The following is a 41835-nucleotide window of genomic DNA, read 5'->3' as shown; positions in this document are numbered from 1 at the left end:
TGGCGGAAGCTGGGGCACCAGCTCCTCGATGACGCCGCGCGCAGTCGTTCGATCGGGCGAGATCGTGACCATGGTGTTGGCGAGGTCCGGATGCGGCTTGCGCGACCGGCCCGGTCCGGTGTCGAAGCGGAACGTGTAGGGCAGGGCGGTTTTTAGCTCGGAAACCACCTCCGCCGCGGTCTTGGTGTCAGCGAGGTCGGTTCCGATATCGTGGTCGATATTGATCGGAAAATCTTGGTCGAACGTGCCGGGCTTCGAGTTGTCGCGATTGCGGCCTGGATCGTTCGCCCCGAAGCCACTGCCATTCCATCGGGTTCCAGCCCCGGCGGTGTAATGCTTAATGAGCTGCGTCTCCAAGTCCATCGCGGTGAACACGAAGATGCGGATCGCCTTGAAGCGGACGCGCGCCGGATTGAGGTTCGCGCGATGCTGGGTCTTGGTCGAGTGGCGAACGAGTCTGCGGAAAAGGCCCGCCTCGGCGTCGGTCTTGCCGATATAGACCAGCGCGTCGTCCAGGAAGAGTTGATAGACGCCTTGCGCCTCCGGAACGATCGCCAGTCCCTCTGGATCGAGCGGAGCCGACTCCATCTCGTCGAGGGCGCGAACGAGATGGTCGAGCAACGCGCCGGGTAGGTCGAACTCGAACTCCCGATATCCCGGCACTTCCGGACCGGTGGCTGTTTCCTTCGTCATCCAGCCACCGCCCTTAGCTCGTGCGAGACATTGCGCGCGATGACCTCGGCGAGCTGGACGGGAACGGCGTTGCCGAGCTGGCGCATCGATTCCGTCCACGATCCATGAAAGCGATAGTCGTCGGGAAAGGTCTGGAGGCGGGCGCTCTCGCGCACGCTGAAATAGCGCACGCTGCCATCGGCGCGGCGCAACATGTTCTCGCCGCCCGGAACGCCGTGGACGCCCGCCTTCAAGGTCTTGGCGGGTTCGTCCATCGGGCTGCCCGTATGGCCGATATAGCTGCGCGCGCCCGCCTGGAACCGGTGATTGAGGCATAGCGCCGCCTGCTTGGGCGCGGTCTCAGGATCGGGCAAGTCGCCGATCGCGTCCCGAACCGTGCGCCAAGCCGCGGTCTCGGGTCGTTCGGTCATCTTCTTGGCGCGCGCCACGTGGCGAGGGTCGAGCACGCGGTCGCGCGAAGCGACCCGGTGGCGCTCCCAATACTCGCCCGATCGCACCTGCTCCCATAGCAGCGCTTCGATCGAATGCGTCTCGTCGGGAAAACTCCACTCGATGCCCAGGTCGGCCCGGAAGCCAACGAACACCACGCGCTCGCGGCGCTGGGGAACGCCGTGGTTGGCGGCGTTCAGCACTCGGTGCACGACATTGTAGCGAAGTCCGTCTCGGCCGCCCCTGGCGGTATGATGGCGCTCAAGGCGCTCCATGTGATCGATCCAAGCCTCGCCGGGCTGGGGCGTCAGCTCCGGATAGGTGAGCTGGTGGACGATATGGGCGAGATAAGTCGCGAAGCTCGCGCGGGTCAGCCCCTTCACGTTCTCGAACACGAACGCCTTGGGACGGGTCTCCCGCACGACGCGGACCGCCTCTGGCCACATGTCGCGCGTGTCGGCGTGTGCGCGATGCTTGCCACCTAGCGAGAAGGGCTGACAGGGGGGGCCGCCGCTCACCAGGTCGATCTTGCCCTCGTGCCCCCGGAAATCGATCTGGCGAATGTCGCCCTCGATCGGGTCGGGCCAGCGGCCGATACCGCCCGCCTTGGCGCGGCGGTTCTCGCGTATCGTGTCGCAGCACCACCGGTCCCACTCGACGATACGCGCCGGATGGAATCCCGCCTTGCTGATGCCCATGCCTAGGCCGCCCGCACCGGCGAATAGCTCAATGGCGCGCATGTCCGGCATTGTCGTCCTCCAAGAAATCTCGCAATTTGTTCCTCAATTGTTCTTCATGGCGGCATTCGCATTCCCAGACAACCATTTGTCGCCATCCCTCGCGATCGAGCGCTACGCGGTTGCGCTCGTCGCGCTCGCGATTGCCCTCCAGTTTTGGTACCCAGAAGTCCTGGCGCGACTTGGGCATCCGCGCCAGCTTGCATGATGGGTCCGGATGCCGGTGCCAGAAGCAACCATGCACGAAAATGACTTTTCGACGACCCCGGAACACAAGGTCGGGGCTGCCGGGAAGCCTGCGATCGTGCAGGCGATAGCGATAGCCCATGCCATGAACCAAGCGCCGCACGATCATTTCGGGCTTCGTGTCCTTGGCGCGAACCCGGCTCATGCGCTCCGATCGCGCTACGGCGGTGAGGGTGTCCACCATCAGCTCGCCATCTTCGCCCGATGCTCGCGCAACACACGCTGCACGGTCGATCGCGACACGCGGAACAGCGAGGCGAGCTGGGCGGGGGAGCCTTGCCCGTTCTCGGCCTTCTCGATGATCTCGGCGCGCTGCTGGGGGGAGAGGGCGCGCTTGCGGCCGATATGTTTGCCTGCCTTACGGGCGTGCGCCAGGCCGTTCATGGTCCGCTCGCGGATCATGGCGCGCTCGAACTCGGCGAACGCGCCAAGGGTCTGCGTCATCAACCGTCCCGCTGGCGTGGTGGTATCGACCGCCTCGGTCAGCGACCGGAACCCGGCCTCGGCTTCCGTGATCGCCTCCAGCGTGAACAGGAGGTCGCGGAGCGAACGGGACAGGCGGTCCAGCTTCCACACGGTCAGAACGTCGCCGGGCTTCAACGCCTCGATCGCCAGCGCCAGCTCGGGGCGGTCGGATTTCGCGCCCGATGCCTCTTCTTGGTAGATAATCGAACAGCCCGCGTCGGTTAGCGCGCGGAGCTGCGGGTCCAGGTCCTGGGAGTCCCCTCGGGACACTCTGGCGTAGCCGATTTGCACCCGATCTCTTTGACACGGGGTTGTGACACTCGCAATGGCGCGGAAAAGCGTGGCTGTGGATTAGGTGTCAAAACCGTTCGGTTTTGACATCATATTTGTACTTGCGTCGAACAAATCTGCACGAAGCGACGATTGAGCTACAGAGTTTATCGAATATCTTATGGCTACAGGTGGGTATGTTATATGCTTCGTCGCGATGGCTGGGTCGTGAGCCTGAAGATGGTTTAGCGACTTTTTAGGGAGTTGGGCCTTCAGCTCCGCAACGAGACCCCGAAGCGACGGGCGAAGGCGAAGCTGCTGAAGGCGTGGCGTAGACATCACAACGAAGAGAGACCGCATAGCACGATCGGGAATACTCCCCGGTGACACTTGCAAACTCACTCGGTCAGATAAGCTCACCGCACCTCACCAATGTGAGAAACTCCAGACCCGTGTGGTCCGACGTTGGGTAGCAGTGCACTTCAGGCCAGACTTGAATTGCTCGTGAAGGAAGGCTGTGCGTCACGTCATTACGAGTGACTGATCCGCGTAAAATGAAAGGGCTTCGCCGCAAGCAGCGAAGCCCCTTCGCACCGTAACCTCAATTAGGACTTTTTACGGAGAAGGACGATCTGGACCGCATCTAGCATTAACCAGAGTGCGAGAAATCCTAAACCGATAACAAGAAGGCTTGAAGTACTCGAAAAGACGGCTTTCAACATTACCGGCACCATGATCGACGCGGCCGCAATAACGCATATCGTCAATATGGCTGCCAAGGTGATCGAAAGCAGTTTTCGTTTACGACTATTCACTTCTGACGATCCTATTTCTTACCTGATCCGCTAGAGGAAGAACCTGAAGTAGACGTGGCCGCCGCTCCGAATCCGATCGCCAGCGCACCGGTAACAACCGAGAAAGCGGCGAGAGCGGGTGTAGCTGGCGTCGGAACCAGCGCCAGTGCTCGAGCGGCTGTCGAGGCAGCGGCCATACCAACTGCGGCTACCGCGAACGGGTTGCTTCCGCCGGAGCTTGAATTGCTGCCCGACGAATTTTGACCGTTGCCACCTGCAACATACGCGATCTCAAAATTAGAAAGCTCTTGGATAGCCATTTCAAAAAACTCCAATTTAGGTGGCCGAATGATTCGGCTAGCGAAGAATGGATTCCATTTTATCCATTAGCAAGGCTATATCGTAGTCCTCAGTCAAACAATCCAACGGTGCTGCGCATCAAATCAGACCAGACAAAGAGCCCTTGGTTGAGGGCTTCTCAATAGCCCAGTTTGAAACCCGGAATGGAAAGGTAGCTGATGTTCAGGAGTCAGGTGAACAAGGGTATTCACCAAAGCAACTTAGAAGGCGCGAGCGCGGTTGCGATTCCAGTTTCGTGGCAAACAATTGGAATGTTGCTGCTTTCCGGTTTGGTTTGTGCAGTGATTTTTTTATCATTGGCCAACTATTCCCGCGTTGAAACCGCATCTGGCACGGTCACCCCAGACAAAGGGGTTTCCGCTCTCCTACCCACACGGCCAGGCACCGTAGTCGAACTGGCTGTTATGGAAGGGCAGCGCGTAAAAGCGGGCGATCTTTTGGCGCAGATCCGTACGGAAGAAGATAGTGGACAGGACCTTTCTTCTGCAGAGCAAATCGAACAGGCAATAGCCCGTCAGGATGCAAGCCTTGCCTCACAGATGGATGCGGCCAGTGCAGCCGCTTCGGCACAACAAAGCCAGCTTACCGCGCAACAAGCAGGTTTGCGCTCGGAAATTAGTCAAATCCAGTCCCAAATCAAAATTCAGCAAGACTTGATCGAGACTGCTCAAGCCGACCTCAGACGCGCACAGGAAGTCGCCGAACGGGGTTTCATCAGTCAACGTGACCTACAAGTTCGCGAAGAAACATTGCTCGCCCGTCAGCAAGGATTGTCTCAACTCAACCAGAGCCTTTCGGCGAAAGGCGCGACCTTGATTGAATCGGTGCGCTCATCGGCATTGATAGCGGCGCAGGCCCGGGCGCAATCCGCAGATCTCGCCGCTGCACGCGCTCAGGTAGGACAACAAGCAGCGAGCGCGGAAGGCTCCCGCTCCTATGCGATTCGTGCACCAATCGCCGGCACAGTGACGGCTTTAACTGCTCGCGTCGGGCAACCTGCCAATTCACAAACTCCGCTCATGACGATCATTCCCACAGGTGCAGAATTGCAAGCCGAACTGGCCGTGCCCAGCTCGGCCATTGGCTTCGTAGAAGAGGGACAGGAAGTGAGCCTCGCGATTGACGCGTTCCCGTATCAACGGTTCGGCACGATTAAGGGCGAAGTTCTTACCGTAGCCGAAAGCGCGCTCAGCCAGCAGGGTGCGAATGGCGAAATCGTATCGGTCTATCCTGTTCGCGTGAAACTGGATTCCGCTGCGGTTACTGCTTTTGGTCGAAGCGAGCCTCTCGTTTCGGGCATGACGCTCTCGGCACGGATCGTCACGGAAAAGCAATCGCTGCTCGAATGGCTGTTCGAACCTCTCTATGCCGTAAGACGGCGATAGGGAGATATCATGCTTGATCTGGGGTTCTTTACCCGTTCGCGGGTGCGCTTGGTGCGCCAGACCGAGATCGCCGAATGCGGCCTCGCTTCCCTCGCAATGGTCGCCAATTATCACGGCCTCGACATTGACCTCGGCACACTGCGTCGCCGCTTCGCTCCATCCTTGCGTGGGGCACCCCTGCGCTCGCTTATCGGCCTTGCTGACAAAATTGGTCTGACTCCACGCGCGGTCAAACTGCCGCTTGAGGAGCTGAAGAACCTCCATACGCCCTGCATCCTGCATTGGGATATGAACCACTACGTGGTGCTTGAGCATGTCCGAAGCGACAAGGCACTCATTCACAATCCCGATGGCCGTTCGACCAATATGCCGATGGATGAAGTGTCCAAGCATTTCACGGGCGTTGCACTGGAGTTGCGACCAAGCGACGATTTCGAGGGCGGCAAGCATCGTGAGCGGTTGAAACTTTCGCAGCTCTGGCGGCGCATGACCGGACTTAAGCGTGCGATCGCGCAGATCCTCGTGCTCACTCTTGTTCTGCAAGCTTATGTGCTGGCGTCTCCCTACTATATGCAGGTCGCCATCGATAACGCCCTGCCGGCCTTGGATCTGGATCTGCTGGCCGTCCTAGCGATCGGTTTTGGGTTGTTCACACTGGTCAATGCGGGAGCGGCGTTGCTGCGCTCGTTCGTATTGCTGGTTGCCGGGACCACGCTCGGCTTTACCCTCGCCTCAAACGTAGCTCGCCGTCTGTTCCGGCTCCCTGTCGATTGGTTCGAGAAGCGCCATACGGGCGACATTCTTTCGCGTTTCCAATCGGTCGGTCCCATACAGGAAATGCTGACCCAAGGCGCGGTGTCGGCAATCGTCGATGGACTGATGGCGGTGCTGACGCTGGCTCTGATGTTCTGGTATAGCCCGCTCCTTGCCGCGATCGCGATAGTGGCCTTCGTTCTTTACGGCATTGTGCGCGCCGTATCGTTCTCTTTCGAGCGCGAGGCGCAGGAAGCATCGATCATCATGGGAGGCAAGGAACAATCCACGCTCATTGAGACGCTGCGCGGCATGACGACGTTGCGGCTGTTCGGTCGCGAAACGCTGCGCCATGCATTATGGCAGACCAAGCTCACTGATGCTGTCAATTCTGACGTCCGTCTTGCGCGTATCGGGATCTGGCAGGGAACCGCCAACGGCCTCATTTTTGGGCTGGAGAATATTCTCACGATCTACCTCGCCATCAGTTTTGTCATCGAGGGCAGCGGATTCAGTGTGGGTATGGTGTTCGCCTATATGGCCTACAAAGGCCAGTTCATCGGGAAATCGGCGGCCCTTGTTGACACAGCAATAGCCTTCAAGATGCTTGGTCTGCACCTCGAACGACTCTCCGACATTGCTCTTTCCGAAGAAGACCGGAGTTTTGGCGACAGCCTGGATCGGGAAACCGAACTGAAAGGGCGTATTGAACTGCGCGATGTGTTCTATCGCTATGCCCCAAGCGACCCACTTGTTCTTGAAGGTGTGAACCTGACCGTCGAACAAGGCGAGTTCGTAGCCATTACGGGACCATCGGGAGGCGGCAAGTCCACGCTCGTGAAGCTTCTCCTCGGTCTTGTCGAACCTGAAAGCGGCGAGGTACTGGTAGATGGCCTTCCTCTCAATCGGTTCGGATACAAAAGCTTCCACAGCCAGATTGCGGCAGTACTGCAGGAAGACAGCCTGTTTGCAGGGACTCTTGCCGACAATATCGCCCTGTTCGATGAAAGCGTCGATATGGAACGTGTAGTAGGAGCAGCGAGTGCCGCGTCGATCCACAGCGATATCGGACAAATGCCGATGCAGTATGAAACCCTCGTCGGCGACATGGGATCGACACTGTCGGGCGGACAAAAACAGCGTGTGCTGCTTGCCCGAGCTCTCTATCGCCAGCCCAGAATACTCGTGATGGATGAAGGCACGGCACATCTCGATAGCGATCACGAGCGCGCGGTCAATGAAGCCATATCGGCGATGGGAATTACCCGTATCATCATCGCCCACCGTAAGGAAACCATCGAGGCGGCCGAGCGCATACTGGTGATGGCGGCCGGACAGTTACACAAGGCCCAGTTGGAGCCGTCAGAAACCTAGAACCATGGCCGCTACGGGTCTTGGCACAGCCTTAGGCCATCGCTCACAAGCCCGCATTCTGCCGCTCCAGCGCTGTCAACCGCCCGCCCGACCGCAGTGCGATCGCGTCGATCAGCTGCTCGCGGCAGTCGGTATGGACGTCGCATGGAAACGCGCGCAGCTTGTCACCACACCAATGGCCTCGAGTCCATTACTTTCTCGCGATCAAGTTTAAGATGTGTAGTCGATCGGCCGGCGGCTGCGCTCTGATTTGATTTCCATGCGCCATTCCCATCTATTCGGGAACGACCCGTATCTGCCGTGCCTGCCCAGCCCTGAGATATTGCGCGGCTACGCGCTGGAGTGTCTGGGGAGTAAGAGCGTTCAGCGCGTCCAAGCGCTGCCTCCGCCGATCAAGCTCTTCTGGGTCACTTTGCGCCATGGCAACCAAACCGGTCCAGGCACTGTTAATGTTCTCCGCCCGTTCAAACCCTTCGCGGATCGGGCTGCGCGCCCGTTCCAGAAGGTCGGCCGACACCGGCTCGCTCGTAAGGCCTCCGGCGATCTCCTCGATGATCTCGGCGATCCTGTCCATATCCTCAGCCGGCGTGGTGACCAACGCCGTGATATGGCCGAACCCGTCATAGGTCGTGGTCGAGAAGCTGAACGCCTGAGGCGAGTAGGCAGCGCTCAGTTCCTCGCGCAGAATCTCGGTCATGCGCAGATTGAAGACACTGGCAAGCACGTCGCGCGCCAGATCGTCGGGCAGATCCTGCCCGTCATCGCTAGGCCAGCTGAGCGAAAGAACCCCTTGGTCGTCCTGCCCGGCATGTGTGAGGACGATCGGACCGGCCTCGCCTGTGAAAGCCACAGCACGGGGCGGTTTGCCGACCTCGACCCGTGAGGGCCGCGCCGGCAGGGTCCCAAGGGTCGCCGCTACCGCCTCGATGGCCGCGTCCTCGTCGAAATCGCCGACGAGCCCCAGCGCCACGCTTCCTTGTGCCAGTTGCGGTTCGATCGCTTGCCGCAGATCGTCGAGCGACAGGTTGCCGAGCGAGACCGGATCGGCAACGCCGAGGCGCGCGTCCCCGCCGCTAAGCACGGCGTTGAACGCATTACTCCAAACTTGGATCGGCGCAGCGCGCAGGTTCTCGACCAGGAGCGGCACCACCCCGACCAGTTGCCCTCGCGTCTCCTCGCGATAGCCCGTCGCTGTCAAACGTGCCGCCAGAAGCTGCATTTGCAGAAGCAGGTCGTCCGGCGTCGTCGCGCCTTCCGATACGAGCCCCGCATTGTTCGCGGACAATGTCAGCTCGATTTGCCGGCCCGCGAGCGCACGGCGCAACTCGTCCGGTCCATGCGCCTCGAAGCCATCGATGGTTGCGAAGATGGGCAGCATCAGCGCAAGACCCGGCACGTCCGATGGGAAGGCGGAGGATCCGGACCCGACACGCATGGTAAAGTTGATCTTGCCCGGTTCGAACCCGGTCCGTTTGAGGTTCAATTGCAGCCCGTTCGCGAACCGGATCGTGCGTATGCCGAGATCCTCGATCCTCTCATCCGCGACGATCGTGCCCGGCTCGCCCCAATCGGTATAGGCGAATGCGACCGTCTCGGCTTCTTCGGGAGGTGTGACCGCGACTTGGGCGCTCGCCGCAAGGACGGCGGCGATGGCTTGCGTTCCCCCTTCGACCGGTATTTTGGTGGACAGGTGAACGATATCCGGCCCATCCTCGAAAGCCTTGGCAAAAGCCTCGCTCGTCGTTTCCGCCGTGATGGTGGGTGCGATCTGCTGATAGAAGGCGAGATCGACCTCGGGCGTTGTGACGACCGCGTCGGTAAGGCTGGCGGTGATCAAGGCGTCTGCGAGGCTGACGCTGTCGCGTCCATCGGCCTGCGCGGCGGCGTTGCGCAGCGCGGTTTCGACACCGGCCTTGATCTCGTCAACTTCGCTCTGGGCGAAGCCGTATCGAGCGGCGCGTCGCAATTCGCGTTCCGCCAGTTCCAGGGTCGGTTGCCACTGCCCGTCCTTCGCCACGATCAGGAGGCCATATGCGATGGCGGTGCGAAACAGAGGCTGCTCGGTCACTTGCCCGCCAAGGGTCGGTGAGTCCGCACTGCGGGAGAGTTCGTTGATTCGGTTGGCGATTACCGCCCCGGCGATGGCGCGGAGCACTTCATCCCGCGCGCTAGCAACCGTGTTATCGCTCGGACTCCATTCCTCGATCGTCTGGATCTCGACGATTTCCGGTGTAGCCGGATCGACGAAATTGGAGAATGCCGGCGCGCTCGGATTGATGTCAGCAGCGGCGTAGAGCGCTCGTGGCTCGCCTTCACCCTGCCAATCGGCGAAGAGCTCTTCGATCTTCGCCTCGATCACTACCGGATCAATATCGCCGACCACAACGAGTGTCGCGCGATCTGGCCGATAATAGGCTTGGTAAAACCCTCTTAGATCCCGCGCCGAAATTTCGCGGATGCGTTCGGCATCGGCGGTGATCCGCTCGCCTAGCGGCGTTCCGGGCAGTGCTGTTCGCAGATAATCTGCCGCCCGGCGCCGGTTGGCATCGTTGCGGTCCTGCGCTTCACGAAGGATGACGCCGCGCTCCCGCTCGACCGCCGCTGGATCGAACGTCAGGTTGCCCGCCATCTCGCGCATGACCATGAACGCGGTATTGACCGTTTCCTCATCGGTATTGGGCAGACCGAGTTTGTAGGTGGTGTAGTCCAGCGATGTCTCAGCATTCGTATCCGCGCCGAACGCAAGGCCGAGCCGTTCGAGCATGGGCAGCAATTCGCCTTCGGGAATGTTCGTCGATCCGTTGAAAGCCATATGTTCAACAAAATGCGCAGCCCCGTGCTCTGCATCGGTTTCGTCCCGGCCGCCGACCTGGACGTTGAAGCGGATGACCGCCTCGCCGGGCGGTGTCGTGTTGCGGCGGATCGCATAGCGCATGCCGTTGGGCAGCCTGCCGAACACCACGGCCAAGTCCGCCTCGAAATCGGGGGAACCCACATTCCATTCCGGTATACCGCACGGCGATGCCGGCTGTTCGGCGACTGTTTCCTGGGATTTGGCCGAGCCGGGTGAAACTGTCATGCCGACCGCCAATGCGATCAGGGACACAAATAAGGAATGGTTGCGCATTATAGGACCTGTTTTTCCTGGTATTGCAGCGCGACTGCCAAGCGCGTTGTTGTTGAAGACAGATAATCGATCAACGACAAATGTCACGTTACAATGATCGATCTGCGTCCGGGCAAGCCCGGTCCGGGTGTTGCACTTTGTCGATGCACACAAATCGGCGATGCGCTAGCTGCAGTTTTTAGTCACAGTTGAAACGTCTGCTTGCAAGACAGTCGTTCGGCCTCTGCAATACCCTTAATTGAGATCGAAAGTCGGCAGCCTCCAATTCATGTTAGATACGGCTGCTATGATGACGAGGAGGTTTCCGGCAAGTTGACAGCTATATATGGCGCTACAGTTTCGAGGAGTGGCGTTGCCTCATTCCGATGACCGCCTTCGCCGAGGCGGAAGTGCTAAAAGGCCGCAAGACGCGGACCTGATTCACGATACCGGACGAGCCGGTATTCGTAGTCGCGGGAATATGGCGATCTACACCCGAATGGGGCGATGCCTACAGCATGGTGATGACCGATGCCTGCGTCCGCGTCGCGGGTGTCCACGACCGCATGCCGGTGGTGCTGAAACGCGAGGACTGGCCGGTCTGGACGACCGAAGAACCCGAACAGGCGCGCGCGCTTTGCGTACCGTTCGATGGCGCGATGGCGGTCAACCGGACGACCGATCCGTGGGCACGGAAAAGCGCCTGACATTCCGTCGGTCGGAGGCCAAGGAACGACCATGAGCATCCGCGCCATCGCCGCGTTTTCGTTGCTCGGTTTGAGCGGCTGCCACGACGCGGCGGGCGAAGCCCGGGAAGACCCTGCATCGATCTTCGTCTGTACGCCCGTGGCCGTCTGGGACGGCGATGGTCCTATCTGGTGCTATGAGGGCCCCAGGATCCGCCTGACGGGCATCGCGGCGCGCGAGATGGACAGTACCTGCCGGCCCGAGCACCCCTGCCCCGCCGCGTCCACCGAAGCCGCCAGGGACGCGCTCGTCGATCTTCTCGGGGGCGAGAAGGGACGATTGAAAAGCGGTCATGTCAGTGTTGCGTTCGCGCCTCTCGCGAATGCACCAGAAAGGGAACGAGCTTCGAGCGTGTCTTGGCGAGCTGCAGGCTTCCCGACGGCCGCGATCTGGCCGAGGAAATGCTCCGATCGGACACCGTGCTGCCCTGGTGATTTTGGCACCGGTTATGGTGCCCCCGCCAGGCCCGATAAGATCACAGGAACGGGCCGACATTAGTACCCGTCATGCATGATGTTCTCGCACGTTCCGCATGGGCACCCGGATCAATTCGTCCGAGTCCTCGGGCCATTCTCGCTCGACGATCAGGGAGAGGGCAAGTTGTGTGTGCTCGAGGATAGTCAGGGCACGCTGCGGGTTGATGGAAATGCCTAGCTTAAGCATCGGCAATCCGATCGCGATGGCGATACGCGCGGCTTCGCTGCGCGACACCCCTTTTTCTTTTGCAAAAGCGTCGAGTTCTGACAACGCCGGCGCGCTGAGACCGACACCAATTCCGTGAATATTCTTACCCATACGAAATTCCTAAAATTTCGCATGGTTTTCCTATCGCAAGGCGATGATAGCCGAGCTGAAACAGGTTGGAAACAGAAATCCAAGTCGAAATATATTGCGGCTCCAACCCATTGGTAACGCGCGGTTATTTTAGGAAAATCCAAAAACCCGCGAGAGCTGAAATATATTTCGGGCCTGTTAATGTTCATTAAACTACTGAAATGAAATGGAAAACGAGCTGAAATGACCACGGTTTTACCGTATAGGGTGTGCTATAGAAAAAAGGGACTGAATGCTGATGGATTGCGAACGGTCAGATCCGTGCTTTCCGCCAATGATCCGGGCCTTCATCCGCGCCAGTTCCGCCGCAGGCGGAACATTCGAAAACGACGCTCGATCGATTGCAACGGGTTGCGTCAGAGAGCCCCCTGTCCTTTTTCTTCCGGAGCACCGATGATGCTCTCCAGTGCGCCGATGAAACGCTGCTGTTCGATTTTGCCGCGCTGTTCAAAGTGTTGTCGGTGCCGGGCCTGATCGCCATGCTGTCCGCGCACATTCTCGAACACCACAGCGAGTTCGAATGTCGTCATCGGTTTCAACCACAGCTTGGATGTAAGCCGGTTCTCGATCGCGGCGAGAAGATGGGACCGCTCTTGCCCGGTTGCAGCCGTCAGCGCGGTCGCGATATCTTCGCCGGTCGCCGTTCTTTCTTGGGTCACGAACAGTGGCATGAGGCCGGTCAGAAGCGTGGCAAACGCGATGGCGGCGCAGACGATAAAGATGGCCGCGTTTCCGGCGGACCAGAGGTTTGATGCCAGCACGATCAGGAGTGCTCCGCCGCCGCCCGCAAAAAATCCGCCGAGGACCGCTAGGGCGACCGGATGGAGGCGCATGAAAAATCGCAGTCGCGCGGAAACTCCCGGTATCGGAAGAGTATCACTGTCGAACCGGGAGCGGTCATCGTCTTCAATCATGCGTCAGTCCTCTTTTAAGGCGGGCTGGAGGCCGTTCTGCCCATGCAGGCTACCCTACTCTATTCACGCCGCCAAATGCGCTCACAGGCGCGTCTCGGAGCCCGGCTGATCGGATGACAGCACGAAGCCGCCATCCACCCCGAAGTCTAGGATTATGTGGCCGCCATGATCGTCGATGCCGTGGCACTCGCAGAACCGCTCCCAGAACCGAAGTGTCATGGCATACAATCCATTGGCGGAGAGCGAGGTTTCGGATTCCACATTGAACAGCTGCGAGGCCAGCAAACGCTCGTCGCGCGAACCGATGCCGAGTCGGGCATCGATCACGCGGGCATGCGCGGACTGGATCAGAAAGTTGGCGAACACCGCTCCATCGAAGCGGGGCAGCCAGTGTGCCACGAGATCAGCATCCTCGGCCTTGCACAGCTGCGCCAGCTCGGTGCGCAGCGGATCGGTCCAGTGCCGGAAATGCTCGCGCCACCATTTGAACTAAAGACCGAACCGGACTTCCCCTGGTCCTTTCCCGCGCGCGTCGGCATCCTCGATCGCATTGCGGTCGGTGAGATCGGCCATCTCGAGCAGCGCGCGCTCGGTCCGCAGCACGACCTCGTCGAGCGAGACATCGCGCAGCATGAAGGCGAGCTGCCGCTGCCATCCGAACCTGGGAAAACTGGTGAGTTCGATCGCCCTCGCCCATGTATTGGTGTGCATGGCACGGCACCAGGCATCCTGTGGCAGGTCGACCTCATTGGGCACGGGAACATGTTCGCGCGCCGCGCGCCTTGCCTGCCGCGCTTCGATTGCCGCCTGGCGCTCGATGTAGGGATCGTCCTCGCTCGCGAGCGGCATGTCTCCCGAACGCTGCTCCCATGGACGCTCGGACAGCGGTGCCGCCCGTTCGAACGTCTTGCGGAACTTGCTGTAGAACTCCCGCAGGACCACTTCTTCGCCCGTGGTATGCGCGGGTTCGTAGAAGAAGATCTCGGCCAGCCAGCGCGCATCCGGCGCGACGCGCTCCGGGTCCAGCTGCTCCTCGACCTGGGCGGTGGCGATGCCGTTCAGGAGAAACGAGACGAAGCTCTCCGCGCTCGGCCCGGAATCGCTCAGATGGTCGCGCAGCCATTCGAGATCGGTATTGCTTTTGAGCGTTGTCAGAAACCCGCCAAACTGCTCGTACAGCTCGTCCAGAAAGTGCTCCCGGTAATCGTCATAGGTAATCAGGAACTCAGGCTCATCGGGCGCATCCTTCGCCCATTCGCGGCACTTGGCTTCAATAGCCTCGCGGATGCTATCGAGCATCGGCGCAAGCCGGTCCACGATCGCCTCGGGCTTGGTGTCGCGCATCAGCAGCGCGGCCATCTGGATCCAGGACAGCGGGCCGATCCACAGCCCCGGAAACCAGTCCGACCAGATGTTGGGTTTCTCGATCTGCGCGCTCATCGTCTGCTTTGGCGCGGCGCGATTGCGGGCTTTCCTTCGATTGTTCTTCATGCGGTCATCCTCATTCGGTGGGTTCAGCGGCAGGTATTGGATTGCCCATCGAGGCGAACCGCGGGCAGCAGCTCGCCGCGCCGGTACCAGCGCGGTTGGCGCGTTTGGGGATCGACGACCTCGACCAGGTCGCCATTGGTGCGCAGGACCGGCCCGCAGGCGGTCTCGGAGCCGCTGGCGAGATTATTTCGCCATTCGGGCAGGCGGGCCGCTTCGCGTTCCTCCTGTGCCCTTCTGCGCTGCCACTCGGCTTCGCGCGCCGCCACGTCACGATCGAGGTCGCCCTGCGTGACGACGGCCGAAGGCGCGAACAGGACGATCGCGGTCTGGTCGGTCAGATGATCGTGTGTGACGGTCAGCACGCCCAGCGAGCGGTCGGGCGACGCCGAGCAGATAACGAGATCGAAAATGGGGTCGGTGGGATTGAGTCGCTTGTACCAAAGCGATTGATACGCGTCGTCGAAAAGGTGCTGGAGGGTCGCCTCGAATGGACGCTGGTTCATCGGCTCGAGATAGCCGCCCTTTGCCACGCATTCTTCCGTGAAGCCTGTCAGCGCCGTTTCGCCGAGCGCCTGCCCTCGCCCCTCGCGCGCATTCCGATCGCGGATGAACCTGTGCGCCACCACGTTTTCGCGGTGGTGGTGATAGGTCATGTGCTCGCGGTGCACCGGTTCGCTGACACCAAATCTGTTGGTGTTCTGCTCGTATTGAACCTCATCAAGCTGCGGGATCGCCGCCATGAAGTCTTGGACCTGCATCTCAGTCGATGACGGTGGCTGCGACTGCGCCAGCGCTGGCGCCCCAAGACCGAGCAGGAAAATAAGGAAAAGACTGCGGACCATTTAAGCCTCCATCGTCGATTGGAGGCGGGCCGAAGCCGGGTGTTCAGAACCCTGCGTCACCACAAGGCGCCGCCGCCTTTAGGCGGTGCCCTGGACATGCGCGACGGCCACCCGGCCAGCATGTCTGCTGACCGGCGGTGACGATTGGAGGTTCTGACGCCTCACCCGCCGGGACGGACCGACGGGCAGGGACTGCTTAACAAACTATGGTCGCAACCGAAAGCGCATGTGCATTGTCTCAGGTCACGGGAAAGAATCCACTCTTGGATCGACAGGAACGCGTCATTGCTCCCCTCATCGTCATTCAAAATTCGATTTCGAATTTCTTGAGGTTAGAGGGGTTACAGGATTCTTTAGAATGGTTACGCACCATTCGATCTTCAATAACCCTTTGATAAAGCGAGCAATGTCGGTTTCTTCGGTTCCTGATGTGTCAATGGCATGTTCCTAAAATGTCGCTTCCAATGTTCCTAAAGTGGCGACGATCCGTTCCCGTCGTGTCGCTAGTTGTTCCCGGAGTGTCGAGTGCCTTTCTGACGCCGGAATTGGATGGGATTTTTGAATCAGTTCTCGCTGTTCGACTTTCGAACTCGTTCAATTCGCCGCATGGCTAACTTTTTAGGACATGGTCGAGCGATGCCACGCGACACTTTAGGAACGGATCTACTCAAGCGTGCGAGCCAAGGCGGTCGTCTTCTCGCACCCAGGCGATAACGAGTTTTTCGAAATCGGCGAACAACAGGTTGTCTTGAGCTAGCTCCGCGCTGGCAAGCAGGTCGTGTCGAGCAGTGACAAATGCCGCATAACTAAGCTCGATGTTCTGACCGGTGGGGATAGTCTTGCGGCGGGATTCTGTTTGTAGGAAGTTGCGCACAGCCACGACCATGTGGGTCGGGTCGTCTTGGTGGGCGGTGATATCCATGCCATTCAGGTCGGAGATGAACTGCTGATAGCGGTAAAGTTCGGCATCGAAGATCAGGCAGCGCTTCTCTTTCTGTCTTTCCCCGCCATATTTTCGCGCGGCGAGGAAGAAGCCGAGTTCCAGCGGCATGTTGAATCGTGGCAGGTTGCTGTCTCGGTCGAGTTGGACGCAGGACAAGTCATGCACTCCGTACCGGCTTTCGGCGATGATGCGATAGAGCTTGTCGATGCGCGTTTCGGCCGCGTTATCGACCTCGCGGGCGCAGCGGACGCGAAAGCCGCACGCGATGACCGCGAATACCAGCGCTTCGAATCGGGAATTCCAGTCGGGATCGAAACGGCAATTGACGAATACGTCCTGCGAGTTTGTCGAACCAGCGGACACTAGGCCGACTAACTGCCTGTGGCGAGCTCGGCGTGGTCGTTGAAATATTTACGCACGGCGGCTTGTGCCTTGGCCTGCGTAAGAGAGGATTTCTTTGATACGGAATTGAGACTGGCATTTCGCAGGAAGCGGATGCGAGCATCCCTATCGGCGCCGCTAGGCTCGACGCTTTCAATCTTACCATTTGGGGCAGAGCGCAGCACGACATTGACCGTCTGGAGGGACTTGCCATCTGAGCGCTTAATCTTGGCCATCGAAAACTCCTGCTGATGAGTGAAATCTAGGTTAAAGGATCGAACCTTGCAATTACCTTATGATTCTACCCGCGCAGCTCGTGTTTATGCTTTTCGTGATGGCGTTTGACCCACCCGATAAAGGCTTTTTGCCAGTTTGCGGGTAAGCGCGCGCTGTCGGCATCGACCCAGCGCTCGAAATCGGCGTGGAGGGCATAGAGATCCCAGCCAGGGCATTTCTCGCGCAGGTGTGCGATGGTATCTTCTGTCATAAAGCCGCGGGTGGTCTTGTCGGATAGCCCGGCTACGGTCGAGCGGACCAGTGCAGAGACGTCGACTGTTTCCGCTTCCTCCACTGCCTTGGTTTCCGTTTTAGACTCGGCATGTACACTGGTTTCGCGCGCCTGTTTCGCGTCGCGATGCTGGCCTGCGGCTTGTTTCCCCAGGGAAACAGTCTTCGCCTCGGATCCTTGAGGAGGTGAAGCTACTGGGACCGCCCTGCCCTCCAGCCCGCTCTCCGCACCGTCCTTACCATCGACACGTGTCATCCGGAGCTTGGGCTCACCGTCGCGGGCCGAGGTTTCCACTGCCAGCGCATAGCCGGGCAATGCATTCTTCTCGGCAAGCTTGAGCATTTCGAACTTGAAGCGCCGATATTGCCCCTCTGCACCCGATTTTTCGAAAAGCACTGGCATGGAGATAGCAAAGCCCCCCTCCCCTGCCCCGCCCGCATGCTTGCGCGCCACGCGGTAGAGCCATCGTTCGCGGCCGCCCGTGATGTCGAAATAGGCGCGATCGATGCTGAGTACCCCGCCCTGCATCATCACGCCTTCCCAGAACCAGTTCGATAGCTCCAAGGTCATGCCGCGGCTGCGCTCAGTTTTCTCGTCCACAAGCTGGGTCCAGCCATCGAGCCAGCTGAACGTTGCCTCGCGACGGTTTTCCGCACGAATATTGGTCTTGATCGTGGTCGAGACCAGGCGATCCAGCGATTGCGCAAGCAATTCATAGGCACGCCCAGTCGTCGGGCGGCCGATCGAGCGAAGCAGGTCGTAGGGCATGATATGCAGCTTGCGCGGCACGTCGTTATGTCCTCGTCGTGCCATGTCGGCGAGCTGGCTGGCGCAATAGATCAGAATGTCGGCATCCCAGATCGTCGCCATGCCATAATCGGGGCTGGCGCTGACGTGGACCCACAGCTTGCCGTCGGGGCTGGTGTAATCGATCGGCCTGACCCGCTTGGACTTGGCCAAGCTGAAGAAAGGCCGCTCCATCATCTCGCGTTGGTCGCGCAGAGGCAGGTCTGCCAGGTAAGGCAGGAACAGGTCGAACTGGTTGTCGACTGTCGCGTGCCGGGCGCGGGTCATGCCGCGTTCGCCGCACGGTGTTTCCCCGGGGAAACAACGGACATCGTTTCCTCGGGGAAACTTTCGTCCAGGGGGCAGGGCAGGGCGCTCACCGTTGGAGCCCGCGGCCCTCGCTGTTCAACGTGCAGAGTGCTTCGCGCACCGTTTCGAGCAGATCGGCCTCCGACAGTCCATGGCCAGAATGCAGGCGAAAGGTCACGCCTTGGCGGTTACTCGATTGCACAGTGAGGGCAGGGCGCCCATGCGCGCCTTCCATTGTAAGCTTCTCAGGCTTCGTGTCGTCCTGACCTGCAGCGAGCAGCCGCGCGATGACGTCGGCGGAGGGTAGGGGGGTCTGACCCTCCGCCTGCCGTGCAGCCTGTTCCTTAGCGATCCGCCCTGCTGCTTTCCGGATGGCAGCAGCGCGGTCCTTCTCGACCATGGCCTGTGCCAGCGGATAGGAGGGCTTGAGCTGTACCTCGGCGGGCGAAGCGAAGGCCGCGATCACGCTGTCGGGAATGCTCGCCACCTTCAGCATCTTGGACAGCCAGCCTTTAGACAGCTTCAGCCGCTCCGCCATACGGGTGAGGTGATTGCCATAATGCGCTTTTAGCGCATCGGCATAATTGCGCGCACGTTCGAGGTCGGACACATCTTTGCGCGCGCGGTTTTCGAGGTCGGCGAGGCGGAAGGCGGCTTCATTGTCAAGGTCCGCCACCTGCGCGACGAATTTGATATCCGGATAGGAATTGGCGCGCAGCCAGCTGATCGACCAGTGCCGCCGCGTGCCAGCAATCACCTCGTAATCGTGGTCGGCGTCGCCCTCCACCCGGCGAACGATCGCGGGGACCTTCTGCCCACCCTCGGCTATGATCGAATCGATCAGCTCCCGGCAGTTTGCTTCGGTGAGATGCTCGTAGGAACGGGCATTGCCGGGCCACACCCGCACCCGCGCGGGATCGAGCACCAATTGTGTGACTTGCCGCACCTCGCCCGTCGCCACACGGGCAAGGGCGCTCTCGCGGCTGAGCAGTGTCGTCCCGCGCGCCCGTTCGCGCTGCTTGGCGTCTTGCGAGCCGGCAAGCTGTATCTTGGCCTTGGGTGACGGTGCGAAGGGGCGATTCGGGCGAGAGGCCGGGGCAGGGGAGGCCGCTCCCCTTTCTACCTTGTCTGTATTCTGCTCGTCATCTGCCAGCAGGTCTGCCAGATAATCTTTCTGCTTCTTCGCCATGTTAGCCAGCTTTTCTGCCGCGTTCCCGAAAGATCGGCGGCGTTAAACAGATGATCGCGATGTAGGAAAGTGCAGCGTCAGCCATTGACCAGCAACTCCTCGTCCACCTTCTCAACTCGGCCCCAGCCACTGCGCACGAGTTGCTCGACCTGGCCTAGCGCTTCGTCCAGATTGGCCTTGCAGCGCTTGTGCGTGCGCGGGGTGCCGATCGGTTTTTCCAGCTCGTACACCGTCATCATGCGCAGAGCCGCATGGCTGATTTCTGCGCTTTCGAGGATCGGGACCGGCAGCAGGGCAGGGCCGAAGCTCTGCTCCATGATCGCGCGCACCATGTCATGGCTGGGATCGTTGGTATCGAACTTGGAACACAGCAACCGCACGAAGCTGTAATCGACCTCGATCCCGGCTTCGAGCAGCTGGTCGAGGACCTGGTCCATCATCGAGAGGAATTGCACGGTAGAGCAAAAATCCGGAGTCGTCGCGGCGAGCGGCACCAGCAGTGCGTTAGCCGCCTGCATCACCGCCAGGCTGATTGTGCCCAGCGCCGGGGGCGGATCGAGAATGACCACGTCATAACCGCGCGCCAAATCCATAAGCCCTTGTTTCAGCTTGCGAAACCGCGCAGCCAGCACGCTCTGCCCGTCCGCCCCCGCCGCCGCTAGTTCGTATTCCACATCGAACAGTTCGAGGTTGGAAGGAATCAGGTCGACATTGGGCCAGGGCGTCTGTTTCACTGCATAGAGCAGGTCCGCTTGCGTCGGATCAATCGAGAGATAGGGGTAGAGCGTTTCCTCGCGCGTGATGTTGAAATGCGGGTTGAAACCGAACAGCGTGGTCGTCGTCGCCTGGCTGTCGCAATCGACCACCAGCACGCGATACCCCTGCACAGCGAAATAATGAGCTAGGTGGGTAGTTACGGTGCTTTTGCCGACGCCACCCTTGAAATTCTGCACCGCGATTATCGCCGGCACATCCATTGGCGCGCGGGCAGGGGAAGCGCCCATCACCTCGCGCATGTTGAGCAGTTCCTCGACGGTGTAGCCTGGGCGGCGGCCGTTTTCGCTGGGCGGGGGAGGTGGAAGGCGCCCGTCTTCCTCGGCCATTCGGATGCGATTGGTTGAGCAGCCGAGCAATTGCGCCGCCTCGGCAATCCCAAACCGTACATTGAGCCCCTTACGGCTTTCCGGCAAAAACGCCTTGCGCCGCAGCCGCTCAATCATCCGCTCGCCCGATTGCGCGAGATCGCCAATTTGCGATACAATTGAATGCGGATCGACCATGGATCGCTTTCCTGAACCTGTTTCGTTGCACGTTTAGGAGAAGAGGTTCAAATATGCAATATCTGCGAGATATGGTTTCACGACTGAAAGTGTCTTTCGTCGTTTCGACAGCGTCAGCTTTGCGCCCCAATCTCGGCCATTGCGGTTCGCTTGGCTATTGCCCGGAAGCGGACGGTTTTGATGATTGGCTTCGTGCCTGGGATGCTCGTTGGGCATGATAGTGCGTCATCTATCCTGCGCTTAATAACGGAACCCGAGGAGGCTTCCGCTCGGATCAGTGTCGGTGAGCCGGAGGCGGACGAGGCTCTCGTATTCAAAGCCTGAAGTGAAGTCACCCGCAGGCACCATGTCTGAGTTGAGGGTGCAGATGTACTGGAATCCATGTTTTTCCGCCATTGCGGCGGCAAGTTCCAGTGCATGCGCGCGCTGCCGCGGGTCAACCCCGTCGAAAATCGTGCTATCGTGGATCAGGAAGTCGATTCCGAGACCACGCTGGCGCGCGAACGAGATCAGCATGAGATCGTAGCAAAAGATTTTCATTTTGCTGATGCCCTCGCTCGGGCTGCCCGCGATCTCGACATCGAATTTGTAGCCGGTGTCATCAATATCGATGACCAGGCGACCGGGCGATTTATAGAGATTCTCCGAGAATTCCGAAAAGAGACTGAGTGCCTGTGACCACAGCGCACGCCGCTCTTCATAGTCGATCGTTGTCGCGCGCTTTAGCTCGACAGTCTCGACTTTAATCGTGTCGGCCTTCGTGGTCATCTGGCGAAGCTGGGTGATCCTATTGGTCAGTTCGTCGATCTTCAGCCTGGTGGCCGAATGCAGCTCCTGCAATTGAGTCAATTCTTCCAGTGCGCCTTGACCTGCAAGCGCGCTGAGGTAGTCGGCCCGGCGATCCGTTAGGATTGCGACGGCAGACTCGCGCTCACTGACGGCAGCTTCGAGCGCGGCAACCTCGCCAGCGATGAACTGACGGCGATTTGCGATAATCTGGGCATTGAATGCCCGCGCATCCTCCAGTGTCTTCTTGACGGCGCCAGGCAGGGCGATACCCGCCTCGCCGTATAGGGCTTCCAGCCGATCTTCCGTCGGAGCGTCTTCGCTCACTAACGAGTCGCGGTAGCGATCAAGCCGGCGTTTATCGACGACATTGGCGTTGACCAAGCCGTGGATCTCGCTGGTCAGGAAGTTCGCCTGATTCTCGATTTCACGATACTGGGGGAGAACCCGAAAATTCGACAAAGCCTCGCGTTCATGCTCAAGTTGAGTTGTGAGGCGCAAGCGTTCGGCTTCGAGTTCACCGAGTGACGCTAGCTCGCCATCGACGGCTCCTGTTTTGATCGCCTGCTTGAGAGCAGCGAGCGCGTTCTTTTGATCTTTGAGCTGCTGCCAGGTCGCGGCTTTCTCCCAATTCAAGCCGAGAAGGAAAGCATTGTGGACCTGAATATTCCACGTCTTCTGGTTGTCGAAGTGCTTGAAAGGGGTGTTATAGGCGGCTGTTTGGTCACGCACGAAATAGGAAAGCAGCGACCGCGCCGAGGGCTTGTATCCTGATTCCGCCGACAGGTCGCTGAGACCAAATAACGCCCATGCGAGAACGGCTCGCCATTTCTTGGCGTCGAGACCCGGAACGCCTTCCTTGTTCGGCGTCGGCCGGACAGGCCAATCGTCGGTAGCTCCTTCGATTGTGAAAAATCCGGGTGTATCGGTCGCTCGCGTCACAGTGACATCACAGCCGGACAGGGAGAGCTCCAGCGTGAATGCCCAACCCTGCAAAGCGTCGATGCGAAGCCCTTTCCCAGGAGAAGTATTGCTGCCTAGGCAGAAATCGATGATCTCGATGAGGGTCGATTTGCCCAAGGCGGTCGTTGTGTCCTTATCACCAGCCGAGGTGGATCGGTCTGCCAGGATAAGATTGACCCCCGACTGCAGGAGAGCGGTGTGGAAGCCTTTCCGGTTGGCGCGAACAGCTTTGATCATGAGGTGGTTCTGACGACAAGGCCGTCCCGGATCTCGATGGCGCCGATCAGATAGAGGAGGTTCGACGCCAGCACAAACCGCTCGAAGGTCCCAACGTTCGGTTCCGTGCGCAATCGTTCCCAAAGACCGGAACGGTCATGGGCATACTGAGATGCGCAAGAAGCGAGGCGCCGACGCCGATCAGCGCCTCGTCCTGCGAAATATGTTTGGTCGGAAGAATCATTTCTCAAACACGTCGCAGATCTCGAAAAGATAGATCAGAACGGCAATGCCTGCGGTCTTGTCCGCCTGCCGGCGCAAACCGCGTTGAGCAAAAGCGCACATCAGCTCGAAAAGCTCATCGCCCTTATGACCCTCTTTCCGGCGAGCGTAATACTCCTCCAGGAAGCCGGCTTTCAGACGCTCTGGAAATTCAGGGTCGAGCTGCGCTTCGGCCTCGACATAATCGCTAACGGTCGTTCGCGAAGTCAGGCCGGCAGCGATAATGTGACGGGACCCATTCGAGAGCACGTTCTTTTTGATCTTCTCATCAGGCTCGATAAGTTCGAAAGAGCCATTGGCAGCCGGCGCTTGGTTCGCAACCCAAGAGACTGCATTCTGCAGTTCGGGAAAGGCGACGTCCGCAAACGCCTCTTCCATGGCGTCGCGGACTTGCTTTTCGTGGCTTGCCTTGAGTTGCTGAAGGGTTGCGGTGGGCCAATCGGCTTCGACCTTGTCGATGACCGTGTGGTGATCAGTGCAAAGATAGATCAGGTTCCGGACGTTATCGCGCTCGTCATCCGTCATCGACGCATCATAGCGGGCAGCGGCTGGCTTTTCACCACGGATGTGCGCCGCCTCGCCCACGTATGTGTCGTCTCCCACCTGCGCGTCGTAGGTGAGATGTTTGTCGCACTTCGGAAAGGCACAGACGCCGCCGCTTCGAAAGGCCAGGATGATTCTCGTTGGATAACTAGCGCTCACGACGACCGCCGATCTGTACACGTGGGTGACGGCTGCGAGCCGTGGCTTGCGGAGAAGCACCGGCGTTGCCGAACTGGTGTGTCCGCAATGCGGGCCGTTGCAGCGGTTTGCGCATAAATTCGAGATCTCCCCACGGATTCGACATAGTTTCTAAGCGCGGAGAAATACATATTAACTTGCCGAACGATCTGAGAAGCCGAAAAATGCTTAATGAGGGGCAGAGGCGATCTCGATGCGCGCCTTGCCGGCGATCTACCGCTGTTCGCGCTGGCCTTCCACCTACAATCACTAGTCGCGCTGAACGACCGCTTCAGCCGCCGCCCTTGGGCTGTCAGGACCGCCAATAATGCTTCGATTTGTCGGTGCCAGTCGCCATGACAATGGTCGTCGACTGCTTGTTGATGCCTAGCGTGCCAGCAGATTGGCCGATAATGTTATAAGTCGACATACCAGCGTTGCACTGAAAGGGCGTGATCCTGATTGATAGCCGTCAAAGCTGCCTCGCCGCGGGGAATGGCAGCTATCTTCGGTTGGCTGCCCGATAGCTGCCGGTCTGTTATCGGCCCATAACAAGACATGTCGATCGGGAGCGACCAAGAACAATAACTCAAAATAAGCCGACCGACCATCCAGCCGACATTGCTATTGCAAACAAGTCGCATTATCAGGCGCCCGTGACTCGCAATACGATCCGTAGCTGGTACCTCGTTCATAAATGGAGCAGCCTCGTGCCCACGCTGTTCTTGTTGATGCTGTGCAGCACGGGCCTGCCGCTGATTTTTCATGATGAGATCGATGCTTTTGCGGAGCAGGGCTATAGCGCATCGTTGTCCGCTGAAACGTCGGCTGAAACAGGGCTCCCGCTCGATGCCATGTTGGCGCGGGCGCTGCGGCAACAGCCGGGTGATGTTCCCTTGTTCATGGCGTTCAGCCAGGATAGCTCGCTCTTGACTGTTACAACCGGCCCTGCGCCGGATGCCGATGTTGGCGAGATGACTTTGCTGTATTTCGACCGCGCCACGGGTGCGCCGCTGGGTCCAGCGCCCACGGGCGGAGTCATGCAATTCATTCTGGATTTGCACACAGATTTGCTGCTGGGCTTACCAGGCATGCTGTTTCTCGGCGTGATGGGGCTGAGTTTCGTGGTGGCGCTCATATCGGGCACGGTGCTCTATGCGCCGTTCATGCGGCGGCTGCGGTTCGGCACGCTGCGTGGGTCCGCCAACAAGCGCGTTGCCCGGCTCGACCAGCATAATTTCCTTGGCATGGTTGTGCTGGCGTGGGCCTTGGTGATCGGCCTGACCGGCGCAATCAACGCCTTCGCCGACCCGCTGACGGATAGCTGGCGCGATGGCGAACTGGCGGCGATGACGGCGGAATATGCGGACGATGCACCATTGGATCCGGCAGATTATGGCTCGCTCGATGCGGCGATGGCGGCTGCACACATAGCGCTGCCGGGGCGCTCACCGCAATTCATCGGGTTTCCCGGTGGCGACTGGAGTTCGCCTCATCACTATGCGATCTTTTTCCAGGGCGACACGCCGCTGACGCAGCATTTACTGACACCTGCGCTGATCGATGCGCAGACGGCAGAGCTGACCACCGCGCGCGACATGCCGCCGCTCAACCAGGCGCTGATGATGTCGAAGCCGTTGCATTTCGGGGATTATGGCGGCTTGCCGCTCAAGATTATCTGGGCCTTGTTGACGCTGGCTACGATCTGGGTGCTGTGGACCGGCATCATGCTGTGGCTGCGCCGCCGCCCCGGTTATGTCGAACGCCGCGTGGATGCGATCACGGCGGGCGCTTCGGATGACCGTTCTGTTGGGCGATCGGTCGCAGGAAAACCAGCGTGACAGCCGCTATCGCCCCTACGAGACGGGCCCGCCCACGCCTCTCGCAACGCCGCTCCGCCGTGCGCGTTTTTGCCAGCCCGCTTCTGATCGCGGTGATGACGCTGGCGGGGTTGCTGCTCGGCCTGACCGGTGATGGCGTGCGCGACATGGTATCCTGGCTACTGTTGGGCGCGGTGCCGTGCGTGATCGTCACCGCTTTTGTTCGTTCAAGAATTCCTTGAAAAATCTGAAAGTTATCTGATGCATTTTCGTAAACAGACCCTGCCTGTATTTGTTGTCGCTGCCGCAATTGCCACGCCTGCCTTCGGTCAAGAGGGGCAGGACACGATCGTCGTCACCGCCCAGCGGGAGAATGAGACGCTGGTCCTGAATTCCGGGAGTGCTGGTGTGCTGGGTGATAAACCGGCCGAAGATCTTCCCTTCGCCATCCGGTCCTATGACGAATCGTTAATCCTCAACCAGCAGCCGCAAACGCTGGGCGAAGTGCTGGAGAATGATCCGACCATTCGCACAACTTACGGATTCGGCAATGCTGCGGAGCAGTTCGTCATTCGCGGCTTCACGCTTTTTGGTGACGATGTCGGGCTGAACGGCCTGTACGGTATTACCCCGCGACAGCTTGTCTCGCCCGAATTGTTCGAAAGCGTGCAGGTGCTAAACGGGGCCAGCGCCTTCCTGAATGGTGCCGCGCCAGGCGGATCGGGCCTTGGCGGCAGCGTAAATCTCCAGCTCAAGCGTGCTGGGGACCAGCCGCTGACACGGGTAACCGCGAGCTTTACGCAGGATGGGCATTTCGGCGGCAGTTTCGATGTTGCCCGCCGCATTGGCGCGGATGATGCACTGGGCGTGCGGATCAATGGTGCATACCGCGATGGTGAGCTGGCGATAGAAGGCGAGGATCGCCGGTCGCAGGTTCTAGGCGCCAGCTTCGATTATGATGGCGGCCATATCCGTGCGGCGCTTGACCTTGCCTATCAGGAAATCCGCATCGACAGCCTGCGGCCCAAGGTCACGATCGCCAGCGGCGCGGTCCCTGCCGTGCCGCAAAGTGATGCAAATTACGCGCAGGATTTCGCCTTCACGGAAATGCGCGACGTGTTCGGCACGCTGTCATTGGAATATGACGTCGCGGACAATGCGCTGCTTTATGCAAAAGCTGGCCTGCGCGATGGTCGCGAGGACGGTATTTACGATACGATCACCGTGCTCGGCGCCGTCACTGGCGCGGCAAATGGAACCGCGCTGGTCGTGCCCCGCACCGACAATAACGAAGCGGTCGAGGCCGGTTTGCGCGTTTCCCTAGGTGAGAGCGTAACGCATGAAATCAATTTCGGTGGCAACGCTGTTTGGCAAACCAATCGCAACGCCTTCGATTTTCGCTTCGGTCCGGGCTTTGCGGGGTTCGATACGAACCTCTTCGATCCGGTACAGGTCGACTTGCCCTCGTCGAGCTTCGTCGGCGGGAATCTGGAAGATCCGTTTCCGCTCGCGAAAATCCGGCAATTCAGTGCCTTTGCATCCAATACGCTCGGCTTTCTGGATGACCGTATCCTGCTGACCGGTGGCCTGCGATTACAGGCAATCAATGCCAAGAGTTTCAGCTTCGCAGATGGCACTCTCGGCACGGAGTATGACGAAGACGCAATCACTCCGGTCGCCGGGCTGGTTGTAAAGCCTGCCGACGGTATCTCGCTTTATGCCAACCGGATCGAGGCATTGCAGCAAGGAGCGACAGCGCCCGTCGACCCCTCGATCATCAATCCGGGTGAAGTGCTCGCCCCGCGCCGCTCAACGCAATACGAAATCGGCGGCAAGGTGCGGATTGGCAATATGTTTGCCAGCCTCGCCGCCTATCAGATCGAGCGTCCAGGCGAAGGGGTGCTGGACGATGGCAGCTTCGGCTATCGCGGCGACCAGCGGCATCGCGGGCTGGAACTGACGCTCAATGGCGAAGTTGCACCGGGACTGCGGTTCATCGGCGGGGCTGCCGTGACCGATGCGGAATTGATTGGCGGCAACGATGTGGCCGGAGTGCCGGACTTCACCGCCAATGCTGATATCGAGTGGGATCTGCCTTTTGCGCCCGGCTTCACTTTGACCGGCCGCGCAGTACATACCGGCGAGCAATTCGTCGATGCGGCTAACACGCTGGAAATCGATAGCTGGATCCGCTTCGACCTGGGCGCGCGCTATGTCTTTGCGGCAGGCGACACCCCGGTTACGCTGCGCGTGACGGTCGATAATATCGCCGACGAACGCTATTGGGCATCGGCCTTCGATGTATTCTCCGCCGCCCTGCTACAAGGCGGTCCGCGCACTGTAAAAGCGTCGATTTCGGCAGATTTCTGAGCGCAGATGCCGAGCATCGAATGTTCGTGGTCATCAGCTATCTTGTGCTTATCCGCGACAGATCTATTACGTAACAATGTCTCATTCGAATGCGAACGCTGTTGCCAATCCTGCCAATGCGCCGAGCGAGAGGTTTTTCGGAAGTGTCGGTATCGGGCCGGGTATGAGAGTGCTCGATGTCGGCTGCGGAGATGGCGAGCTGAGCCGGTTTGTCGCCGCACTCACGGGACTTGATGGCGAAATCATTGCGATTGATCGAAGCGAGACGGCGCTGGCAATGGCGCGAAGCAAGGCGGTGGATAGATCGGTAGCGAACATCGAGTACCGCCTTGCCGACCTGTCCACCGCGTTGTCCGAACTCGGCACCTTCGATGCGGTCGTTGGTCGCCGTGTGCTGATGTATTTGCCGAACGTAAAAGACGTGCTGTCTCGCTTGCGCGAGATGACAAGGGGAGGCGGCGTGCTCGGGTTTCAGGAGCATGCAAGGGCCGGGCTGCCTCGCGGACTGAGCGACCTTCCCGTCCATCGCCTAATCCACAATTGGGTTTGGGATACGATAGTGGCGGAGGGCGGAGATGACCGGCTCGGCCTGCGTCTGGAAGGTATCCTGCGGGAATGCGGGCTTGCGCCGGAACAGATAACGAGCGAGGCGATACTCCTGCAGGAAAACGATCCCAGTTTCATCCCGCAGCTGGCCCGGCTGATGCTACCGCGCATGGCGGAACAAGGCATCGTAGATCGCGATGCCGTCGATCCGGACCGCCTTGCCGAACAGATCGAACACGAGCGGCGAGCCGTCGGCGGAACAATCGTCTGGGATATGGCATTCCTGGTTTCTGCACGGCGTTAAACCGCTGAATAGCAAGGATGGTCTTTTGTTTCAGGCAGGAAGCCCAAGTCGCTCGGCTGCCGCTTCGACGGCTTTCAACGCCTGCGCATCCATCCATGGCCGCCCGGCGCGCATCGTGGCTACCCGCTCCGGACCAGCTTGGGCCGGCGTGCCATTGGCGAAGGGTGGCTCCGGCGCATATTCCAGGATGAGCTGGATACGGCGGGCGGCCTCTTCGTCGACCAGCTTCGCCGCGAGGGTCAGACCGAAATCCAGCCCGGCTGTCGCGCCTCCGCCGGTCATGCGGTTGCGGTCGATCACCACGCGCTCATCGACTTTCGTCGCGCCCAGTTTCGGCAAGAGATCGCTGACGGTCCAGTGAGAGGCTGCCCGGTATCCCTGCAGTAGTCCGGCTGCGCCGAGCAGCAGGCTGCCCGTGCACACGCTCGTCACCCACTTGGCGCGCCTGCCGCAATCGGACAGGAAAGTGAGCGTTTCCGGATCATCCATCGCCGCGATGGTGCCCATGATACCGCCGGGCACGAACAGCACGTCGACCTCGCGCGGAACCTGATCGAACGTATGCGTAGCGCCGATGGGGATGCGCACATCGGTCGCGGCAGGTTCCATTGTCTTGCCAACCAGCATAATGTTCGAACGAAGGATATTGAACACCGTCATGGGATTGATGAGGTCGAGCGCAATCATGCGCGGATGGACCAGCATCGCGATCTTCGGGGCATCCTCCGGTAATGGCGGCATCCGGCCCTGTGCATCGTGGGCTTCTGCGCTGGCGGTCTCAAACGCACCAGCGCCCCCCGCAAGCGCTGCAAGGGCCAGAATCTGGCGACGGTCGAGGGTCATTGCACTTCTCCAAAACGATAGCTGAGACTGATGGTGACGCGCCGCACATTGGCGGCATAGCATGTCCCCGGCGCGGGGCATGCTGCGACATATTCCTTGTCGAACAGGTTCGAGATACTGGCCGCGAAACGAAGCCCACTGAAATCATAGCGGATGAGCGCGTCGAACACGGTCACTTCGGGCACCACCAGAGTGTTGGCAGGATCTGCAAAACTCCTGCCAGTATGACGCAGACCGATACCGAGCCCGAGACCTGGTAATATAGTTCCGTCGGGCAGCGTGTAATCGACGAATGCGGACGCGATGAATTCAGGTGTCGCAGGGGGTGCGAGGCCGATGAGAGCCGGATCGCCCTCTCTGTTTTCGATATCGAAGGCTGTGATCGTGGCGGTCATGTTGAGGCCCTCAATCGGCCGCGCCTGAAGTTCGAATTCACCGCCGCGCGAACGAACCAGACCGCTCTGGGACTGATTACGCGGAAAACCGGGAGCGGGGTCGGAGATGAGAACGCCGTCACGCTCAATCGAAAACAGTGAGGCGGTCAGAAACAGCGGCAGTCCTCGCGCCTCGTATTTCAGGCCCGCTTCGAACGCCTCGCCGGTCTCGGGCCGAAACGATTCCCCGAGCGCCTCATCGAAACCGAATACTGGTGTGAACGATGTTGCGTAGCTGACGAATGGAGCCAGCCCCAAGGGCGTCAGGTAGCTAAGCCCAGCGCGATAGGTGGTTCGCTCGTTCTCTTGGCGGTTCGGTGCATTCCCGCCCTGGACGGTTGTCGATCCGATCCAGTCGTGCCGGATCGAAAGCAGGCCGGTGAACCCCGCGGCCTCGATTCTGTCCTGCAAATACAAGCCTGTTTGATCGAGCTTTTGATCGACCGGCGGAAAGGCCCGTAGCAGAGGCAATGCGATCCAGTATTGAGGATCAAACACATCGAGCGCCGGTGCGCTGCCGACCGCTTGCGCATTGCGGTTCTGCGACCAAGCATAATCGATACCGCCGAGCAGCGAGTGGGAGATGCTGCCGGTCGAAAATTTCGCATCGAGCCGATTATCGATGGTTAAATTGTCGAGAAACGCATCAAGCCGCGAATTACCGCGGTTGATCAATACGCGGTCGCTTTCGATGACCGGGTTACCGAAAAACTGCCCGAACAGACCTGCATAGACCAGATCGATCTCCGCATAGCGCGCGTTCGACACAAACCCCAGATTGTCCGAAAGCGCGACATCAAACGTATACCCGATTTCGTACTGGTCGCGGTCATAGCGATCAGCTTCGGGATCGGACACGAACAGGTCGATGGGAATGCGGCGTCCATCCGGCAGTGGCGTGACGAAACCCTCAAACGGCAGAAAGCCCGTTGGGCGCTGCGAGCGATCACGCGTGTAACTTCCGCGCAGTACCAGTGAAGCGTCAGGCGTAGGGGTCCACCCCACTGCAAGCGCGCCGTAGGTTCTGTTGTCTTCGGCCAGTTCAACCTGCGTATCGCCGCGCCGAACCAAAGCGTTGGCGCGCACGGCCAGTGTGTCGGAGATCGAGGCTCCGAGATCGGCCGAACTATAGACACTTCCGAACTCGTCGGCACCGACCTCGACCGCGGCAACGCTCCGCCCATCGGGAAGCTTCGAAACGATATTGACGATCCCGCCGACGCTGCCGCCTCCGTAGAGCACCGAGGAGGGCCCCTTGAGCACTTCGATCCGCTCGATCCCTTCGGCGGGTGTCGTCCATGACAGGAACACGCCTGAATTGGTGAGCACCAGACCGTCTTTGACGAGATTGTCGCTGCGAAAGCCGCGCAATTGGTAATACTCAAGCCGCGTATCGCTGCCAAAGCTCTGCGAGCGCACCCCGGAACTGTAGTTTAGCGCCTCGGAGATTGTGCGCAGATTGAGATCATCGATAAAGGCATCATCGACAACCGATATGGCTTGCGGCGTGGTCAGGATCGGCCCGCCATCCTTGTTGGCGCTGATCGCGGCATCTGATCTTTCCCGCTCGCCCGTGACAAGTATGGTGCGGCGGTCTTCCGCAGACACGCTCGATTCAGTGCTCTCCGCTTCCTGTGCGTGGAGAACGGATGCAGGGTTAAACACAAGTGCGGGGACGAACAGCGCTCGCCCGAAACGATTGAAAAACATGGAATATGGTCCTGATCGCACGGCCCGCTCAGCCCTTGCAGGAGAGCGGAACAATCATGCCGATTATCGAGGGATGCGGGAGTGCTTGCAGCGCCGAATGGCCCGCATCAACAAAGGTCAAACAATCAGGATTGGGGGTCCGGTAGCAGGCGGAGGAGGTGCCGCGAGACCGCGCCCGGGGAACGCTTCAAATTGCGCGGCAACATCGGCGCTGCCAGAAATCGGAGGAGCCGATAATTCGGCTGCTGCGGGCGAGAGGAATGGCGCGTTCAGTGAAGCGAAATCGCAACCCGACTGACCATCTCCAGATCCGTCATGATGATCGGAGTGATCCATTCCGCCATTCGCCGATGGATCGTGCGAAGCATAATCTTCGTGATCCGTCGCCTCGCTGCTCGCGCCGCCGAGGGTCAGAGCGCCATAGGAACTCGGACACGGGACGAGCGTGACATAACCGCGATCATTGCTGGAAAGCATCCATCCATAGGGGACCGACCATTGCAGCACCGCAGAAAAGACTGCGAAGAGGTAGGCTATCGCCAAGAAGGGCGTCAGAGGGCGCGGCACGCTTACTCGCATAGGGCCTTCAAGCATTGCCGTATAGGTTGTTCCGGCGGATAGGGAAAGCACTCAGAGTCTATTGTGACACCTGATAAAGCTAACAACCTCCTATGGTTTCAGACTAAGTCTGACGGCAGCCAAAACTTGCTCGGTATGCCTTCGGGCTTACCCCAAGCACGCGGCGAAAGCGATCGCGCAGACCCGACGCCTCGGCAAAACCGCTTTGCGCGGCGACTTCCCCGACCGGTATATCGGTCGTCTCCAGCAATAGGCGCGCGCGCCGGGTCCGGGCATCGATAAGCCATTGTCCGGGCGTAGTACACGCATCCTCTGCAAAACGGCGCGCAAATGTGCGCGAACTCATCCCGGCCTTGGCAGCCATCTGCGCAACCGTGATCGGCGTATCGAGGCGCTCTTCTGCCCAGCTCATAGCCTCAGCGATATGGCCGCCAGCAATCCTCTCTGCGGCTAAATCGTGCAAAATGAATTGCTTCTGCCCGCCTGCTCGGCCGAAGGGGGCAACGGCAGCGCGCGAGGAGTTGGCAGCGACCGAATGGCCGAAATCGCGCGCAACAAGATGCAGGCACATGTCGATCCCCGCCGACGCACCCGCCGATGTGACGATCTCGCCTTCGTCGACATAAAGAACATTCGGATGAACCTCGACTTCGGGATAGCTGGCAGCGAGTATATCTGCCGCACGCCAATGGGTGGTCGCGCGTCGACCGTCGAGCAACCCCGCCCCTGCCAGAACGAACGCACCGGTGCAGATCGAGGCGATACGCGTTCCCTTTTCGGCTGCATCCTGCAACGCGCCGCGGATGGATGCGGGGATTGGCTGCCACGGCTCGTCCGTGCCAAGCACGATGATCGTATCGGTCTCTTCCAGACCATCCAAAGTGCGCTCAACAACGATATCGAACGGCCTCGAGCGCACGCGACGCGCCTGCCCGCATACGCGAACCTCATACGGCTTCGAACCGTCGGCGAGCCGCGCATGCTCGAAGATGTCGCACGGTATGCCGAGATCGAACGGCACGACGCCGTGGGGAACCAATACTGCGACGATACGCATAACGAGCTTCCAGACTTTTCCGAACTGCCGCGACACTCGCCCTGCACTGGCTTTGCAAGGCTCTGACCGCGCGTCGGATCACTTTGGCAAAATTCTACCGGAATATGTCCAGAATGCCACGGCAGAGTTGATAGGCATGCGATAGGACACAGCTATCGAAAAAGGAGAAAACACCATGTCTGCCGTATCCGAGATTGCTCTTGGCGGAGGCCAAATGCCGCCGCTCCGCATTGCGATGCTGATCCATCCCATGATGACTTTGCTCGATATGGCTGGTCCGCAGTCGGCGCTCGGAATGCATGGCGAGACCTATCTGGTGTGGAAAGACCGAGAGCCGGTTCTCACCGATAGCGGCATCACCATCATGCCGACCCACACCTTCGATGATTATCCGCGCGACCTGGACGTCCTGTTCGCACCGGGCGGATTTGGAACGTCCGACTGGCTGGAAGATGAGGAGGTGATCGGCTTCCTCGCCGAAGCTGGTAAAGACGCGAAATACATCACCTCGGTTTGCAGCGGATCTCTGCTGCTGGCGGCTGCCGGTCTGCTCGACGGTTATCGTGCGGGCACGCACTGGGCCGCGCGGGGCGCTTTGGCTGCCATGGGCGTCGAGGTCGGCGAGGAGCGCGTTGTGATCGACCGCAACCGGATGACCGGCGGCGGCGTAACAGCTGGCATTGATTTCGGTCTCACTCTGCTCGCTGAATTGCGCGGCGAAGCGGTGGCAAAGGCCACGACGCTGGCGATGGAGTACGACCCCGATCCGCCCTTCAAGGGAGGCACGCCCGCATCGGCCGAGCCGGAAATTCTCGCAATGGTCAAGCAGATGACGGGTGAGATGGACAGCAGCACGATGGACATCGCGCAGCGGATTGCGGAATCGCGTTCCCAGTGATGGGCAATGTGAAAACTCATCCGATCACCAATGAAGGATGGGGCAGGCTTCGGTTCGCGGTCGCGCTTGAAGGTTTCACGCTCATCACGCTCGTACTGGTCGGATCGACGCTCAAGCACTTTGCCGACATGCCGATCGTGGTGCAGGTCATGGGGCCTGTCCATGGCCTCGCCTTCCTGTTGTTTGTCTACTTACTGATAGAAGCCTTGGCGGCCCGCATGATTGGTGGGTGGGCAGCTGTGCGGCTGTTCATCGGCGCGATGATCCCGTTCGGTGGCTTCTTCAACGAACGCTGGCTCGCGAAGAAGGCGAAGGCCGCAGCATGATGTATCTCTGGCTGAAGGCCGCGCATGTCGCTTCGGTCTTGCTGTTCGTCGGTGGCACGCTTGCACTCCTGCTTGCGGGCGCGGCTTTGGGAGCGCGCCGAGCAGACGATACGGAGCAGGCCAATTCTCTGCGAGCCGTGGTCCGGTGGTGGGATGGCCGGGTCACCGCACCCGCTATGATTGCTGCTTGGGGGTTTGGCATCTGGATCGCCGTTTCGGGTGGATGGTTTACGAGCGGATGGCTTCAGGCCAAACTATTGCTCGTGATCCTGCTTTCAGGCCTGCACGGCGTTCTCGCCGGAAGATTGCGCAGGTTGGATGTAAGCGCGTCTCCGGCGACCGCTAGGCCCTCTACAGCTTTGACCCTCCTGACAACCGGCAGCGTGCTCTGCATCGCCGTTCTCGCGGTGGTCAAGCCGGGCTAGCGGTCTGACACTGATCTCCGCTTTGGGAATATCGTGCAAGACGTTGACCGGATTGTTCTAACGCTGATGACCAATCGCGCCTATCTCTCCAAGTCTCAAGCTGGAGAAGCAAATTGGCGAGTAGAGTATGGTTCATCACCGGCGCATCGCGCGGACTTGGCCTTGACATGGCGCGCGCAGCCTTGAGAGCAGGCCACCGCGTTGTGGCAACAGCACGAGATACGGACGGCGTTGCGGATCTGATCGGTGGAGCAGAAGATGACGTTATGGTGCTTTCCATGGATGTGACCGATGGCGTCGAAGTCGAAACAAGCGTTGCTCACGCCTTCAAGCATTTTGGGCGTATCGATATATTGGTCAACAATGCCGGATACGGGCAAATGGGCCGTTTCGAGACGGTGAGCCGCTACGCGATCCAGCGTCAGTTTGCCGTCAATGTCTTCGGCTTGATGGATGTCACCCGCGCAGTCCTGCCGATCATGCGTGAGCAGAAATCGGGCCACATCTTCAATATCTCATCCATCGGCGGTGCGCGGGGATATGCAGGCTCCGCGATCTATTGCGCGAGCAAGTTCACCGTCGAAGGCCTGTCCGAAGGCTTGGCCGCCGAAGTCGAGCCGTTCGGGATCAAAGTCACAATCGTCGAGCCCGGCTTTTTCCGGACTGATTTTCTCGATGCGCATTCGGTCCGTTACGGGGATATCGACGTACCCGCTTATGCCGAAGGCAATGCCGTTCACAAAAATACCTTCGACGAGATCAGCCACAACCAGCCAGGTGACCCTTCAAAGCTCGGCGATGCGCTGGTCGCCCTGACACGAGAGGACAATCCGCCCATGCGCTTCGCAGCCGGATCGGATGCCCTCGAAATCATCGGAACAGATTTTGCAAACCGCCAACTGGAACTCGCGAAATGGTCTAAACTGACCGCGTCGACCGATTTCGATTGATAGGTTACGAACACGACTAGCATGCCTGATTGTATGGAAAGGAATGTCGCCGATATTGTCTCTTTGGCGCGTCGCCATGTCGATGGCACCGCGACAGTTGCTACGGGCGTCCCTCGTTTGATCCTTCACCAGGCGCTTTCGCCAAGTGAACCTGTGCCAGCATTTTACGAGCCCTCGTTCTGCGCGATAGTTCAGGGATCGAAGGCCGTGCGATCGGGAATTGGAGATATTGCCTACGGGGCTGGGCAGTACCTGATTGCCGGCTTCGACGTGCCGGTAATCGGCATGATCATCGATGCGAGCGAAGACGAACCGTACGTCTGCGTCCAGCTCCTCTTCGACAAAAGTATTTTGATCGAAATGCGTGACGGAATGCCGCCTGCCGAACCCATCACGGCGATTGGAATTGCTGATACGCCGTCCGATTTGCTGGATGCAGTGGCCAGGTTTGTCGGGCTCCTGGACCATCCAGCTGACGCGCCGGTTCTAGCGCCTATTTACGAGCGGGAACTTCTGTACCGCCTATTTTCCGGCCCCTTTGGCGCGCAACTTCGAAAGTTCGCCTATGTCGATAACCGTGCGGCCCCGATCGAACGCGCAATCGCTCATTTGCGCAAGACCTACTCGCAGCGGTTTGATGTAGAGCAGCTCCTGCGAGTGGCCGGACGGAGCCAGTCCTCGCTTTATCGCGACTTCAAAGACGCTACCGGCCTCAGCCCGCTGCAATTCCGTACTAGGCTTCGGTTGCAGGAAGTCCGCCGACTGATGCTCACGGAACGGTGTGGCGCAGCGGAGGCTGGCTTTGCCGTGGGCTATGACAGCCCGGCGCAGCTCAGCCGCGATTATCGCAAGCTTTATGGACGCCCGCCCGCCGAAGACATCTCGCGGCTCCGGACGTCTACCGCAACACCCGCGCAAGAAACGCGTGAAAGGAAAAGTGGATGATCGTTATTACCGCGCCAACGGGCGATATCGCCAGCAGGGTCGTGTCCGATTTGATCGATGGGCCGGAGCCGGTCCGCCTGATCGCTCGCGATCCGTCAAAACTGTCGGCAGGTATTCGTCAGAAAGCAGAGGTCGTCGAAGGCAGCCACAGCGATCTATCAGTTGTCGAAAAAGCACTCATTGGCGCGGATAGCCTGTTTTGGCTCGTGCCATCAGACATTACGGCACATAGCGCGGAAGCCGTTTATGTCGATTTCGCACGTCCGGTCGCAAGAGCGCTTGAGAACTCTAACGTGACGCATGTTGTCAGCATTAGTGCCGTAGGCCGCAATTGGTCAGGTGACGCGGGACATGCCTCAGCGTCAATTCGAATGGACGGCATGCTGGCGGCAACAGGGGTTAACTACGCAGCTTTGGCTTGTGTCTCGTTAATGTCGAATGTCGCGCGGCAAGTCCAAGCAATCGCACATCAAAACACCTTTTATGCGCCGGCTCCGCCCGATCTGGAGCTAAGACACGTGGCGCCTGTCGATGTGGCCACAAAAAGCGCGCAATTGCTGCGCGACCGCGATTGGAAGGGCTTTATCGAGGTTCCTATGCTTGGTCCGGTTGACCTGTCCTTCAATGAGATCGCGAGCACAATAAGCGATTGTCTAGGTCGGGAGATTGTCTTCCAGCAAACCGCAATGGACGAAGTGAGGTCAATGATGCTGTCAAATGGTGCATCTGAAGGTATGGCGACTGCGATGACAAGCATGCTCACCGCGAAGAATGACGGCCTGGACCATTTGATCGAGCGGTCGCCTGAAGAGCTTCGCGCTTCGCCAACATCGTTTAGAAAATGGTGCGAAACGGAATTGGCGGGGAAGATCGAGATTCGAAAGTGAGTGTCACTTCGAAGACGTAAATTACAAGCGCAAACACGAGTAGGTCGATATCAGCAAATGCATTTCGGATGGGGTCTTAACGCAGAACCAAACGGCGGTTATCCGAACGGAACTACCCAAAACCAGACGATCCGCTTCCGGCCCAATTCCTGTCTGCAAGCGCTTCTTGTTGCTCGAGTATTCTAGAATTGTTCAGCATCGAAACGCCAGACCGGTGGCAAGAAAGAATCGTCGTGCATTCTCCATCCACGGAAGAGGCAGTGCTATGATTGATAGGCTTATCGCTTTTACGACAGCTGCGGCGCTAGTTCTCGCAGGATGTGGCGGCGATGATACTCAGACTTCGCCCGCACCGCCGCCCGTCTTTACGCCGCCGACCCAACCATCCTCCACTTCAAATACCGCCTTCGGGTTTGTGCCGTTCCCTTTCGATCGGACTGCGGGGAGCCTGCAACGGGTCCACGATCTCACTGATGCTCATGCCGATTTCACAGCGGTTCACCTTGATCTGATTGGCTGCGTACCGTGGGCCGAGATGCTTGAGGGCGAAAAACTGCCTGAGTGGCTGGCAGATGAGTTCGCGGCCATCAAGGCGCGAATACCGCCTGCACACTTCACCTATGTTTCAACCACACCCACGGCGCAGAACCGGATCAATGTCGCACCGCAATGTGGTGCGACAGAGGGCGAGCCGGGTCCGCTGCCTGCTGCGCTGAAGGGTGCAGCCTTTGACAATCCGCAGCTGGTTGGGGCCTATCTGGAGTATAACCGGCGAGTGCTTGAGGTGTTTGAGCCGAGATATCTTGTTGTTGGCATCGAAATCAGCGAACTCGCACTACAGGCGCCTGCAAAATGGCCTGCGTTCGAACGGCTCTATACCACGGTCTATCAGGAACTAGACCAGAGCCATCCTGATCTTTCAGTCGGGCCGGAAATGGTGTTGCAAACCTTGATGGGACCTATTGGAACGACCGTTCGTCCACTCGTCGAGCAAAGCGATTTTCTCGGTATCAGCTTCTATCCCTATGCCTCCCCGATAGGTGAAGCGATGGGCGCGCCGGCGCTTCCCGATCCACCAGCCCAGTGGCAAGAGCCGCTCGACTGGCTCAGGGACTATACCGATACGCCCATAGCAATTGCCGAGACCGGCTACATTACCCGCGACGTGGACCTCCCCACCATCGGCATCCGACTACAAGGAGATGCTTCCAGGCAGAGACAGTTCCTGACCGACCTTGTTGCTGCGGCGAGGCGGGATGACTACCTGTTCGTCGTCTGGTTCGTGCCCGTCGATTACACCGCCCTAGTCGACAAGACCGGTGCCACGGGCGAGGCGCTCGATCTGCTTCGGATATGGCAGTATGCAGGACTCCTCGATGCGGAATTGCAAAGCAAACCGGCATGGCCCATCTGGACAGCGGCGGCTGCAAAATGACATGATCCCTGTGTGAATGCTGGAATTCAAACCAAGGTCCGCTTTCCATGGGACTTGATCACATAGCGGACCGACTGCTCTCGGCCCACTTTCGGTCGCGATGCCCCTCATTGTTCGTTGCGGCGATTTCGCAGCCTTCGCCCCCACGAACCTATCCTCCAGCAAGGATGGGCGGGGTAGGGGGATGCCCAATGGCCTTTTCGCGCGGATTAGCGGGCGAAGCCCGCTACACGGGGCAGCTATTTGGCTTCGAGAACGAGAGGGTGGAGCGTCTGGTGTTCCCCACACACGGAAACGGCGCGGGGAAGCGTCAAGCCGCCGCTCCAGCGGCAAAAGAGGACAGCACCCCTTTTACGGCACGAAGCCGCCGGACGCCCTGCGCGCGGATTGAGCGCGACAGCGGGCGCGCGGCGATGGAGAGGGGCGGGAGAGCCTGCGAATCAGCTATGAAAACGCCGCGCCCTCTAGGAGCGATACAAGTCGCAGGACAGAGCGCGTTCCCGGCAGGGACGCGCAAACAACCCTATTGGCGGGCCATGAACCTATCGAAGGTATCTTCCACCGGCTCATCCTCGCAGTCGTAACCCCACTGATCGTCCTCGATGACAAGCAGGGACATCGTCATCTCGTAACGATCGGCGAAGATCGTCATTTCCCGCGTGGGCGTTCCGGTCGGCCATACGTCGCCGGGCAGCTCAAGGCCACGCCTTTCCGATACGATTAGTCCCGGTCTGGCGCTCCATGATGACGCAGGAAGCTCCATTCCGGATTGGAGAAAGATGCGCCGCTTCTTGGCGCTGCGGCTTCGCCAGCACCAAAGCACGTGTCCGTTCGTCGCGACGACCAGGACCGCGCATTCCGAGGTGCAATCGATCCACTTGATCGCCGCCGCGGTCCGCGACACATCGTAGCGATCGGCGCAATGGCCCAGGAGATCCAAGGTCATCTCCGCCCGCCCTTACCTGACCGCGAAAATCGTCCATCGGCATGAGCAAATAGGACGCGAACTCGTCGGCCTCCTGCTCGATCCGTCGCCTGTCGGCGTCCCGATCGTAGCCAAGCACCTGCTTCTCGCCGCATTGGAAGCCCTGCGGCTCGGCGGCGCGGTGAACGAGATAATGGCCCAGCTCGTGCCCGATCGTGAAATTGATCCGCCCCGGTGGCGCGTCGGGATTATAGAGGATCGCCCATTGGCCGCTCTTGGGAAGCGGGAACAGCGCGCCCTCGAAGTCGGCGAACTCCTGAATCTTCTTGATGCGATCGGGGTAGCGGCTCGAATATTCGAGCGCGATCTGGCGCACGTCCACGGGGAAGCGCGCGCCCCACAGACGCCCTAGGAAGTTGGCCCACGCCTTCGGTCGGGTGGGCTCCAAGATCATTCGTCGTCCAGCACGTCCAGAATGCGCTTGAGTTTTTGTTTCACCGGGTCGGACGCGCCCTGATACTTGCGATAGAACGCCCGGTCGAAGTCGTCCGCGACCGGCGGCTCGGTGCGCTCCTCGTCTACCAGATATTCGCTCGTCACGCCCAGCACGCTAGCGATCCGCCCCAATTTTTCCGCGGAGGGGCGGGCGACCGGCTTGTTCTCGATCTCCCACATGTAGCTCTTGCTGCTGCCCGTCGCCGTGGCGAGCTGTTCCAGGGTCATGCCCTTTTTTTGGCGAAGATCGCGGACCTTTCGCCCTAATACCGATGACATATTCGCTCCCGATTGCGTCGGTTCGGTATGGCAATAGTTTTCCTACTTGACAAGCGAACTCGCGCTAACCATACTTTCTGTATCGCTGTTCCGAACCTGGGACAGGCGGGATTGGAGATTAGAAATGGCGGGCAAGAAAGGCGGAAACTACCGAAGCGCGATCTCTGGGCGCTTCGTGACATCGAAACATGGGAAGGCAAGTCCGCGAACAACGGTTCGCGAGGCATCGGGCAAGAGCGGAAGCTCGGGCTCTCGGTATCGTAGCGCGATCAGCGGGCGCTACGTCACCACCAAGCATGGAAAGGCGAGTCCGAACACCACGGTTCGCGAGAAGTAAGCCAGGAAAGGATAAGACGATGGCGACGCGCTATGTGAACAAGTCGAGAAAGGACCGCGATGGCGACATCACGGCCTTGTGCAATGCCGGCGAAAGCTGGTCGCCGCGGCTCAAGGCCGATGCGATCAGCGATATCGAGGGCGGCTCGCACAGCTATCACGTGTCTTGGAGCGACGGGAAGGTTACGCAGATCAGGGTCGTCCAGGGATCGAACGGAAAATATCTCCGGACCGATCGCGATGACACGACCCGCAACAATCTCGATGACCTGCCCGATTGCTAAACACGGGCGGCCGTGCCTGGCCGGTCCCTAGGATCGCGCCAGCACGTTTGCCTGCGGGTATTTGTCGTTCTTTTCCTTGTAGAGGATCAGCACCGCCGAAAGGGCCGTGGCCTGCCAACCTGGCGGAAGCTGGGGCACCAGCTCCTCGATGACGCCGCGCGCAGTCGTTCGATCGGGCGAGATC

General features: G+C 59.5%; 40 protein-coding genes and 1 pseudogene. 17 read left to right on the top strand and 24 right to left on the bottom strand.

Features of this window, described 5'->3' with window-relative positions:
- The 4 genes from D6201_RS12810 to D6201_RS12795 form a co-directional block, all read right to left on the bottom strand.
- The coding region (locus D6201_RS12810; RefSeq protein WP_133304027.1) for a GIY-YIG nuclease family protein at window positions 1-693 on the bottom strand (693 nt) is incomplete at its 3' end.
- Entirely contained in the window at window positions 690-1871 is a 1182-nt protein-coding gene (locus D6201_RS12805) for a DNA cytosine methyltransferase (RefSeq protein WP_242447597.1), read from the bottom strand. The genes D6201_RS12805 and D6201_RS12810, both read right to left, overlap by 4 nt.
- Window positions 1849-2289, bottom strand: a complete 441-nt coding sequence (locus D6201_RS12800) for a very short patch repair endonuclease (RefSeq protein ID WP_120049446.1) — start codon at window positions 2287-2289, stop codon at window positions 1849-1851. Before D6201_RS12800 ends, D6201_RS12805 begins: the two co-directional genes overlap by 23 nt.
- Window positions 2289-2861 (bottom strand): recombinase family protein, encoded by a 573-nt coding sequence (locus tag D6201_RS12795; protein WP_120049445.1) that lies wholly within the window; start codon window positions 2859-2861, stop codon window positions 2289-2291. The genes D6201_RS12800 and D6201_RS12795 overlap by 1 nt, the downstream gene beginning before the upstream one ends.
- 150 nt (window positions 2862-3011) lie before the next feature.
- On the opposite strand from D6201_RS12795, the pseudogene D6201_RS13130 reads away from it, so the two are divergent.
- From D6201_RS13130 to D6201_RS12780, 3 genes and pseudogenes are all read left to right on the top strand, one after another.
- A pseudogene (locus D6201_RS13130) lies at window positions 3012-3227 on the top strand (IS3 family transposase); the annotation flags it as partial.
- Between the two features lie 940 nt (window positions 3228-4167).
- On the top strand, window positions 4168-5379 hold the full coding sequence (locus D6201_RS12785) for an HlyD family secretion protein (protein WP_242447596.1): 1212 nt from the start codon (window positions 4168-4170) through the stop codon (window positions 5377-5379).
- A gap of 9 nt (window positions 5380-5388) precedes the next feature.
- On the top strand, window positions 5389-7506 hold the full coding sequence (locus tag D6201_RS12780; RefSeq protein ID WP_120049442.1) for a peptidase domain-containing ABC transporter: 2118 nt from the start codon (window positions 5389-5391) through the stop codon (window positions 7504-7506).
- Window positions 7507-7780: 274 nt separating this feature from the next.
- Here D6201_RS12780 and D6201_RS12775 read toward each other — a convergent pair whose 3' ends face one another.
- Window positions 7781-10585, bottom strand: coding sequence for a M16 family metallopeptidase (locus D6201_RS12775; RefSeq protein ID WP_165853574.1), 2805 nt, complete (start codon window positions 10583-10585; stop codon window positions 7781-7783).
- Window positions 10586-11058: 473 nt separating this feature from the next.
- On the opposite strand from D6201_RS12775, the gene D6201_RS12770 reads away from it, so the two are divergent.
- Complete coding sequence (locus D6201_RS12770; protein ID WP_120049440.1) at window positions 11059-11319, top strand: SOS response-associated peptidase family protein; 261 nt, start codon at window positions 11059-11061, stop codon at window positions 11317-11319.
- A 31-nt stretch (window positions 11320-11350) separates the two neighbouring features.
- A complete protein-coding gene (locus D6201_RS12860; protein ID WP_133304026.1) occupies window positions 11351-11857 on the top strand; it encodes a hypothetical protein in 507 nt (168 codons plus the stop codon).
- Window positions 11858-11863: 6 nt separating this feature from the next.
- On the opposite strand, the gene D6201_RS12765 is transcribed toward D6201_RS12860, so the two are convergent.
- The 12 genes from D6201_RS12765 to D6201_RS12705 form a co-directional block, all read right to left on the bottom strand.
- Window positions 11864-12154 (bottom strand): hypothetical protein, encoded by a 291-nt coding sequence (locus D6201_RS12765; RefSeq protein WP_120049439.1) that lies wholly within the window; start codon window positions 12152-12154, stop codon window positions 11864-11866.
- Between the two features lie 395 nt (window positions 12155-12549).
- Entirely contained in the window at window positions 12550-13107 is a 558-nt protein-coding gene (locus tag D6201_RS12760; protein ID WP_133304025.1) for a hypothetical protein, read from the bottom strand.
- A gap of 81 nt (window positions 13108-13188) precedes the next feature.
- Window positions 13189-13506, bottom strand: coding sequence for a hypothetical protein (locus tag D6201_RS12755; RefSeq protein ID WP_120049437.1), 318 nt, complete (start codon window positions 13504-13506; stop codon window positions 13189-13191).
- Window positions 13507-13596: 90 nt separating this feature from the next.
- A complete protein-coding gene (locus tag D6201_RS12750; protein ID WP_120049436.1) occupies window positions 13597-14598 on the bottom strand; it encodes a hypothetical protein in 1002 nt (333 codons plus the stop codon).
- Window positions 14599-14621: 23 nt separating this feature from the next.
- Window positions 14622-15440, bottom strand: a complete 819-nt coding sequence (locus D6201_RS12745) for a hypothetical protein (protein WP_133304024.1) — start codon at window positions 15438-15440, stop codon at window positions 14622-14624.
- Window positions 15441-16107: 667 nt separating this feature from the next.
- Window positions 16108-16746 carry a hypothetical protein gene (locus tag D6201_RS12740; protein ID WP_120049434.1) on the bottom strand — a complete coding sequence of 213 codons (639 nt, stop codon included), beginning with the start codon at window positions 16744-16746 and terminating at the stop codon, window positions 16108-16110.
- 8 nt (window positions 16747-16754) lie between these two features.
- Window positions 16755-17000, bottom strand: coding sequence for a hypothetical protein (locus D6201_RS12735; RefSeq protein WP_120049433.1), 246 nt, complete (start codon window positions 16998-17000; stop codon window positions 16755-16757).
- Between the two features lie 65 nt (window positions 17001-17065).
- Window positions 17066-18346, bottom strand: coding sequence for a replication initiator protein A (locus tag D6201_RS12730; protein WP_120049432.1), 1281 nt, complete (start codon window positions 18344-18346; stop codon window positions 17066-17068).
- Between the two features lie 88 nt (window positions 18347-18434).
- On the bottom strand, window positions 18435-19556 hold the full coding sequence (locus D6201_RS12725; RefSeq protein WP_120049431.1) for a ParB/RepB/Spo0J family partition protein: 1122 nt from the start codon (window positions 19554-19556) through the stop codon (window positions 18435-18437).
- Between the two features lie 77 nt (window positions 19557-19633).
- Window positions 19634-20836, bottom strand: coding sequence for an AAA family ATPase (locus D6201_RS12720; RefSeq protein WP_120049430.1), 1203 nt, complete (start codon window positions 20834-20836; stop codon window positions 19634-19636).
- A 240-nt stretch (window positions 20837-21076) separates the two neighbouring features.
- Window positions 21077-22822: a DUF2326 domain-containing protein gene (locus D6201_RS12715; protein WP_120049429.1), complete on the bottom strand. Its 1746-nt coding sequence runs from the start codon at window positions 22820-22822 to the stop codon at window positions 21077-21079.
- Window positions 22823-23041: 219 nt separating this feature from the next.
- Window positions 23042-23785 (bottom strand): HNH endonuclease signature motif containing protein, encoded by a 744-nt coding sequence (locus tag D6201_RS12705; RefSeq protein ID WP_120049448.1) that lies wholly within the window; start codon window positions 23783-23785, stop codon window positions 23042-23044.
- A gap of 674 nt (window positions 23786-24459) precedes the next feature.
- Between D6201_RS12705 and D6201_RS12700 the strand changes: the two genes are divergently transcribed.
- The 4 genes from D6201_RS12700 (at window position 24460) to D6201_RS12690 (ending at window position 28843) form a co-directional block, all read left to right on the top strand.
- The gene (locus D6201_RS12700) at window positions 24460-25644 is read left to right on the top strand and encodes a PepSY-associated TM helix domain-containing protein (RefSeq protein WP_120049428.1); all 1185 of its coding nucleotides are present in this window, start codon (window positions 24460-24462) and stop codon (window positions 25642-25644) included.
- Window positions 25645-25703: 59 nt separating this feature from the next.
- Window positions 25704-25865, top strand: a complete 162-nt coding sequence (locus D6201_RS13000) for a hypothetical protein (protein WP_165853572.1) — start codon at window positions 25704-25706, stop codon at window positions 25863-25865.
- Between the two features lie 19 nt (window positions 25866-25884).
- Window positions 25885-27993 carry a TonB-dependent receptor gene (locus tag D6201_RS12695; RefSeq protein WP_120049427.1) on the top strand — a complete coding sequence of 703 codons (2109 nt, stop codon included), beginning with the start codon at window positions 25885-25887 and terminating at the stop codon, window positions 27991-27993.
- Window positions 27994-28069: 76 nt separating this feature from the next.
- The gene (locus tag D6201_RS12690; RefSeq protein WP_120049426.1) at window positions 28070-28843 is read left to right on the top strand and encodes a methyltransferase domain-containing protein; all 774 of its coding nucleotides are present in this window, start codon (window positions 28070-28072) and stop codon (window positions 28841-28843) included.
- Window positions 28844-28873: 30 nt separating this feature from the next.
- Here the strand turns inward: D6201_RS12690 and D6201_RS12685 are convergent, their stop codons facing one another.
- The 4 genes from D6201_RS12685 to D6201_RS12670 form a co-directional block, all read right to left on the bottom strand.
- Entirely contained in the window at window positions 28874-29686 is an 813-nt protein-coding gene (locus D6201_RS12685; protein WP_120049425.1) for a DJ-1/PfpI family protein, read from the bottom strand.
- Window positions 29683-31830 (bottom strand): TonB-dependent siderophore receptor, encoded by a 2148-nt coding sequence (locus D6201_RS12680; RefSeq protein WP_120049424.1) that lies wholly within the window; start codon window positions 31828-31830, stop codon window positions 29683-29685. The genes D6201_RS12685 and D6201_RS12680 overlap by 4 nt, the downstream gene beginning before the upstream one ends.
- Window positions 31831-31947: 117 nt before the next feature.
- Entirely contained in the window at window positions 31948-32373 is a 426-nt protein-coding gene (locus D6201_RS12675) for a hypothetical protein (protein WP_133304023.1), read from the bottom strand.
- A gap of 139 nt (window positions 32374-32512) precedes the next feature.
- Window positions 32513-33466, bottom strand: coding sequence for a GlxA family transcriptional regulator (locus D6201_RS12670; RefSeq protein WP_120049447.1), 954 nt, complete (start codon window positions 33464-33466; stop codon window positions 32513-32515).
- A 175-nt stretch (window positions 33467-33641) separates the two neighbouring features.
- On the opposite strand from D6201_RS12670, the gene D6201_RS12665 reads away from it, so the two are divergent.
- From D6201_RS12665 to D6201_RS12635, 7 genes are all read left to right on the top strand, one after another.
- Entirely contained in the window at window positions 33642-34364 is a 723-nt protein-coding gene (locus D6201_RS12665; RefSeq protein ID WP_120049422.1) for a DJ-1/PfpI family protein, read from the top strand.
- On the top strand, window positions 34364-34690 hold the full coding sequence (locus D6201_RS12660) for a DUF3817 domain-containing protein (protein WP_120049421.1): 327 nt from the start codon (window positions 34364-34366) through the stop codon (window positions 34688-34690). Before D6201_RS12665 ends, D6201_RS12660 begins: the two co-directional genes overlap by 1 nt.
- Entirely contained in the window at window positions 34687-35115 is a 429-nt protein-coding gene (locus D6201_RS12655; RefSeq protein WP_120049420.1) for a CopD family protein, read from the top strand. Before D6201_RS12660 ends, D6201_RS12655 begins: the two co-directional genes overlap by 4 nt.
- 113 nt (window positions 35116-35228) lie before the next feature.
- Window positions 35229-36065 carry an oxidoreductase gene (locus tag D6201_RS12650; RefSeq protein WP_120049419.1) on the top strand — a complete coding sequence of 279 codons (837 nt, stop codon included), beginning with the start codon at window positions 35229-35231 and terminating at the stop codon, window positions 36063-36065.
- Window positions 36066-36098: 33 nt separating this feature from the next.
- Window positions 36099-37010 (top strand): AraC family transcriptional regulator, encoded by a 912-nt coding sequence (locus D6201_RS12645; RefSeq protein ID WP_165853573.1) that lies wholly within the window; start codon window positions 36099-36101, stop codon window positions 37008-37010.
- Window positions 37007-37897, top strand: coding sequence for an NAD(P)H-binding protein (locus tag D6201_RS12640; RefSeq protein ID WP_120049417.1), 891 nt, complete (start codon window positions 37007-37009; stop codon window positions 37895-37897). Before D6201_RS12645 ends, D6201_RS12640 begins: the two co-directional genes overlap by 4 nt.
- Before the next feature lie 265 nt (window positions 37898-38162).
- Window positions 38163-39332 carry a hypothetical protein gene (locus tag D6201_RS12635; protein ID WP_133304022.1) on the top strand — a complete coding sequence of 390 codons (1170 nt, stop codon included), beginning with the start codon at window positions 38163-38165 and terminating at the stop codon, window positions 39330-39332.
- A 523-nt stretch (window positions 39333-39855) separates the two neighbouring features.
- Here the strand turns inward: D6201_RS12635 and D6201_RS13200 are convergent.
- Genes D6201_RS13200 through D6201_RS12625 form a run of 3 tightly spaced genes read right to left on the bottom strand, consistent with a single transcriptional unit; the run spans window position 39856 to window position 41031 of the window.
- Window positions 39856-39984, bottom strand: coding sequence for a hypothetical protein (locus tag D6201_RS13200; protein ID WP_277949496.1), 129 nt, complete (start codon window positions 39982-39984; stop codon window positions 39856-39858).
- 43 nt (window positions 39985-40027) lie between these two features.
- A complete protein-coding gene (locus D6201_RS12630) occupies window positions 40028-40711 on the bottom strand; it encodes an ImmA/IrrE family metallo-endopeptidase (protein WP_120049415.1) in 684 nt (227 codons plus the stop codon).
- Window positions 40708-41031 (bottom strand): helix-turn-helix domain-containing protein, encoded by a 324-nt coding sequence (locus D6201_RS12625; protein WP_120049414.1) that lies wholly within the window; start codon window positions 41029-41031, stop codon window positions 40708-40710. Before D6201_RS12625 ends, D6201_RS12630 begins: the two co-directional genes overlap by 4 nt.
- A gap of 356 nt (window positions 41032-41387) precedes the next feature.
- Here D6201_RS12625 and D6201_RS12615 point away from each other — a divergent pair, with 356 nt between their 5' ends.
- Window positions 41388-41651, top strand: coding sequence for a DUF3892 domain-containing protein (locus tag D6201_RS12615; RefSeq protein WP_120049412.1), 264 nt, complete (start codon window positions 41388-41390; stop codon window positions 41649-41651).
- Window positions 41652-41835 lie beyond the last annotated feature (184 nt).

It is taken from the genome of Aurantiacibacter aquimixticola (assembly GCF_003605475.1).
In the GTDB taxonomy this organism is placed as follows: Bacteria; Pseudomonadota; Alphaproteobacteria; order Sphingomonadales; family Sphingomonadaceae; genus Alteraurantiacibacter; species Alteraurantiacibacter aquimixticola_B.
The sequence above is the reverse complement of the archived record's forward strand: the minus strand, read 5'-3'. Positions and strand labels throughout refer to the sequence as shown.

Bases quoted from the DNA above. Each gene is read 5' to 3' on its own strand.
- D6201_RS12805 (WP_242447597.1), bottom strand. From the start codon at position 1,871: ATGCCGGACATGCGCGCCATTGAGCTATTCGCCGGTGCGGGCGGCCTA.
- D6201_RS12800 (WP_120049446.1), bottom strand. From the start codon at position 2,289: ATGGTGGACACCCTCACCGCCGTAGCGCGATCGGAGCGCATGAGCCGG.
- D6201_RS12780 (WP_120049442.1), top strand. From the start codon at position 5,389: ATGCTTGATCTGGGGTTCTTTACCCGTTCGCGGGTGCGCTTGGTGCGC.
- D6201_RS12775 (WP_165853574.1), bottom strand. From the start codon at position 10,585: ATGACAGTTTCACCCGGCTCGGCCAAATCCCAGGAAACAGTCGCCGAA.
- D6201_RS12860 (WP_133304026.1), top strand. From the start codon at position 11,351: ATGAGCATCCGCGCCATCGCCGCGTTTTCGTTGCTCGGTTTGAGCGGC.
- D6201_RS12765 (WP_120049439.1), bottom strand. From the start codon at position 12,154: ATGGGTAAGAATATTCACGGAATTGGTGTCGGTCTCAGCGCGCCGGCG.
- D6201_RS12760 (WP_133304025.1), bottom strand. From the start codon at position 13,107: ATGATTGAAGACGATGACCGCTCCCGGTTCGACAGTGATACTCTTCCG.
- D6201_RS12750 (WP_120049436.1), bottom strand. From the start codon at position 14,598: ATGAAGAACAATCGAAGGAAAGCCCGCAATCGCGCCGCGCCAAAGCAG.
- D6201_RS12745 (WP_133304024.1), bottom strand. From the start codon at position 15,440: ATGGTCCGCAGTCTTTTCCTTATTTTCCTGCTCGGTCTTGGGGCGCCA.
- D6201_RS12735 (WP_120049433.1), bottom strand. From the start codon at position 17,000: ATGGCCAAGATTAAGCGCTCAGATGGCAAGTCCCTCCAGACGGTCAAT.
- D6201_RS12730 (WP_120049432.1), bottom strand. From the start codon at position 18,346: ATGACCCGCGCCCGGCACGCGACAGTCGACAACCAGTTCGACCTGTTC.
- D6201_RS12725 (WP_120049431.1), bottom strand. From the start codon at position 19,556: ATGGCGAAGAAGCAGAAAGATTATCTGGCAGACCTGCTGGCAGATGAC.
- D6201_RS12720 (WP_120049430.1), bottom strand. From the start codon at position 20,836: ATGGTCGATCCGCATTCAATTGTATCGCAAATTGGCGATCTCGCGCAA.
- D6201_RS12715 (WP_120049429.1), bottom strand. From the start codon at position 22,822: ATGATCAAAGCTGTTCGCGCCAACCGGAAAGGCTTCCACACCGCTCTC.
- D6201_RS12695 (WP_120049427.1), top strand. From the start codon at position 25,885: ATGCATTTTCGTAAACAGACCCTGCCTGTATTTGTTGTCGCTGCCGCA.
- D6201_RS12690 (WP_120049426.1), top strand. From the start codon at position 28,070: ATGTCTCATTCGAATGCGAACGCTGTTGCCAATCCTGCCAATGCGCCG.
- D6201_RS12685 (WP_120049425.1), bottom strand. From the start codon at position 29,686: ATGACCCTCGACCGTCGCCAGATTCTGGCCCTTGCAGCGCTTGCGGGG.
- D6201_RS12680 (WP_120049424.1), bottom strand. From the start codon at position 31,830: ATGTTTTTCAATCGTTTCGGGCGAGCGCTGTTCGTCCCCGCACTTGTG.
- D6201_RS12670 (WP_120049447.1), bottom strand. From the start codon at position 33,466: ATGCGTATCGTCGCAGTATTGGTTCCCCACGGCGTCGTGCCGTTCGAT.
- D6201_RS12665 (WP_120049422.1), top strand. From the start codon at position 33,642: ATGTCTGCCGTATCCGAGATTGCTCTTGGCGGAGGCCAAATGCCGCCG.
- D6201_RS12660 (WP_120049421.1), top strand. From the start codon at position 34,364: ATGGGCAATGTGAAAACTCATCCGATCACCAATGAAGGATGGGGCAGG.
- D6201_RS12655 (WP_120049420.1), top strand. From the start codon at position 34,687: ATGATGTATCTCTGGCTGAAGGCCGCGCATGTCGCTTCGGTCTTGCTG.
- D6201_RS12645 (WP_165853573.1), top strand. From the start codon at position 36,099: ATGGAAAGGAATGTCGCCGATATTGTCTCTTTGGCGCGTCGCCATGTC.
- D6201_RS12640 (WP_120049417.1), top strand. From the start codon at position 37,007: ATGATCGTTATTACCGCGCCAACGGGCGATATCGCCAGCAGGGTCGTG.
- D6201_RS12635 (WP_133304022.1), top strand. From the start codon at position 38,163: ATGATTGATAGGCTTATCGCTTTTACGACAGCTGCGGCGCTAGTTCTC.
- D6201_RS13200 (WP_277949496.1), bottom strand. From the start codon at position 39,984: ATGACGATCTTCGCCGATCGTTACGAGATGACGATGTCCCTGCTTGTC.
- D6201_RS12630 (WP_120049415.1), bottom strand. From the start codon at position 40,711: ATGATCTTGGAGCCCACCCGACCGAAGGCGTGGGCCAACTTCCTAGGG.
- D6201_RS12625 (WP_120049414.1), bottom strand. From the start codon at position 41,031: ATGTCATCGGTATTAGGGCGAAAGGTCCGCGATCTTCGCCAAAAAAAG.
- D6201_RS12615 (WP_120049412.1), top strand. From the start codon at position 41,388: ATGGCGACGCGCTATGTGAACAAGTCGAGAAAGGACCGCGATGGCGAC.